52 protein-coding genes (2 of these 52 running past the window's edge) are annotated in these 56269 nt (G+C 65.6%); 19 read left to right on the top strand and 33 right to left on the bottom strand.

Going from position 1 to position 56269, the window contains the following annotated elements; translation table 11 throughout:
• The 5 genes from ubiB to ASD68_RS16995 all read right to left on the bottom strand — a co-directional run.
• Positions 1 to 1531 carry the 5' portion of a ubiquinone biosynthesis regulatory protein kinase UbiB gene (gene ubiB / locus ASD68_RS14100; protein ID WP_056607883.1) on the bottom strand. It extends 119 nt beyond the left edge of the window, so the window shows 1531 of its 1650 coding nt (coding positions 1-1531); its start codon is at positions 1529 to 1531; the stop codon falls past the left edge of the window.
• A complete protein-coding gene (locus tag ASD68_RS14095) occupies positions 1528 to 2175 on the bottom strand; it encodes an SCP2 sterol-binding domain-containing protein (RefSeq protein ID WP_056607880.1) in 648 nt (215 codons plus the stop codon). Before ASD68_RS14095 ends, ubiB begins: the two co-directional genes overlap by 4 nt.
• A gap of 135 nt (positions 2176 to 2310) precedes the next feature.
• Positions 2311 to 2784 carry a tRNA (uridine(34)/cytosine(34)/5-carboxymethylaminomethyluridine(34)-2'-O)-methyltransferase TrmL gene (gene trmL / locus ASD68_RS14090; RefSeq protein ID WP_056607878.1) on the bottom strand — a complete coding sequence of 158 codons (474 nt, stop codon included), beginning with the start codon at positions 2782 to 2784 and terminating at the stop codon, positions 2311 to 2313.
• A gap of 43 nt (positions 2785 to 2827) precedes the next feature.
• A complete protein-coding gene (locus ASD68_RS14085) occupies positions 2828 to 3034 on the bottom strand; it encodes a hypothetical protein (protein WP_056084602.1) in 207 nt (68 codons plus the stop codon).
• Complete coding sequence (locus tag ASD68_RS16995; RefSeq protein WP_156458426.1) at positions 3031 to 3279, bottom strand: hypothetical protein; 249 nt, start codon at positions 3277 to 3279, stop codon at positions 3031 to 3033. Before ASD68_RS16995 ends, ASD68_RS14085 begins: the two co-directional genes overlap by 4 nt.
• A 27-nt stretch (positions 3280 to 3306) precedes the next feature.
• On the opposite strand from ASD68_RS16995, the gene ASD68_RS14080 reads away from it, so the two are divergent.
• The 3 genes from ASD68_RS14080 to pssA all read left to right on the top strand — a co-directional run bounded on the left by ASD68_RS14080 (position 3307) and on the right by pssA (position 8188).
• Positions 3307 to 6162, top strand: coding sequence for a pitrilysin family protein (locus ASD68_RS14080; RefSeq protein ID WP_056607876.1), 2856 nt, complete (start codon positions 3307 to 3309; stop codon positions 6160 to 6162).
• A 120-nt stretch (positions 6163 to 6282) separates the two neighbouring features.
• Entirely contained in the window at positions 6283 to 6687 is a 405-nt protein-coding gene (locus tag ASD68_RS14075; RefSeq protein WP_056084607.1) for a DUF4156 domain-containing protein, read from the top strand.
• A gap of 97 nt (positions 6688 to 6784) precedes the next feature.
• Positions 6785 to 8188: a CDP-diacylglycerol--serine O-phosphatidyltransferase gene (pssA, locus tag ASD68_RS14070; RefSeq protein ID WP_056608094.1), complete on the top strand. Its 1404-nt coding sequence runs from the start codon at positions 6785 to 6787 to the stop codon at positions 8186 to 8188.
• Between the two features lie 6 nt (positions 8189 to 8194).
• Here the strand turns inward: pssA and ASD68_RS14065 are convergent, their stop codons facing one another.
• Both ASD68_RS14065 and ASD68_RS14060 read right to left on the bottom strand, forming a co-directional pair.
• Positions 8195 to 8797, bottom strand: coding sequence for a GNAT family N-acetyltransferase (locus tag ASD68_RS14065; RefSeq protein WP_056607874.1), 603 nt, complete (start codon positions 8795 to 8797; stop codon positions 8195 to 8197).
• Between the two features lie 43 nt (positions 8798 to 8840).
• Complete coding sequence (locus ASD68_RS14060; RefSeq protein WP_040670585.1) at positions 8841 to 9047, bottom strand: DUF465 domain-containing protein; 207 nt, start codon at positions 9045 to 9047, stop codon at positions 8841 to 8843.
• Between the two features lie 224 nt (positions 9048 to 9271).
• On the opposite strand from ASD68_RS14060, the gene ASD68_RS14055 reads away from it, so the two are divergent.
• The 3 genes from ASD68_RS14055 to ASD68_RS14045 all read left to right on the top strand — a co-directional run bounded on the left by ASD68_RS14055 (position 9272) and on the right by ASD68_RS14045 (position 12441).
• Entirely contained in the window at positions 9272 to 10471 is a 1200-nt protein-coding gene (locus tag ASD68_RS14055; protein ID WP_056607872.1) for an amino acid aminotransferase, read from the top strand.
• Positions 10472 to 10621: 150 nt separating this feature from the next.
• Positions 10622 to 11539, top strand: a complete 918-nt coding sequence (locus ASD68_RS14050) for a recombination-associated protein RdgC (RefSeq protein WP_056084614.1) — start codon at positions 10622 to 10624, stop codon at positions 11537 to 11539.
• A gap of 131 nt (positions 11540 to 11670) precedes the next feature.
• Entirely contained in the window at positions 11671 to 12441 is a 771-nt protein-coding gene (locus ASD68_RS14045) for a YgjP-like metallopeptidase domain-containing protein (RefSeq protein ID WP_056085150.1), read from the top strand.
• 68 nt (positions 12442 to 12509) lie between these two features.
• Here the strand turns inward: ASD68_RS14045 and ASD68_RS14040 are convergent, their stop codons facing one another.
• Together ASD68_RS14040 and ASD68_RS14035 are read right to left on the bottom strand one after the other, a co-directional pair.
• Positions 12510 to 13304, bottom strand: coding sequence for an SDR family oxidoreductase (locus ASD68_RS14040; protein ID WP_056607870.1), 795 nt, complete (start codon positions 13302 to 13304; stop codon positions 12510 to 12512).
• 73 nt (positions 13305 to 13377) lie between these two features.
• Positions 13378 to 13977 carry an NADPH-dependent F420 reductase gene (locus ASD68_RS14035; protein ID WP_056607868.1) on the bottom strand — a complete coding sequence of 200 codons (600 nt, stop codon included), beginning with the start codon at positions 13975 to 13977 and terminating at the stop codon, positions 13378 to 13380.
• A 148-nt stretch (positions 13978 to 14125) separates the two neighbouring features.
• Here ASD68_RS14035 and ASD68_RS14030 point away from each other — a divergent pair, with 148 nt between their 5' ends.
• Positions 14126 to 15016: a LysR family transcriptional regulator gene (locus ASD68_RS14030; protein WP_056607867.1), complete on the top strand. Its 891-nt coding sequence runs from the start codon at positions 14126 to 14128 to the stop codon at positions 15014 to 15016.
• 52 nt (positions 15017 to 15068) lie between these two features.
• Here ASD68_RS14030 and ASD68_RS14025 read toward each other — a convergent pair whose 3' ends face one another.
• From ASD68_RS14025 to ASD68_RS14015, 3 genes are all read right to left on the bottom strand, one after another.
• Entirely contained in the window at positions 15069 to 15569 is a 501-nt protein-coding gene (locus ASD68_RS14025) for an SRPBCC family protein (RefSeq protein WP_056607864.1), read from the bottom strand.
• On the bottom strand, positions 15547 to 15945 hold the full coding sequence (locus tag ASD68_RS14020; RefSeq protein WP_235578751.1) for a metalloregulator ArsR/SmtB family transcription factor: 399 nt from the start codon (positions 15943 to 15945) through the stop codon (positions 15547 to 15549). The genes ASD68_RS14025 and ASD68_RS14020 overlap by 23 nt, the downstream gene beginning before the upstream one ends.
• A gap of 222 nt (positions 15946 to 16167) precedes the next feature.
• Positions 16168 to 16653, bottom strand: coding sequence for a GyrI-like domain-containing protein (locus ASD68_RS14015; protein WP_235578750.1), 486 nt, complete (start codon positions 16651 to 16653; stop codon positions 16168 to 16170).
• Here ASD68_RS14015 and ASD68_RS17335 point away from each other — a divergent pair.
• Positions 16652 to 17038 carry a hypothetical protein gene (locus ASD68_RS17335; RefSeq protein WP_235578749.1) on the top strand — a complete coding sequence of 129 codons (387 nt, stop codon included), beginning with the start codon at positions 16652 to 16654 and terminating at the stop codon, positions 17036 to 17038. The genes ASD68_RS14015 and ASD68_RS17335 overlap by 2 nt on opposite strands.
• A 410-nt stretch (positions 17039 to 17448) precedes the next feature.
• Here the strand turns inward: ASD68_RS17335 and ASD68_RS14010 are convergent, their stop codons facing one another.
• From ASD68_RS14010 to ASD68_RS13960, 11 genes are all read right to left on the bottom strand, one after another.
• Complete coding sequence (locus ASD68_RS14010; protein ID WP_235578748.1) at positions 17449 to 17922, bottom strand: hypothetical protein; 474 nt, start codon at positions 17920 to 17922, stop codon at positions 17449 to 17451.
• A 257-nt stretch (positions 17923 to 18179) separates the two neighbouring features.
• Complete coding sequence (locus ASD68_RS14005) at positions 18180 to 19337, bottom strand: XRE family transcriptional regulator (RefSeq protein ID WP_082546082.1); 1158 nt, start codon at positions 19335 to 19337, stop codon at positions 18180 to 18182.
• 3 nt (positions 19338 to 19340) lie between these two features.
• Positions 19341 to 19961: a hypothetical protein gene (locus ASD68_RS14000; protein ID WP_056607858.1), complete on the bottom strand. Its 621-nt coding sequence runs from the start codon at positions 19959 to 19961 to the stop codon at positions 19341 to 19343.
• 216 nt (positions 19962 to 20177) lie between these two features.
• Complete coding sequence (locus ASD68_RS17400; protein ID WP_255357735.1) at positions 20178 to 20300, bottom strand: hypothetical protein; 123 nt, start codon at positions 20298 to 20300, stop codon at positions 20178 to 20180.
• Between the two features lie 323 nt (positions 20301 to 20623).
• On the bottom strand, positions 20624 to 22897 hold the full coding sequence (locus ASD68_RS13990; RefSeq protein WP_056607853.1) for a hypothetical protein: 2274 nt from the start codon (positions 22895 to 22897) through the stop codon (positions 20624 to 20626).
• Complete coding sequence (locus ASD68_RS13985; RefSeq protein ID WP_056607851.1) at positions 22894 to 23547, bottom strand: hypothetical protein; 654 nt, start codon at positions 23545 to 23547, stop codon at positions 22894 to 22896. The genes ASD68_RS13990 and ASD68_RS13985 overlap by 4 nt, the downstream gene beginning before the upstream one ends.
• Before the next feature lie 296 nt (positions 23548 to 23843).
• Entirely contained in the window at positions 23844 to 24428 is a 585-nt protein-coding gene (locus ASD68_RS13980) for a sterol desaturase family protein (RefSeq protein WP_056607849.1), read from the bottom strand.
• Positions 24429 to 24559: 131 nt separating this feature from the next.
• Positions 24560 to 25504: an alpha/beta fold hydrolase gene (locus tag ASD68_RS13975; RefSeq protein ID WP_056608092.1), complete on the bottom strand. Its 945-nt coding sequence runs from the start codon at positions 25502 to 25504 to the stop codon at positions 24560 to 24562.
• A 222-nt stretch (positions 25505 to 25726) separates the two neighbouring features.
• Positions 25727 to 27583, bottom strand: coding sequence for a M1 family metallopeptidase (locus ASD68_RS13970; protein WP_056607847.1), 1857 nt, complete (start codon positions 27581 to 27583; stop codon positions 25727 to 25729).
• An 89-nt stretch (positions 27584 to 27672) separates the two neighbouring features.
• On the bottom strand, positions 27673 to 29847 hold the full coding sequence (locus tag ASD68_RS13965; protein WP_056607845.1) for a primosomal protein N': 2175 nt from the start codon (positions 29845 to 29847) through the stop codon (positions 27673 to 27675).
• A gap of 403 nt (positions 29848 to 30250) precedes the next feature.
• Positions 30251 to 31453, bottom strand: coding sequence for a DUF3667 domain-containing protein (locus tag ASD68_RS13960; protein ID WP_056608090.1), 1203 nt, complete (start codon positions 31451 to 31453; stop codon positions 30251 to 30253).
• A gap of 105 nt (positions 31454 to 31558) precedes the next feature.
• On the opposite strand from ASD68_RS13960, the gene ASD68_RS13955 reads away from it, so the two are divergent.
• Together ASD68_RS13955 and sppA are read left to right on the top strand one after the other, a co-directional pair.
• Positions 31559 to 32980, top strand: coding sequence for an MATE family efflux transporter (locus tag ASD68_RS13955; RefSeq protein ID WP_056607842.1), 1422 nt, complete (start codon positions 31559 to 31561; stop codon positions 32978 to 32980).
• Positions 32977 to 34854, top strand: a complete 1878-nt coding sequence (sppA, locus tag ASD68_RS13950; RefSeq protein ID WP_056607840.1) for a signal peptide peptidase SppA — start codon at positions 32977 to 32979, stop codon at positions 34852 to 34854. The genes ASD68_RS13955 and sppA overlap by 4 nt, the downstream gene beginning before the upstream one ends.
• A 6-nt stretch (positions 34855 to 34860) precedes the next feature.
• Here sppA and ASD68_RS13945 read toward each other — a convergent pair whose 3' ends face one another.
• Together ASD68_RS13945 and ASD68_RS13940 are read right to left on the bottom strand one after the other, a co-directional pair.
• A complete protein-coding gene (locus tag ASD68_RS13945; RefSeq protein ID WP_056607838.1) occupies positions 34861 to 35706 on the bottom strand; it encodes an ATP-binding cassette domain-containing protein in 846 nt (281 codons plus the stop codon).
• Between the two features lie 215 nt (positions 35707 to 35921).
• Entirely contained in the window at positions 35922 to 36134 is a 213-nt protein-coding gene (locus ASD68_RS13940; protein WP_056607835.1) for a hypothetical protein, read from the bottom strand.
• Between the two features lie 83 nt (positions 36135 to 36217).
• Between ASD68_RS13940 and ASD68_RS13935 the strand changes: the two genes are divergently transcribed.
• Complete coding sequence (locus ASD68_RS13935; protein WP_056607833.1) at positions 36218 to 37000, top strand: SDR family oxidoreductase; 783 nt, start codon at positions 36218 to 36220, stop codon at positions 36998 to 37000.
• Positions 37001 to 37167: 167 nt separating this feature from the next.
• Here the strand turns inward: ASD68_RS13935 and ASD68_RS13930 are convergent, their stop codons facing one another.
• Positions 37168 to 38112 carry a DegV family protein gene (locus ASD68_RS13930; RefSeq protein WP_056607831.1) on the bottom strand — a complete coding sequence of 315 codons (945 nt, stop codon included), beginning with the start codon at positions 38110 to 38112 and terminating at the stop codon, positions 37168 to 37170.
• A gap of 132 nt (positions 38113 to 38244) precedes the next feature.
• Between ASD68_RS13930 and ASD68_RS13925 the strand changes: the two genes are divergently transcribed.
• Positions 38245 to 39036, top strand: coding sequence for an AMP nucleosidase (locus ASD68_RS13925; protein ID WP_056084671.1), 792 nt, complete (start codon positions 38245 to 38247; stop codon positions 39034 to 39036).
• 23 nt (positions 39037 to 39059) lie between these two features.
• Here the strand turns inward: ASD68_RS13925 and grxD are convergent, their stop codons facing one another.
• From grxD to ASD68_RS13910, 3 genes are all read right to left on the bottom strand, one after another.
• Positions 39060 to 39983, bottom strand: coding sequence for a Grx4 family monothiol glutaredoxin (gene grxD, locus ASD68_RS13920; protein ID WP_056084675.1), 924 nt, complete (start codon positions 39981 to 39983; stop codon positions 39060 to 39062).
• A 100-nt stretch (positions 39984 to 40083) separates the two neighbouring features.
• On the bottom strand, positions 40084 to 40686 hold the full coding sequence (locus ASD68_RS13915; protein ID WP_056608088.1) for a GDSL-type esterase/lipase family protein: 603 nt from the start codon (positions 40684 to 40686) through the stop codon (positions 40084 to 40086).
• 20 nt (positions 40687 to 40706) lie between these two features.
• A complete protein-coding gene (locus tag ASD68_RS13910) occupies positions 40707 to 41963 on the bottom strand; it encodes an aminotransferase class I/II-fold pyridoxal phosphate-dependent enzyme (protein WP_200945420.1) in 1257 nt (418 codons plus the stop codon).
• Between the two features lie 213 nt (positions 41964 to 42176).
• On the opposite strand from ASD68_RS13910, the gene rsgA reads away from it, so the two are divergent.
• The 4 genes from rsgA to aceE all read left to right on the top strand — a co-directional run bounded on the left by rsgA (position 42177) and on the right by aceE (position 49966).
• Positions 42177 to 43232 carry a ribosome small subunit-dependent GTPase A gene (gene rsgA / locus ASD68_RS13905; protein ID WP_056085159.1) on the top strand — a complete coding sequence of 352 codons (1056 nt, stop codon included), beginning with the start codon at positions 42177 to 42179 and terminating at the stop codon, positions 43230 to 43232.
• Positions 43233 to 43338: 106 nt separating this feature from the next.
• Positions 43339 to 44625: a flavohemoglobin expression-modulating QEGLA motif protein gene (locus tag ASD68_RS13900; RefSeq protein WP_056607829.1), complete on the top strand. Its 1287-nt coding sequence runs from the start codon at positions 43339 to 43341 to the stop codon at positions 44623 to 44625.
• A 195-nt stretch (positions 44626 to 44820) separates the two neighbouring features.
• The gene (locus ASD68_RS13895; RefSeq protein WP_056607827.1) at positions 44821 to 47118 is read left to right on the top strand and encodes an NADP-dependent malic enzyme; all 2298 of its coding nucleotides are present in this window, start codon (positions 44821 to 44823) and stop codon (positions 47116 to 47118) included.
• A 151-nt stretch (positions 47119 to 47269) separates the two neighbouring features.
• On the top strand, positions 47270 to 49966 hold the full coding sequence (aceE, locus tag ASD68_RS13890) for a pyruvate dehydrogenase (acetyl-transferring), homodimeric type (RefSeq protein ID WP_056084684.1): 2697 nt from the start codon (positions 47270 to 47272) through the stop codon (positions 49964 to 49966).
• 80 nt (positions 49967 to 50046) lie between these two features.
• On the opposite strand, the gene ASD68_RS13885 is transcribed toward aceE, so the two are convergent.
• Both ASD68_RS13885 and ASD68_RS13880 read right to left on the bottom strand, forming a co-directional pair.
• Complete coding sequence (locus ASD68_RS13885; protein WP_056084687.1) at positions 50047 to 50379, bottom strand: hypothetical protein; 333 nt, start codon at positions 50377 to 50379, stop codon at positions 50047 to 50049.
• Between the two features lie 88 nt (positions 50380 to 50467).
• On the bottom strand, positions 50468 to 51136 hold the full coding sequence (locus ASD68_RS13880; protein WP_056607824.1) for a glutathione S-transferase: 669 nt from the start codon (positions 51134 to 51136) through the stop codon (positions 50468 to 50470).
• A gap of 366 nt (positions 51137 to 51502) precedes the next feature.
• Between ASD68_RS13880 and ASD68_RS13875 the strand changes: the two genes are divergently transcribed.
• The 3 genes from ASD68_RS13875 (at position 51503) to ASD68_RS13865 (ending at position 54998) form a co-directional block, all read left to right on the top strand.
• The gene (locus ASD68_RS13875; RefSeq protein WP_082546081.1) at positions 51503 to 53734 is read left to right on the top strand and encodes a glycoside hydrolase family 3 C-terminal domain-containing protein; all 2232 of its coding nucleotides are present in this window, start codon (positions 51503 to 51505) and stop codon (positions 53732 to 53734) included.
• Positions 53735 to 53876: 142 nt separating this feature from the next.
• Entirely contained in the window at positions 53877 to 54179 is a 303-nt protein-coding gene (locus ASD68_RS13870; protein WP_056084696.1) for a DUF3247 family protein, read from the top strand.
• An 81-nt stretch (positions 54180 to 54260) separates the two neighbouring features.
• Positions 54261 to 54998: a hypothetical protein gene (locus ASD68_RS13865; protein ID WP_056607821.1), complete on the top strand. Its 738-nt coding sequence runs from the start codon at positions 54261 to 54263 to the stop codon at positions 54996 to 54998.
• A gap of 9 nt (positions 54999 to 55007) precedes the next feature.
• Here the strand turns inward: ASD68_RS13865 and ASD68_RS13860 are convergent, their stop codons facing one another.
• Positions 55008 to 55829, bottom strand: coding sequence for a ferritin-like domain-containing protein (locus ASD68_RS13860; RefSeq protein ID WP_056607818.1), 822 nt, complete (start codon positions 55827 to 55829; stop codon positions 55008 to 55010).
• A gap of 132 nt (positions 55830 to 55961) precedes the next feature.
• Positions 55962 to 56269, bottom strand: partial view of a universal stress protein gene (locus tag ASD68_RS13855; protein ID WP_056607816.1) — the 3' portion only. Its footprint extends 109 nt past the window's final position; the window shows 308 of its 417 coding nt (coding positions 110-417); the start codon falls outside the window, past its right edge — the gene reads right to left on this strand; its stop codon occupies positions 55962 to 55964.

The raw sequence follows: 56269 nt of genomic DNA, 5'->3' as shown, positions 1-56269 counted from the left end.
AGGCGCCACCCAACAATCCGCAGGCCAGCAGCTTGTGCTGGCGCCGGGCGTTGTCGTGCAACAGGGCAAGCGCCAGTGGATCGCTCACCACCCGCTGCTCGCCGCTGCCTGCCTGGCGCAGGGCATCGCGCACCAGCTCGGGAAACTCCGGTGCGTGGTGCAACCATTCGGGCAGGCGCTTGCGCACGTCACGCAGGGTGCGCAGCGGGCTGTAGCGTTCGCGCAGGATGCGTTTCAGCACCGGATGCGCCACCGCCCAGATGTCGATCTCCGGATCGAGCATGCGGCCCACGCCTTCGATGTTGAGCAGGGTTTTCTGCAGCAGGATCAGTTGCGGCTGCAAGGTCAGCTCGAAGCGGCGCGCGGTCTGGAACAGTTTCACCACCAGTTCGGCCAGCGAAATCTGCGACAGCGGGCGGGTGAAATACGGCTCGCAGACGGTGCGCACCGCCGCCTCCAGTTCATCCAGCCGCAGGGTGGCGGGCATCCAGCCGGCGGCCACGTGCAGTTGCGCGATGCGGGCGTAGTCGCGTTCGAACAGGGCGATGAAATTCTGCGCCAGCCAGTATTGGTCGGCTTCGGGCAGCGAGCCCATGATGCCGAAATCCAGCGCGATGAAACGCGGCTCGCCGGTGCGCGCGGTGTCCACCCAGATATTGCCGGGGTGCGCATCGGCATGGAAAAAGTTGTCGCGGAACACCTGCTCGTAGAACACCCGCACGCCCTTGGCGGCCAGCGCCTTGCGGTCGATGCCGGCCGCATCGATGGCGGCGATGTCGTCGCTGCTGACGCCGCTCACCCGCTCCAGGGTCAGCACGCGCGCGGCGGTGAGTTCCCAGTGCACGCTCGGCACGTACAGGTCCACGCCGCTGGCGAAGTTGCGTTTCAGCAGGCTGGCGCTGGCGCCTTCGCGCTGCAGGTCCAGCTCGTTTTCCAGCATTTTTTCGACTTCGGCCACCACGTCCAGTGGCCGGATCTTGTCGGCGTTGGGATGCCAGCGCTGGGCCAGTTCGCCCAGCGAGCGCAGCAGTTTCACGTCGCGGGCGATCTGCGCGTCGATGCCCGGGCGCAGCACCTTCACCACGACCTCGCGGCCATCGCGCAAGGTGGCCGCGTGCACCTGGGCGATCGAGGCGGAGGCCAGCGGCGTTTCGTCGAAATGCGCGTAGAGCTGATCGGTCGAGGCGTTCAATTGCTGCTCGACGATGGCGCGGGCCTCGGCGCCGGGGAACGGTGTCACCCGATCCTGCAGCAGCGACAGTTCGTCGGCGATATCGGCAGGGACGAGATCGCGGCGGGTGGACAGCACCTGACCGGCCTTCACGAAAATCGGGCCCAGCTCGGTCAGCGCCAGCCGCAACCGCTCGCCGCGCGACAGCTGCGCCACGTTGGCACGCGGTCGTGCCAGCAACGGGCGCAGCAGTTTCAGCGGACGGTACAGGTGGGTGGCGTCGACCAGTTCATCCAGTCGATACGCCAGCAGTACCGAGGCCACCCGCAACAGTCTCGGCACGACCTTCAGCGGCGTCATGCGGCGCTGCCCTGCAGCCGCGCGATGAGCCGCTGCACGCGCGACTCCATCCGTTCGCTGCGCTCGCGCAGGTGATCCACGCCGTCGAGGAAATCCTCCACCTCGCCCGGCGCCAGCGCCACGCGCGCTTCGTCGCGCAGCCAGTCGGCGCCGTCCTCGGTGAAATGCGCGGCACTTTCGCGGGCGTGGCTCAGGCCGCGGCGGACGGCCTTGGCCAGCGGTACACCGAGCACGTCGCCGAAGCTGCGCGCAAACGCCTCCTCGAAATCGGGCGCGAACTTGCTGGCCAGTTTCTCCAGCCGGCGTGCCAGCTCGGCATCACCGGCGATCTCCACCTTGCCCGGTGCGATGCCGTCGTCGTCGCGGCGAAACAGCATCGCCAGCAGGCTGCCCGGCGTGGCGGCGACGCGCAGCTGGCTGTCGTCCTGTGGCGGGCCCACCAGCAGTTTTCCGTCGTCGACGGTGATCGCCAGCACCAGCTCCGGTCCACGCAGATGCAGTTGCACGCGGCGTCCGTTCAACGCGGCCAGCTTCTGCTGCGTATCGGGGTCCAGCGACAACGTGTGATTCAGCGCGGTTTGCAGCGCGCCACCGGCCAGCTTGCGCAGCGGCTGCGGCATCCAGGTATTGGGCGTGGAGTTCATCCCGGCGATTGTAGCGGGGCGGCGCCTGCGCCGCCGGGAATGGGGAATAGGGAACGGGGAGTCGGAAGAGCGGCATTTCGCCAGCGCGAAGGATGCGCGGATGCCGAGGCATCTGCTTTTCCCATTCCCGATTCTCTATTCCCGATTCCCCGCCCCAACGAACCCAAGCTGGCGCCAGGCTTCGTAAACGGCCACGGCCACCGAATTCGACAGGTTGAGGCTGCGGCTGTTCGGGCACATCGGCAGGCGCAGGCGCTGGTTGGCGGGGATGGTCTCGAATACGTCGGCAGGCAGGCCGGCGGTTTCGCAGCCGAACAGCAGTGCGTCGCCATCGGCGAAACGCGCGTCGACGTGGGCCACCTGGCCGCGGGTGGAAAATGCGAACACGCGTGGCATGCCGATCGCGTCGAGGCAAGCGGCGAAGTCGTCGTGCACGGCCACGCTGGCGTACTCGTGGTAGTCCAGCCCGGCGCGACGCAGCCGCGCATCGTCGAGTTCAAAACCCAGCGGGCGGATCAGGTGCAGCGCGGCACCGGTATTCGCGCACAGGCGAATCACGTTGCCAGTATTCGGCGGGATCTCGGGACGAAACAGGATGATATGGAGCATCCGGCCATTATCGGCATTCGTCGCCCCCGCGTCTGCGTCGGCCTTACAACACCTGTGTCGATGGCGGGCAAAGCACGCCGTCGTGTGGCAACACGCAGCTGTCGGGCGCGTCCAGCAGCATCGTCGTGACCGAGGAACCCGACGCCGGCTGCTCCACCGGCTGCGCGCGCAGCATCGCGCCCATCACCAGCACGCACAGCGCGAAGCAGGCCGCGAACAAGCTGTGCAACATCATCGTTTCGAATTTCATGATCGCTCTTCCTTTTCCGTGATTGAAAACCCCTGCATGGCCAGAAGAGCAATCGCCGTGCCAGCCTTTCTATCCTTCGCAAGCTGATGATTTTGCGGAATAAAGATACGATCTTGAAAATGCGCGCCATGTCCGCGGACATCGTCCGAACGGGCGCGGACATTGCCGGACGACACTGTTTGCATGCCTTCACCCGACGTGCCTTGCGCCAGTTGCGCTGCGGCCGCCGTGCCGCCTAGGCTCAAGGGCCTCACCCACGCCAAGGAATTACCGTGACCCTGAAAACGCACGCGTTGTGGCTTGCCGGTTTGCTGACTTTTTCCGTGGGCATCGTGCCGGCTTTGGCCGATCCACCCGCCGTCACCGATGCCGCCAGCACGATCCCCGCGCTCGACTATGAGCGGTTCACCCTGCCCAACGGGCTGACCGTGGTGGTGCATGAGGATCACAAGGCGCCGGTGGTGGCGGTGAGCGTGTGGTACCACGTGGGCTCCTCGTACGAGCCCAAGGGCAAGACCGGCTTCGCGCATCTGTTCGAGCACCTGATGTTCCAGGGTTCGGAAAACCACAAGGACGAATTCTTCAAGCCGTTCGAACTGGCTGGCGCCACTGACCAGAACGGCACCACCTGGCTCGACCGCACCAACTATTTTGAAACCGTGCCCACCACCGCGCTGGACATGGCGCTGTGGATGGAGTCCGACCGCATGGGCCATCTGCTGGGCGCCATCGGCCAGCCGCAGCTCGACGAGCAGCGCGGCGTGGTGCAGAACGAAAAGCGCCAGGGCGAAAACCAGCCCTACGGCCGCGCCAGCGAGCTGATCCAGGCCGAGGCGTTCCCCGCCAACCATCCGTACCACCACGACACCATCGGCTCGATGGCCGACTTGAACGCCGCCTCGCTGGGCGACGTGAAGCAGTGGTTCCGCGACTACTACGGCGCCGCCAATACGGTGGTGGTGCTGGCCGGCGACATCACGCCGGCAGTGGCGAAAGAGAAGATGCTGAAGTACTTCGGCGACATCGCCGCGGGCCCGCGCGTGCCGCGGCCGCAACCGTGGGTGGCGCCGCGCGAGCAGTCCACCCGCGGCACCATGACCGACAACGTGGCGCAGACGCGCATCTACCGCGAGTGGAACGTGCCGCCGCGCGGCAGCGCCGACGAGACCCAGCTGGAACTGGCCGCCGCGGTGCTGGGCGGCGGCAAGACCTCGCGGCTTTACCAGCGGCTGGTCTACCGCGACAAGCTGGCCGACGACGTCTCGGTGGGTGTGGAGCAGCACTCGCTGGCCAGCCTGTTCGAGCTGCAGGTCGACGTGAAGCAGGGTGTCGACCCGGCTCGCGTCGAGGCGGCCATCACCGATGAATGGCGCAACTTCCTGGCGCACGGTCCCAGCGCCGACGAGCTGGCGCGGGTGAAGACGGAAACCCGCGCCTCCTTCGTGCGCGGGCTGGAACGCGTCAACACGCAGGCCTCGATCCTGGCCCAGGGGCAGCTCTATCACGGTGATCCGGGTGCCTACCTGAAGCAGTTCAACGAGTTCATGGCCGCCACCCCGGCCAGCGTCACCGCCGCCGCGAACCGCTGGATCGCCCGCGGCGATTACACCTTGACCGTGGTGCCGGGCAAGGTCGATAGCACCGACAGCGCCGCGGCCGCCGGCCGGGCCGCCGTCCCCGGCAAACCCGCGCCGGTGCTTTCGCCCGCCGGTGATTTCCGCGTCGTCGACAGCAGTGTCGACCGCAGCAAGGGCGTGCCCACGGTCGACAGCTATCCGGACCTGAGCTTCCCCGCCGTGCAGCGCGGCCGCCTGGCCAACGGCATCGAGGTGGTGCTGGCCGAACGTCACACCGTGCCGGCGGTGCAGGTGCGGTTGCTGTTCGATGCGGGCTACGCCGCCGACCAGGGCCGCAAGCTGGGTACCTCCAGCTTCACCATGTCCATGCTGGACGAGGGCACCAGGGAGCTGGATTCGGTCGAGATCGCCAAGCGCAAGCAGCGGCTGGGCGCGCTGATCGATACCGATTGCGGGCTGGATTTCTGCAACGCCTCGTTGAATGCGCTGGACGACAATCTGCAACCGTCACTCGCCCTGTTCGCCGACATCGTGCGTCAGCCCGCCTTCCGCCAGGCTGATATCGACCGCGTGCGCGGCCAGTGGCTGGCCGGCATCGCGCAGGAAAAGAGCCAGCCCGTCGGCATCGCGCTGCGCACCCTGCCGCCGCTGCTGTACGGCAAGGGCCACGCCTACGCCATCCCATTCACCGGCTCGGGTACGGATGCGTCGATCAAGGCGCTGCAAGCCGCCGACATGCGCCGCTTCATGGCCGACTACATCCGGCCCGACAACGTGCGCATCCTGGTCGCCGGCGACACCACGCTGGCGAAGATCATCCCGGCCCTGAACGCCGCATTCGGCCAATGGCAGGCGCCCGCGGGCAAGGTGCCGGCGAAGAACATCGGCAAGGTGGCACCGCCGCCACATGCACGCGTCTACCTGATCGACCGCCCCGACGCGCAGCAAAGCCTGATCCTGGCCGGCAGCCTGGCGCCCTCCACCGAGGCGCCGAACAACCTGCAGATCCAGACCATGAACGGCGCGTTCGGCGGCACCTTCACCTCGCGCCTCAACATGAACCTGCGCGAGGACAAGCACTGGGCCTACGGTGCCTTCAGCATCCTGCAGAACGCCCTGGGCCAGCGCCCGTTCCTGCTGTACGCGCCGGTGCAGACCGACAAGACCGCGCCGTCCATCGCCGAGCTGTTGAAGGAGGCCCGCGCGGTGATCGGCCCGCAACCACTCACCGAGCAGGAGATCGACAAGATCAAGGTGGGCGACGTGCGCAGCATGCCGGGCGGCTACCAGACCACCTCGGCGGTGATGGGTGCGTTGCAGGACATCGTGCAGTACGACCGCCCCGACGATTACGTGCGCACGCTGAAGTCGCGCATCGAGGCGCAGACCGATGCCTCGGTGCAGGCCGCCGCGCAGGAAATCATCCATCCCGACCAGCTGACCTGGGTGATCGTGGGTGATCTGAAGAAGGTCGAGGCGCCGATCCGTGCGTTGAAACTGGGTGACATCCAGGTACTGGATACCGACGGCAAGCCGGTGGCGCCGAAATAAGCCCGCGGGCGGGATGTCGCGTGCCATCGCCGGCACGCGGCACCGCCCTCGCGCTACGATGGCGCCTTGCCGCGCGGTCGCGGCGCGATCCTTCCGCCCACTTCACACACGGAGTTTTCCATGCGCAAGAACCTGCTGTTGCTCGTCCCCGTGCTGGCGCTGAGCGCGTGTACGTGGGGCATCACCATGGACGAAGCGGCCAAGAACGTGCGCACGGCCTGGAATGGCGACGTGTCGGCCTGCCACGAACTGGGCAAGGTCACCGTCTCGGTGATGGACCACATCGGCCCGGTCAACCGCAACGGCATGACGATCCGCGAAGAGCTGGAAGTGATGGCCCGCAACGAGGCCGCCAAGATGCACGCCGACACCGTCAAGCCGCTGGCCGAACCCGCCGACGGCTCGCAGGCGTGGGGCGTCTACCAGTGCGGCACGCGCACGATCAGCCCGGTGCGCTCGTCCGCCACACCTGCGGCCACACCCGCGCCCGGCAGCGCGCAGACATTCCCGGTCAAGGGCAACTGAGCTGGCCGTTCCTGCACGCCGAAGGCGCCCCCGGGCGCCTTTTTTCACGCCGGCCCGTACACGCGGGTTTGCGATGATGGCCGGCATGATCAAGCGCATGCCTTCGAAAACCACCTTGCTGAAAGCCCCAGGCCGGATCGCGCGACGCATGCTGCCGTTCCGCCGCAAGCGCGCCGACCCGCTCGATGCGTTGCCCTTTTTCGCCGTGCCGGCCACTGCCATCGCGGTGCTGGACGATGCCGCCGCGTTTCGCCGCACGCTGTTGCAGCACATCGCCCAGGCCACGCGCCGGATCGTGCTGGTGACGCTGTACCTGCAGGACGATGATGGCGGTCGCGAGATCCTCGAGGCGCTGTACGCGGCGAAAACGCGTCATCCAGCCCTGGAAATTTCCGTGTTCGTCGACTGGCATCGCGCCCGCCGCGGCCTGATCGGCAAGCAGAAAAGCGAGGGCAACGCGGGCATGTATCGCGAGTACGCCAGGCGCCTGGGGCCGGGCGTGGCCATCTACGGCGTGCCGGTGCAGAACCGTGAATTGTTCGGCGTGCTGCATCTCAAGGGCTTCGTCATCGACGACAACGTGCTGTACAGCGGCGCCAGCCTCAACGATGTCTACCTCGCCCGACACGGCCGCTATCGGCTTGACCGCTACCACCTGTTCCGCGATGCGAAACTGGCCGACGCGATGGCCGGCTTCGTCGAGCGGCAGTTTGTCGCCAGCCCCGCCGTGTGCCGGTTGAACAGCGGTGATGCGCCAACCACGAAGGCGTTGCAGCCGGCCATCCGCGACCTGCGCCAGTCACTGCACCAGGCTGCCTACGCCGTCGCCGACGACAGCTTGGGCGATGGTGCGGTAGCAGTGACACCGCTGCTGGGTTTCGGCCGCACCGACAACGCACTCAACGACGCCTTGCTGGCCGCGCTGCGCGGCGCCCGCGAGCGGGTGATCCTGCTGACGCCGTACTTCAACCTGCCGCGCCCGGTGCGGGCGGTGCTGGGGCAACTATTGCGCCGCGGCTGCGAGATCCACCTGATGGTGGGCGACAAGACCGCCAATGATTTCTACATACCGCCCGAGCAGCCGTTCAAGACCATCGGCCTGCTGCCCTACCTGTACGAAAACAACCTGCGCCGGTTTGCCCGCGCCCACCGCCGGCAGATCGACAGCGGCCAGCTCAACATCCACCTGTGGCACCACGGCGACAACAGCTACCACCTGAAAGGCCTGTTCGTGGACGACGACGTGGCCGTACTCACCGGCAACAACCTCAACCCGCGCGCGTGGGCGCTGGACCTGGAAAACGGCCTGCTGCTGCGCGACCCGCAGCGGCTGCTGCATGACAGGCATCAGGCTGAGTGGGCCGCGTTGAAAAAACACGCCACGCGGCTGTCCGACTACCATGCACTGGAAAGGCCGCGGCAGTACCCCGCGGTGGTGCGCAAGCTGTTGCGGCGGCTTAACCGCACGCGGCTGGACCGGCTGGTGAACCGGTTGCTGTAGGCGCTTCTACGCGTTCGGGGCCAGCCGGTCCAGGCGCATGCCCAACCAGTTCGACACGTTCGGCCATTCCTCGGCCAGGATGCTGAAGCACACCGTATTGCGCAGGCTGCCGTCGGTGCGACGCTTTTGCGCGCGCAGGACGCCTTCGCGCTGCGCACCAAGGCGTTCGATGGCGCGCTGCGAATCCTCGTTCAACTCGTCAGTGTGAAAGGCGACCGCCACGCAACCCATCCCCTCGAAAGCATGCTCCAGCAGCAGCCTTTTGCAGGCCGTGTTGAGGTGGCTTTTCTGCCAGCGTTTCGCGTACCAGGTGTAGCCGATGGCGACGCGCGGCAGTTCGGCGTCGATTTCATAGAAGCGGGTGGTGCCCACGATGTCGCCACTACGCTTTTCGCGGACGGCAAACGGCAGCATGTGGCCGTCGGCCAGGCCGCGCAGTGCCTTTTCGACGTAAGTTTGCGCCTGGCCTGGCGGCGGCACGCTGGTGACCCGCAGGTTCCACAGCTCGCCATCGGCGGCGGCGGCCTCGAGGGCGGGGACGTGATCCAGGTTCAGGGGCTCCAGCACGACGTAGTCGTCCTGCAGGTATATCGGGGCGAGAGGTGGCATCGGAGAATTCCAGCGGCGTACGGCGCAGGGCCGCAGGGTGCGGTCAGGCGTCCAGATCGGGGATCAGCTTGCTCTCCAGTCGAGAGATGTGATCCTTCAGCAGCAGCTTGCGTTTCTTCAGTCGGGTCAGCTGCAGTTCGTCGCGGCCCAGGGTGGTGGCCAGCTGTTCGATCGCCGCGTCGAGATCGCGATGCTCCATCCGCAACTCGGCGAGCAAGTGGGCGATTTCAGCGTGATCCTGAACCTGCATGGCGGGGCCGGTGACAAGTGGAGAAGTTGGCAAGTGTACCGCCGCCGCGCGCGGCTGGTCAGTATCTGACCAGCCGCGGGGCGGGCCGGTCACGGGACAAGTCATGGTGCAAAGCAGTAAAGTGCGCGATGGCCTGCCGGCATGTATCGCCGGGCGCCGCGGCAAGCGGTGTTGGCGTCCAACCGCGGGTTTTGATCATTCCACCATTTACCAGAGGGCTGCTCGTGTCTTTCTTTGCATCCGTTGAAATGGCTCCAGGCGATCCGATCCTGGGCCTGACCGAGGCCTTCGTGGCCGACCCGCGCCCGGGCAAGATCAATCTTGGCGTGGGCATCTATTGCGACGAGCAGGGCAAGATCCCGCTGATGAAAGCGGTGCGTGACGTCGAGCAGGCGCTGGCGAAGGCGGAAAGCCCGCGCGGCTACCTGCCCATCAACGGCTTGAAGGCCTACAACGAGCTGACCCAGCAACTGCTGTTCGGCGCCGATTCGCCGCTGCTGGCCGAAGGCCGCGTGGCCACGGCGCAGACCATCGGCGGCAGCGCCGCCTTGCGCGTGGCCGCCGACCTGCTGAGGCAGACCGCCGGCGCGGGCGCCAAGATCGCCATCAGCAATCCCAGCTGGGGCAACCACCACGTGGTGTTCCGCACCGCCGGCTTCGAGCTGCTGGAATACCGCTATTACGACAAGGAAACCCACGGCCTGGATTTCGCCGGCATGCTGGAGGACCTGGGCAAGCTGGAGCCGGGCACCGTGGTGCTGCTGCACGCGTGCTGCCACAACCCCACCGGCGTGGACCTGGATGCTGCCCAATGGCAGCAGGCGATCGCGCTGATGAAGGAGCGCCAGCTGCTGCCCTTCGTCGACGCCGCCTACCAGGGTTTCGACAAGGGCCTGGACGCCGACGCCACCGCGATCCGGCTGCTGGCCGCCTCCGGTATCGAGGCGTTCGTCGTGGCCAATTCGTACTCCAAGTCGTTCTCGCTGTATGGCGAGCGGGTGGGCGCGATCAGCATGGTCGGCCGTGACCGCGACGAGGCCGCACGGGTACTGTCGCGCATCAAGACCACCATCCGCTCGATCTACTCCAGCCCTTCCGCCCACGGTGCGTACCTGGTGGCCGGCGTGCTGGGCAACCCCGAGCTGCGTGCGTCGTGGGAAGACGAGCTGGGCGGCATGCGCACGCGCATCCACGAAATGCGCGCGGGCCTGGTCGATGGGTTGGCGGCGGCGGGTCTGCCGCAGTTCGACTTCATCAACCGGCAGGCCGGCATGTTCTCGTACTCGGGGCTGAGCAAGGCTCAGGTCGAGCGCCTGCGCGAGGATTTCGCGATCTACGCGCTGACCAGTGGCCGCATCTGCGTGGCCGCGCTGAATCGCGCCAACCTGGACGCCGTGGTGGCGGCCATCGCTGCCGTCAGCTGACACCTCGCCATACCCCTGTAGGAGCGGCTTTAGCCGCGATGCTCTTTCGCCACTCGGACGAAAAGCATCGCGACTGAAGTCGCTCCTACAACGTCAACGCGAACCCAAACAATCGCCCGCGGCCCTCGGCCGCACCGATCCGGACATTGAATGTTTTTCCGCAATCTCACGCTGTTCCGCTTTTCCCCCGCCGTAGCCACTGATCTCGACCGCCTCGACGACGCACTGGCCGAGCATCGCCTGCGCCCCTGCGGCCCGCTGGAGATGTTCACCCGCGGCTTCGTGCCGCCGGTGGGCCGCGGCGAGGGCGAGCCGCTCACGCACAGCGTCAAGCAATCCACCCTGGTTACCGTAGGTGGCGAGGACAAGTTGCTGCCGGCCGCGGTGATCAACGACGAGCTGCAACGCAAGGTGCAGAAGATCGCCGAGGAAGAAGGCCGCAAGGTCGGCGGCCGCGAGCGCAAGCGGATCAAGGAGGATCTGCTCACCGAACTGCTGCCGCGCGCGTTCGTGCGCAACTCGCGCATGGCCGCCTATGTGGACAAGAAAAACGGCTGGCTGGTGCTGGACACCTCCAGCCGCAAATCGGCCGAGAACGCGCTGACCCAGATCCGCGAGGCGCTGGGCAGTTTCCCCGCCGTGCCGCTGGCGCCGGAGGAAGGCCCGCGCGTGCTGATGACCGACTGGCTCTCCACTGGCAACCTGCCGGCCGGCCTGGCGCTGGGGGACGAGTGCGAACTGCGTGACCCGGCGACCGCCACCGGCGCCATCGCCCGCTGCCGCCGGCAGGAGCTGGATGCCGAGGAAGTGAAGGAGCACCTGCGCAACGGCAAGCAGGTATTCATGCTGGGGCTGACCTTCGACGACCGCATCACGTTCGTGCTGGGCGAGGATCTGGTCATCCGCAAGCTGAAATTCCTGGACGTGGTGATGGACGAGCTGGGCGACAGCCAGCAGGACGCCCACGCCGAGATGGACGCCAGTTTCGCCCTGCTGACGCTGGAGCTGGAGCGCCTGCTGGGCAAGCTGGAAGAGTGGTTCGGCCTGCCGCGCCCCGCCGATAGCTGAACCGCCGTCACGCCCCTGCGCTCCCGGCCGCGCGTCATGCTTGCGGCCGGCCCGCGACAAGTGGAAGCTTGGCGGACGGCCGCGCCCATCAGTCCACCACCGGCAAGGCGAGCAGGCACAACGGGCAGGTCATGGCGCAGCATCTCGAAGGCGATTGGCTGGAACTGTCGACAGCAGGCGGACGCCTCATCCGCGTGCTGAAGGCCGCGCACCCGCGCGCCCGCCGGCTGCGCCTCACGGTCACGCCCAAGGGCGCCCGCGTCACCTATCCGCACGGCACCCATCCGGCCCAGGTCAGCGCCTTCCTGCGCAGCCACGCCGAGTGGCTGGAGCTGAAACTCGATGAGCTGAACCTGATGGTGAAGCCGCTGCCGCCGCTGCGGCTGGGCTATCCATGCACGTTCCCGCTGCGCGGCGAGCTGGTCGAGCTGGACTGGGCCGAAGGCAGCTATCCCAAGATCGAGTCGCATGCCGAAGGGCTGACCCTGGTCATCCCGCGCCCGCACACCCGCGCGCTGCCGATCGCGCGCGGGCTGCTTGCCTCGCACCTGGAAGCGCAGATCCGCCGCGACGTGTCGCGCTGGATGGCCGGCTACGTGCCGCAACTGGGGCTGGCGCCCACCTCGCTGCGCATCCGCCCCATGAAAAGCCTGTGGGGCAGCCTGGATACCCGCGACCGCATCAACCTGGATCTGGCGCTGGCGTTGGCACCACCGGCCGCGCTGCGCTACGTGCTGGCGCACGAGCTGTGCCACCTGAAGGTACGCAACCATTCGCCACGGTTCTGGACCCAGGTGGAAAACCTGTTCCCGGATTGGCGCGAACAGCGCGCCTGGTTGCGCCAGCAGGGCGCGGTGCTGAAGGCGGAACTCGACCGGCTGATCGGCGACGTGGCCGACTGATTCCGCAGGGCGAGTCGACCGACCAGGGTAATGGCGGCCGACTGCACCCACGCCGTGCGACTCCGTCCTCAGCCGATGGAACGCACCACGCCGCCATCGACGCGCAAGGCCGCACCGGTCGTCGCGGAGGCCTGATACGAGCAGACATAGACAACCATGTTGGCGACTTCTTCCGTCGTCGAGAACCGGTTGATGAGCGACGTCGGGCGCGCCGTCTTCAGGAATTGCTGCTCGGCCTCGGCTTGCGTGATGCCTTGTTCCGCCGCCATCGCCTTCATCCAGCCCGACAGGATCTCGGAATTCGTGGGGCCGGGGACGACCGCATTGACGGTGACGCCCGTGCCGGCCACCAGTTCCGCCAGGCCCCTCGACACGGCGAGCAGCGCGGCCTTGGAGACGCCGTAGTCAATCATGTCCTTGGGGATGTTGAGCCCGGATTCGCTGCTGATGAACACCACGCGCCCCCGTCCCCGCTCCACCATTTTCGGCACGTAATGGCGGGCGGCGCGCACGCCGCTCATGACGTTGAGCTGGAACAGGTCGAGCCATTCGTCGTCGCTCTGCTCGAAGAAGTTGTTGAGGTGCGCCGTGCCCACGTTGTTGACCAGGATGTCGGTGTCGGGCACCTGCGCCACCAGCGCGGCCGAGCCTTCCGGCGTTGCCAGGTCGGCGGTGACGCCGGCAAATTCCGCATCGGGAAATTCCGCGCGCAGCTCCCGCAGCGCCGTGGCGACCCGCTCCTCAGTGCGGCCATTGATGACCACCGAGGCCCCGGCACGTGCCAGCCCTTCGGCAATGGCGCGGCCGATGCCCGCGGTGGAGCCGGTAACCACGGCCTTGCGGCCCGTGAAATCGATTTTCATGATGTATTCCTTGGTTTGCGAGTGCGCCGGAAGTGCGGCGCGACGGGATGCAACGCCGCTCGGCCGAGCGCGTTCAATCGAACTTGATGAGGTCCTGGAAAATAAGCTGGGTCCAGCGGTTGCCCCGCGCCTGGACCAGCGCGCCGCCCTCGTCGAGCCGTCCCAGATCCACCGGCGCGTAGCCCAACTGTTCCGCCAGCGCGGCCACCGGCGCTATCGCGGCGTCGTCGTCGCTGGACAGAAAGACCACCCGCCTTCCGCCCTTGACCGAGGGGTCTTCGGCCAGCACGCCGGCCGGCAGGTGGTTGAAGCCCTTGACCAGCCGCGCCCCCGGCAGGGCGCGGGCAATGACGGCCGAAGAGGGCAGGCCGTCGAGCTGTTCCAGGGGCACGCCGTACGCGTTGGTCACGTCGACGACGATCTTGCCGCTCCAGCCTTCAGCCGCTTTCGCGACATCCCGATGCGACCAGAAGGGAACCGCCAGAAAGACGATGTCGGCTTCCAGCGCGTCCTTCAGCGAACGGGGCGCGACCGTGGGGCCAATCGACTTCGCCAGCGGGGCGATCGCTTCGGGTGGGCGCGTGCTCGCCACGGCAACGTCGATGTTCTTGCGGGCAAAAGCGTGGGCGAGGGCCTGGCCGATCTGACCCGCGCCGATGATGGCGTAACGCATGATGTCTCTCCGGTAATGATGGAAGGTGAAGCGCCGTGCTTCAGTGCGGAGAGATCGTAATTAGCGCCGGAAGGAATGATAATCAGGCGATTTCCCATAAGCTCAATTCCGTATTGGAATCAATCGGCCGTACGGCCCGGGGATCGCGATGGACAGGTTTCAAGAACTGAGCGCCTTTATTGCCGTGGTCGAGGCGGGCGGCTTTTCCGCCGCCGCGCGACGAATCGGCAGCACCCAGTCCGCCATCAGCAAGGCCATTGGTGCGCTGGAGAAGCGCCTGGGCGTGGTGCTGTTCAATCGAAGTACGCGCAGCGTGACCCTGACCGATCAGGGCCAGCGCTATTTCGACCGCACCAAGCCGCTGCTCGACGAGATCGGTGCGGCCGACAACGAGCTGACCAGCAGCACCCTCGATATCTCCGGGCGCATGCGGATCGCCGCGCCCTCGACGTTCGGCCGGCTCCACGTTCTTCCGCTGATACCCGGGCTGTTGTCGCGCCATCCCGGGCTGAAAGTGGAGCTGCTCCTTTCGGATGCGGCGCGCGACATGGTGGAAGACCGCATCGACCTGACGATCCGGGTGGGCACCGTCAACGAACCCGACGCCGTGGTGCGACGCATAGGCAGCACCAGCCTCGTATGCGTGGGGTCACGCCGCTATTTCGAGTTGAAGGGCACGCCAAAGACGCCCGCCGACCTGGTCGACCACAACTGCCTTGTGTACGAAGGCATGGTGGAGTCGACGCATTGGCCGTTCACCGGCCCGGAAGGGCCGTTCAACGTACCCGTGCGCGGCAATTTTTCATCCAACAGCGTCGACGCGATACGCACGGGCGTGCTGGCCGGCGTGGGCATCGGCATGTTCACGCGAGCGTCGCTTGCCGAGGAACTGGCACATCCCGACGTCGTCACGATACTCAACGACTTCGTGATGGGCACCCGGGACGTGAGCGTCGTCTGGCCGCAACGCCGTTTCATATCGGCGCGCGTGCATCGCGTAACCGACTACTTCGTGCAGGCGCTGTCGCCGCGGCTTTAGCGGCGATCAGCACCGAGGGAGGGCTCCCACCCATCCACCAGCCGCCACACGGTCACCAGCCGGTGGCGAGCAACGCATCCAGTTGCGCGAACTGTTCGGGCAGGCCTTCCGCCGAGCCGGCGAGGGCGTCGTCGAGGGCCGCTGTCGTGGGGTAGCGTTCGTGCAGGGTGACCCGCGTCTTGCCGGCATCATCCTCGAACGTCACCGTGGTCACGGCGCCCCCATCGCTTTCCTCGTTCGTCCATACGATGCGTTTTTGCGGGACCACCTCCCGGTAGGTGCCGAAGAACGCCATCGGTTGATCGGACGCCGGGTGGCTGAATACGAGGCGATACGTGCCGCCGGTGCGCACATCCATGTCGCACGAGAGCAGCGTGAGCTCCACCGATTTCGGAATCCACCACTGCTGGAACAGTTCGGGCTTGCTCCACGCTTCGAACACGATGCGCGCCGGCGCATCGAATGTTCGTGTCACGACGAGTTCGTGGTCGGACTTGCGTTCCACGGCAGTGCGGTTCGTCGCGGCGGGATTACCTTCTTTTGCCTTGACCATCTGCGTTCTCCTTGCGTTTCAGGGTCTCGACAACTTTGTCCAGCGCGTCGAAGCGTGCGCTCCAGAGCTGGCGGTGCTGCTCGATCCAGGCGGCCTCTTCTTCCAGCCGGCGCCGTCCGAGCCTGCAGGTTCGGACGCGCCCGACCTTCTCCGTCGTCACCAGCCCCGCCTGCTCCAGCACGCTGACGTGCTTCTTCATGCCCGTAAGGCTCATGTGGAACCTTTGGGCAAGGTCGGAGATCGAGGCATCCGAACCGCCAAGCTGCTCCAGCACACCACGTCGGGTGACGTCGGAAAGCGCGGCAAACGTTGCGTCGAGGCGAGCTTGATACTGAACCATATGGTTCACTGTATGGCGGACTTTGACGACTTGCAAGCGGCGGATACTCCGCCGGCGGTTTGGTCGAAAATCACGGGATCAGTAGGTGGCCAGGGCCGTCACATGGCAGCGCGTTAGCCGCCGCTCCCTGTAGGAGCGACTTCAGTCGCGACGCTCTTGATGTTTGCAGGAGCGCACCCTGTGCGCGATGCTTTTGCCGTTGTGCGTGACTCCAGAGCAAGAGCTTTCGTCTGCCTGCGGCAGCCGAGTTGCGCGTGGCTAACGCAAAGGCAGGAACAGCTCAGCTGCCGTACCCAACTCGGGCTGGTTAAGGAACAGGCGTTGGCAGTAGATGGGGAAGTCACGCATCTCCTCACCGCTTGCCGGCAGCCAGTCCCGATATAGAAACAGGGCGGCTGGCTCCAGGTTGTGAGTGTCCCCAGTCACTCGGAGCACGGCGCATCGTCCGCCGGGGATCTCGCCAGCTTTCACACCGTCTTCGTTCGGTTCGATCGCGTAGCCGGCTTTGATTCCGACGCAAAGATCCATGCTGTAGTCGGCAGGGTTGACGGGATCCCGCTCCGAATACCAGATATTGAACGTCGGGCTCGTTTTGGGAGACAACCCAGCTGCCATGCGCCAGGCGATGAATCGCTGGATCGTCGCATCGATGGTGCGGCGGTCGCCGCGATGTTCGAAGATCGCGACAGGGGTGGGTGCGATCTCGCGGATGGTCACTTGGTCGTGCGTGTAGGCGGTGCTCATGATCTTGCTCCTGGCGGCATGGAAGGGCCGGAAAGCCAGAAGCCATGGCTCCCAATCGGGAGACTTCCGGAAGGTCGATGGTGATTGCTTGAACCTCTGCCGGAATGCACGGGCGAACGCGTCCGGCGTCTCGTATCCGGCGTCCAAGGCGATCTGCGTGACGCTCAGCCCTTGCACATGGGCCAATTGCTTTGATGCGCGTTGCAGACGCGCCAAACTGGACGTACCGATGAAGGGAGACGCCGAAGAAGGCCCCGAACTGCCGGTGAAAGTGGTACTTCGAGAACGCCGCGATTTGGCTCAGAGCTTCGAGGTTCAAGTCGTCATCGAGATGGCGCTCGATATGGTCGAGCACCTTTTGCATCCGCGCGTGGTAGTGGTCTAGGCCGGTCATCTTGGTCGTTCGTTTTGGCCGCATCAGGATGACGCGCACAGGCGCGGCGTGCCCGGCCGATATTGCGCTCTTTGTTCGAGCCTCGGCGGTAGGCGACCGGCTGTCGCAAGCTACATGTACAACGGCAAGCGCCGGCGCGAGGCAGCACCATTCGGGTGCGGACCGCGCGCCCGTGGGTCGCTCGCTTCGGTCAGACGCGGACAGGTGCGACTAAGCCTTCCTGGGGCACCAATGCGGAGGGATCTGTGTTCCGCACAACGCCCGCTCCCGGCCATTACCGGACATTGAGAGTCACGGCTGCAGACCACGGTTGCAATGCCCGAGATAGGGACCGGAGGTAGTTAACAAGCTTTAATCACCTCCGGCCCCTTTTTCGCCTGACCACGGCTACATTCTCAAAGTCATCGTATGTCGCGGTAAGCGAATTCGATGAGGTCTCGCACCAATTCGAGCAAGCCGCCCCACGGCATGCCGTCGTAGGGATCGCCATGAGCGAGTCCGTTCCGGATGCCGACCAGTGTTATCGGTGGACCGATGAGGGTTCCCTTGCGCGTTTCGCGTTCCTTGTCACTCTCATACAGACGACTGACCACTGGACTGCCATAGATCCGCGCGGATGGGAGCGCGCTATCAGTCAACCCTTCACTATCGACCATGTAGCGCAACAGGTCGTAAAACATCGGAGCGCGCGGTTTGGTTGTTGCTTGTGCTGGGTCTTTCTTCCGTTTCTTCGCTTGTGCGCCAGTGACCTGACTGCCATAACGATCTAGCAACGCGAGCTCGAGGGCAACGACCGCAGCTAATTCACCGGACTTGATGAAACCGTATTCAAACCAGCCGTAGGCATAGAGCTTCTGGGCGAGGGAGAATCTCACCGACACGATCAATGGCACCGTATCGTGTAGATCACACCCGCGGATGAGGTCCAGCCACTCCGACGCGTGCGTGAGGGTACGAACTGCGCCTGGGTTTCCCTGATCGGGCCACGGAACCGTCAGCGGGCAAGTAGGGCGATTCGGCCACGTGTCAAAGAATGCAATGTCGTCCATTTAATCCGCAGACTTCGCGTACCAACGAAGTTGATCAATCGAGTCAATCGGTCGTGATTAGAGCGCCAGTATCTTGATCAACGTTACCCGCAGCGACACCCTGTATCCGAACCAATGACCTTACGGCGTTCGGCTAGCGAAATGACATTGTCCGCTTGAGGCAGAGACTTGTTGCCAACGGGGACCGACTGTTCCCCTAGAAATTCTACGAGCACGGGCGGCTTGACGGCGAACAACCTGGAATAGGCGACCAAGTCAACTCGCTGATACTTCATGTCCAATCGCACGGCCTGTGCAAACAGCTCGGGAGTTTCCGTTGCGATCAGCGCATCTTCGCGCTCGACCTTTGCCTCGCCACCACGATTGAGCCGGATAACGCCTGTGCGGTACTGGTCTTCCGAAATCAATGCGAGCTGGCGTGCCCGGTACAGCAATGCCGCCTTGCTGACCTTCCATCGAAGCTTCATCTCGGAAAGGCCATGCCAGTTCAGATAGGTACCACGCAACCGCGGAAACTCTTTCACGAAGCTCGAACGTGGCAGCAGGAAGGCGCCGGCGAAACGGTTGGCTTCGCCTTCGGTTTTGCGATCACCCGTCGTCAAGCCCACATGCAGCACCAAGTGTCCCAGTTCATGAGCGACGTCGAACCGGACGCGACAGGCTGAAGCCTCTTCGCTGTTTACCACGATGATGGGGCGCGCCGCGCTAATCGAATATGCATCCACCTCGCGAGAAACGCCTTTGAACGAGGTGACCACTGCCCCGGCAAGTTCTGCCACCCGGATCATGCTCTGGATCGGACCGAAGCCCAGTCCCCAGTGAGAGCGACAGGCCTCCGCTGCACGCTCGATCTCTATCAGCGAGTGCACGTCATGCTGGGGAATGTTTGGGGGAGGCAATTCCAGCTTCTCTTCCAACCCCGCCACGAGCCGGCGGAACATCTCGCCTTTTGCCAAGGCCACATGCTTGATCGCCGAGCGTGTGGTGAAGTGCTTACGGAAGTGACACTGCTCCTCCGCCACGGGGGCGGGTGCAGGAGTAATAAAAAACGCAGGTTCGACCTGCGTCAGTTCGGCGATCGCCGCCAAGGTATCCATCGGTGGCAAGATCTGCTCTGTTTCGATCTTGTGGACGTACTGGCGCGTCTTATCCAGGCGTGCAGCGACGTCTTCCAGGGTCATGCCATGGAACAGGCGTGCTAGCCGGATATTGGCTCCAAGGACTGTAGCGGACTCAGGCATGCATCACCCCCGTGCATCGTCGTCATCACCCACGGCACGATCGTTGCCGACATCATCTGCGTCGGGTTTCTTCGGACGCAACATATCCGCCGGATTCGGCAACGGAACTTCAGCAGGCCGGCTCTCGTCAACACTCGACAAGGCAGGCGTGCTGCGCGAGTACTGCCAGCGGAACGACTCGTTCTGATTTACGTCATAGCCGATGAAGAAAACTTCGGCTTCTTCATCGGTGTGTTGCGCCTTGGCCACGATGAAGCGGAACATCAGGGGGGCGTCGACTTCGATGTCGAACAGCTGATCGGAGTCATTCCGACGAAAGAAGCCCGGCTTGCGCGGGTTGGTGGGATCATCGGAGAAGAACCGACACGGCACGCCGCCAATCTCGAACGTCACATCCATACCCGCATGGGTCAGCTTGAGCCATGAGTGCTGCCCGCTATTGCACAGTTGGATCAGGGCATTACGCTGTCGGCCAAAGGTGGCCGTACCGCGCGTGTAGCCGTCGTCGAGTGGGCCTGCGAGTTCGAGCTCGGTATCATAGAGCACCTCAAGCAAGGCCTCCGCAACAGTGCGGAGTCGGTATTCGGTCAATGCCGGATTGAACTCGTGCGGCGTGCTGGCCATTGCGTCCTCAATCTATGCAGATTAATAGAGTTGTCCCAGAGCATAGTTGTGCAAAAACCTCTGGTTGTCAACCAGCCTTCTCATCGACGGAAACCTCTCCTGGGCGATCGGCATGCTGTCAGTCGAAGTCGAGCTCGATGGTCAAATTCGTCGGCATGCTTAGCCTGCTGATGTCGCCAGATTGCGAAGCCATGGGCAAGGTTGCCCGGCCACCATTCAATTGATGGTTCGGTGGCGGGTTATGGCTGTCGACAATGCCGCCAAAGAAGGAGGCAGCGTCAGGTACTCATCATCCAGCCGAGTGACTACGTGCGCGAAGATGGTCGCCAACGTGCTCATGGGAAGTTCCGTCGGCCGCACCATGCGGCGGATCGTCCAGTACTCCACGATCGCACGCTGGGCAAATCTGGTTACTGCACAGGCGACCAACTTCCCCAGCCGCGTCGCTTCCGTGCCACCTTGCTGGTGGGTAGTCGCCACCGAACGCAGATATGGGGCCGGAGGTAGTTAACGAGCTTTAATTGCTTCCGGCCCCTTTCCCACGACACATTAACTACACCAGACGCGGGAGCCGAACTTGTGCGATGGTGGTTGCTAAGGGTCGCAAGGGCAGAGGTCGGCCAGAAACGATCGTTCGAAAGTGCCCTTTGACCTCGGTTGCGTTACTCAGGCTCGCCGTTGTTTGGACGTTGGTGTGCCGGCGGTTCTACAGCAAGAATGTCTGCCATCTCAAGCAGCAATGCGCGCACCGCGAAATGGTCTTGCTGCGCAAGCGTACGATCGATTGAGCGAAGAGCGTCAAGATGCCGCAACTGGTTGGCGCTTCTCGCCAGATGGGCCGCGGCGCGGGCACGCACTTCCGCCGGAGGTGCCCCTTCGCTGACGAGCATCTGGCGGAACCGTGTCTTGAGTGCAGTCGCGGCCTCCGGAGTTCCCTCGCCGATCGCCAAGGCGGCTAGCCCTTCGACCGATGTTTCTAGAATTCCCCAGCCGGTTTCGTGTCTTCCACCCTTCTTCGCCCACGCGATTAAGAGTGCTTTGCAGCTTTCGTAGAACTCCAGGCAGTCCCGCCGATACCCATCGGAGGCTGCCTCAAAAAGATTTTCGGTAAGGGAGTAGGCCTCAGCAAAATTCACCGAATCATTGTCGTCCGGGAGCCATGACAACGTCGAAACAAGCCAAATAGCGTGTTTTCTCAACTTCTCCTTCAGGTATTGCGAACAAGCTGGTGCGTTCGATAGGGCATTCAGCAATTCGGAGATCCCAACGGCCCAGGTAACGGCATCGAAGGTAAAGGAGGATCGCTTCTGTACGGCAAGCAGGAGGAGTTCCTTCTGCGGTTCATAAAGCTGATCAGCCCATGTCTCGATGTTACGGATAATCTCGCCGGCACGTGCATTGTCCGCGGGCGCTTTCAATAACTGGTTGACCAGCGATGTGAGCCTTCCACGGACTGAAGAAATGCTGGTGCTCGAAAAGTACGGGCCGAGCGTATTGTGGTGCATCGAACCGGGCGAAGTGTCGGGCGTCTCCAGGAACAGTTTCGCCGCGTCGGTCACTGCCGAACGCAGTTTGCGGATCGGGAAGCGGATATCGTGCTTTCCCTTTGCCAGGAGGTCGTAGGTGACTTCGGCAAGCTGCTCGAACGCGGTCAGCGTGACTGGTTGATGATTCGCCCTTAGCACACCGACATAAGAAAGGGTGGCGATCTTCTGTACCACGCTGACAATCTCGGTCGGTCTGGTATGGTCTAGCGCAAGTCTCGACGCGCGGCCCATCAGCCGGATGCCCTCCATCATTAGGTCGGGCATGTTGTGGGGAATAACGGACTCGACCGCTGATCCCATGTAGCCGGACGCAAGTAACGCGTGATACTTGCTTCGGTCGCGCCCGGGATACTCGATCTTCAGATATACACCATACAGTCCCCCCATAGCGCGCAGTGTGCCCTCCGCCAATCGCTCGTCACCCTTAGCCAACGCGGCCTGCATCGTCTGTCGCAGTTGCTCTAGCGAGGCGTTGATGAAGCCGTCGGTGGTGCCTGACATCTCGAAGAATGGGATGGTTCCCACGAAAGTGCCGTTCTTTGCTGCGCAATACGTAGCATTGATCAGCATGATGCGTTCGAAAGCGTGATCCGTGACCTCGTAGTCACCCTGCTCCGCGAAGCGCTTTGCGTAAGAAATGGCGTAATGGATTGCTTGCCCGGCGGATTTGGTCCAGTGGGCGTTGACCTCATAGAAATGGGCCTTGGGGGCGTTGAAATGAATTTCTGTGTCATCGTCAACGATGCTGGGTTGCTGCGCCTCCTCCAAAAGAAGGGCGGCTTTGTCTGCTAGCCGGTTCCACCTCCGCAAGTCCCGTCGAACCACCTTCGACATGATAGCGAGCTGTTCGATCGGATTTATGAGCTGGAGTGCGCGCCGGTACGCATAAAGAAACAGCAGTCCGATCGCGGCGATTCCCCAAATCGCCGTAACGATCGCAGGGATAGCCCAGCTTCCGTCCGGAATCAGCGACGTCCCAGCGACGACTAACGCCGTCAGGAACGATCCGAGAAACGAACCGAGTAACTTTCTGTCCGAACTTAGCTGCTTGAACAAGCCATGCGGCATGCGCTCGACATTGATCTGCATGGCGAAAACGACGAGCGAGAACGCGATAGTTGCGGCTCCGATCAACGCCGTTCCTGTGCCGCCAAGAAGTGTTTTGAGTGTGGCTAAGCTCTCTTCTTTACTGAAATATCCTCCGGTCACGCGCTGCAGGAACGGCATCGCGAACACGCATGAAAGCATGGCGGCCAGTAGGACAAGCATCGCGAGCTTCAGTCCATGACGCAGGCGGTAGTGATCGAATCGGATCTCGGCCTGATAGAACCGCAATGCATTCGTTGCATAAGCCTTCCTAAGTCGATCGCACAGCTTCTGCATGGTCATCGATCGGCCGTGTGATGTGCTCGATCCGGTGCATGTGTCTCTGCGAGACGCAGCCCGATCCGATGGAACATCGCATTCAGAAGCGATTTGCTGACCGAGACTATTTCCGTGGCAATGTTCTCAAGGTCTTCGACGGAGTAACCGTTTGAGATCTTCGTCGTGAAGGCCATTGCGAACTCTATAGCGAGGCCAGCGTCCGACTCGGCCACGGCCATCATCTCGGTAGCCAGGTCAAGATAGTCATTCGCATGAACGGCGAAAAGCCGATGGTTGTCGCCTGCCTTCCGTGCCCACACGTCGTGCTGGACGCGATTACGTTTTAGGCGTGCGTCGTCAAGCTGATTCAGTATCTCGATGAGGGAGTCCAACTCGTCTCCCTTGAGGGTCTCAGCCGCGATTATTCTCGCTCTGGATGTCGCCTTGGCTGCGCTACCGTACTTCTTGAGTTCCGTTGTTGCGTCCTTGAGCGTCATATCCAGAAGAATCGCAAACAGGCAGTTCAAATTCACCTCGGCCTGCGACCATGAAGCTGCGATCACACCGATCTTCTGAGCGAATTCCGGGGATTCACTGATTACATGCGGCCCGACCTCCAGAAGCAGCCGCTCCATCTTGTCGAATATTTGCAGTCCGTGTTTGCCTTGGTGCATACGTGGCTCGACTCTCCTTGGAGCCAACAATATACATTGCCTCCCGTCGCCTCTGCCGCGGAAAGCCATGTGAAGAGAGGGCGCACCTTCTCAAAAGTTGGTGCCGCCGCTTGGCGGTAGAGGCCGCGTCCTTCGTACTACTCAAATTGGGGCGTCGGAATGTCTGCTTCGGGTCGGAAGCCGCCGGTCATCGAGGCTCAAAAGCGACGGGCTCGTCGGCAAGCTAGCTGTGGTCGACCAGCCGGATGTTTATATCGATTGACCGAAAAAGCTTCCTGAAGAAGCGAGCAGAGGAATCAGCCCACCCGCGCCTGCCGCACATAACGCGTGCCCAGCAACACATCCCACAGCGGCGTGGTGACGCCGAAATTGGTGCCGGGGTGGTAGTGGTGCACGTGATGGGCACCGGCCCAGCGACGCAGCAATGGCTGCTTGAAGCGCACGTGGTGGATGATGAAGTGGGCCAGGCCGTAGATGATGTAGCCGAAGGTGATGGCGCTGGCGAGCAGCAGGGCGAAGCCGGTGGGCATCAGGGCCAGGAACACGCCGGTCAATGCCAGCAGGATGAGCGGTGGCAGGAAGAACGGCAGGGAGTCGTAGCCCAGCGGGTGCTGGTGGTGCAGCTCGTGGCCTTGCGCGAACAGCGGGATGCGGGTGTGGAACATCCAGCGGTGGAAGAAGTACTCCACGAAGCTGAAGGCGAACAGGCCCAGCACGATGGCCAGCGTTCCCAGCAGTGCGCCGGGCTGGCGGCGTGCGCCTTCAACCATCAGGACGGCGCCAAGCGCCACGTCCACCGCCAGCTCGCCCCAGTAGTTGGCGCGGGTGGAGGACATCCGCACGATCGCATCCACGCCGTTGCGCAAAAGGTTTCGCATCATCGCTGCATGGTTCCGTGATCGTGCAAGGGGCGCCGGGGCCGTTGTGGGCCCGGGACCCGCGCATTCTCCCATGTCACCTGCGGTGACGCATCACGGAGCGGTCGGGATGGGCGCCCGGCCTTCATGTCCCGTCAATGCGACAGCGCGAAGCTGGTCAGGATGGTGGCGGTTTGCTCGGGCTTTTCCAGCATCGGCATGTGATTGCAGCCGCTGATGACGCTGGTGCTGATGGCGCTGGCGGACACCAGGCCGTTGCGCAGGCTGTCCAGCGCGGAGATGTCCATGACCTTGTCGTCGTGGCACCACAAGCCAAGCACGGGCATGGTCAGTTGGCCCAGGCGCTGCTGCAGGGACAGGTATTGCGATGGCTGGCGCAGCGTGTTGAAGCTGCTTTCGATGAAGGCACGATCACGCTGGTTGCGCGCCACCAGCACGTCGGCGAAGCGCCCGGCCAGTTCGGGTGGTTGCGTGAATGCCAGCGCCATGGCGCGCTGCAGCCCGGCGCGGTCGTCGAACACGAACGGGTTCTTGCCGGCCGCGGCGTCGCGCGTGAAAGCGTTGCCCGTGTTCTTCAGGCCGAAGCTGTCCAGCAGCGCCAGGCCGGTGACGTGGTCGGGGTGCTCGCTGGCGTAGACACCGGCAATCACGCCACCCATCGAGTGGCCGGCCAGCATGAACTGGCCAATGTGCAGCGTCTGCACGAACGCATCCAGCCGCGCCGCCTGCGTCTCGATGGTGTAGCTGGCTCCCGCCACCCGAGAGGAATCGCCCCAGCCAGGCATGTCGGGGATGATCAGGTGAAAGTGCGGCGTGAGCTCCTTCGCCACTTTCAGCCACTCGGTCTTGTCGGTGGCGAAGCCGTGCAGCAGCACGATGGTGGGGCCTTCGCCGCCTTCGTAATACGCCCAGCGGGTGTCGCCGGCCTGCACGGCATGCACCTGCAGATGCGCCGCCATTGCCTCGCGCTTGAGGTTGGCCTGCATCAGCCATTGCGGCGCGAACAGGTAGCTGCCGCCCAGCACGATCACCAGCAGACCGCCCAGCCACGCCAGGAACTTCAGCCGCCGCAGCAGCATGCGTTTCCATAGCGGGGTGGTGGCGTTGGTGGCTGGAGGCATGGTGGTTTTTCTTGAAGGAATGGGAGAAATCGCTCCTCCCCGGCGTCGGAGGGGAGGGTTGGAGAGGGGGTCGCTCTTGATCCTGGTGAAGGTCAAAAGCCTACCCCCTCCCAGCCTCCCCCTGCTGCGCAGGGGGAGGAGAAAATCAGGTTCGCTCCCCTGCGCTGCGGGGAAGGAGCCTCAGTGCTGCGCCTTCTTCGCCTTGGCGATGATCGACTCCACCGCCTGCTGCGTCAGCGGGTGGTAGCCGGCTTTGGCTTTCGCGTAAACCTGCTCGGCATAGGCCAGGCCTTCAGGCGTTTTCGCGAAGGCCTTGTACAGCGGCGTGGTGAGGTAGAGCCGGCCGATGCGGATCATGTGCTCGGCGGCGGCGGGCCATACGGCCTTGTCGCCGGCAGCGATGGCGTGGCTGTACCAGCGCATGCCGATCTCGGCGTTGGGCGTGCCGGTGAGGTGCCAGGCGGCGTCGAGCTGCTGCATTTTCGCCAGCGGCGGCGCGTCGGGCAGGCGGTCGAGGAAGTACATCCACTCTTGCGTGTTCCAGCCCTTGGCGTCGAGTTTGGCGGCGGCCAGCGAACCGGCCAGGAAGTCGCTGCGCTGCTTGTCGATCGCGTTGAAGCGCGGCGAATCGGGCAGCGGCGCATCCTTCGGAATGCCGGTGCCGTAGACCCAGGCCTGCACTTCGTCCCAGCGCATCTTGCCGGGGTATTTCTCGATCAGGTTCGGTTTCAGATAGTCGAGCATCTGCTCGGTGGTGATGCTCTGGAACGCGAAGTGGTCGAAATAGCCCTTGAGGTAGGCGTCGAAATCGGCGCGGCCGAAGCGTTGCTCCAGCGTGCGCAGGAACCACGAGCCCTTGTCGTAGGCCACGTCGGACAACGAATCGTCGGCACCCACACCGCGCGGATCGGGCGCCAGCTTCTGCGCGTTGGCCGGCATCGCGGCGATGTCCTTCTGCAGTGCGCGCGCCGACAGCAGCGCTTCCTCATCGGCCAGCGGCTTGCCGTACAACGCCTCGGTGATGCGCCCCTGCACGTAGGTGGTGAAACCCTCGTTGAGCCAGATGTCGCGCCACGACGCAGCCGTGATCAGGTTGCCCGACCACGAATGCGCCAGCTCGTGCGCCACCAGCGACACCAGGCTCTTGTCGCCCACCAGCACGGTGGGCGTGGCGAACGTCATGTTCGGGTTTTCCATGCCGCCGTACGGGAACGACGGCGGCAGCACCAGGATGTCGTAGCGGCCCCAGCGGTACGGCCCGTACAGCCGCTCGGCGGTGGCGATCATCTTCTCGGTGTCTTCGAACTCGTGCGCGGCCTTGGCCACCACCGACGGCTCCGCATAGACGGCCGAACGCGGGCCGGTTTCCTTCGCCGCGATATCGCCGGCGCCAATGGCCAGCAGGTACGACGGGATCGGGTGCGTCTGGTTGAAACGGTAATCGCCATCCAGCGGATGCTTCGCGTCGTTCGGCGCGCTCATCACCACGCGGATGTCCTTCGGCGCCGTGACGTGGGCGTCGTAGGTGAAGCGGATCGCCGGCGAATCCTGCAGCGGCACCCACGAGCGGGCGTGGATCGACTCCGACTGCGAGAACATGAAGGGCAACTTCTTGTCCGCCGTCTGCGCCGGCGTCAGCCACTGCAGGCCCGACGCGCCGGGCGAGGTGGTGTAGACGATGCGCACCTGTGCCGGATGCTTCGGCGTGGCGATGGTGAGCTTGCTGCCCAGCACCTTGTCGCGCGGCGCCAGCGCATATTTCAGCGGCGTGGTCTTGCCGTCACGGCCGACCGCCTCGATCTTCGCGATCTTCAGGTCGCGCGTATCCAGCACCAGCGACTGTGCCTGCGGGTTCGTCCAGTCCAGTTTCAGCGTGGCCTGGCCGTCGAGCTGCTTGTGCGGGAAATCGATATGGAGGTTCAGATCCAGATGGGTCACCCGCACCTGGTCGGGCTGGGCGTAGGAGTTGGGATCATTGGCCAGGGCGGCCAGCGGCAGCATCAGCGTGCCGAAAGCGAGGGCGGGCAGGAATCGCATGGGAGGCTCCGGGCCGGCAAAAGGGCGAGTATGCCACCGGCCTGTCGGCCGCGACCCGTGGCGGAAGTTGGGCACGGGATGCGGGCGGCTCAGTAAAGATCGATCGGATCCACATCCAGCGACCAGCGCACGCGTCGTGCCGAGGGCAGCGCGAACAGCGCGTGTTGCCATGGTCGCAGCATCCCCCGCAGCACGCCGCGCTGGGTGCTTTCCAGCAGCAGTTGGCCGCGTTGGCGGCCGGCGCGTAGCGGCATCGGCGCTTGCATCGGACCGGCAATTTGCACCGCATCCAGTTCGGGCAGCAGTGCCCGCGCGTCGCGCAGGAACGCGTCGACGTGGTCGCGTTGGGGCGCGTCGGCGCGCAGCAATACCTGGTGGCTGTAGGGCGGCAACTGGATCTTGCGGCGTTCGTCCAGCAGATCGGTGGCGGCGGCGGCGTAGCCGCGGGCCAGCAGGTTGCGCAGCAGCGGGTGTTCGGGTTGATGGGTTTGCAGCACCACGCGACCGGGTTTGCGGGCGCGGCCGGCGCGGCCGGCCACCTGCACCACCAGTTGGGCCAGCCGTTCTTCGGCGCGGAAGTCGATGCTGTGCAGGCCTTCGTCCACGCCCACGATGGCCACCAGGGTGAGGTTGGGCAGGTCGTGGCCCTTGGCCAGCATCTGGGTGCCGACGAGGATGGCGGGCGCGTCGTCCTGCAATTGCGCCAGCAACTGCTCGAAGGCGTCGCGGCGGCGGGTGGTTTCGCGGTCCACGCGCAGTACCGGCACCTGCGGAAACAGCGATACCAGCGCTTCTTCCAGTCGCTCGGTGCCGTGGCCTTGCGGCTTCAGGTCGCCCACGCCGCAGACGGGGCAGACCTGCGGCATGCGCTGGCGGTGGTCGCAGTGATGGCAGATCAGCTGGCGCCGCCCGGCGTGCAGGGTCAGCGGCCGGTCGCAGTGCGGACAGCCGGCATGCCAGCCGCAGCTGTGGCACAGCAGCACCGGTGCGTAGCCGCGGCGGTTGCGGAACACCAGCGCCTGCTCGCCGCGCGCCACGGTGTCGGCCACGGCGGCCAGCAGCGCGGGCGACATGCCGTGCTGCAGGCGCTGCGCGCGCATGTCCACGATCTGCACCTGCGGCGGACGGATGGCGCCGGGGCGGGCACGCAGGTGCAGCGTGCGGTAGCGGCCGGCGGCGGCGTTGGCGAGTGATTCCAGCGACGGGGTGCCCGAGCCCAGCAGTACCGGCACGCCCAGCGCACGCGCACGCACCAGGGCCAGGTCGCGGGCGTGGTAGCGAAAGCCGTCCTGCTGCTTGTAGGCGCTGTCGTGCTCTTCGTCGACGATGATCAAGCCGGCCTGCGGCAGCGGCGTGAACACGGCCGAGCGCGTGCCCAGGATCACCCGCGCGCTGCCGGCGCGGGCACGCAGCCAGGCGCGTGCGCGGTCGCCCTCGGACAGGCTGGAATGCAGCACTTCCACGATCACGCCAAGCCGCTGGCGCAGTCGCCGCACGGTCTGCGGCGCCAGCCCGATCTCCGGCACCAGCAGCAGCGCCTGCTTGCCTTGCGCCAGCACCTGTTCGATCAAGGCAAGGTAGACCTCGGTCTTGCCGCTGCCGGTGACGCCGTCGAGCAGGAAGGGCTGGTAGTCGCCCAGCGCGGCGCCCACCACGGCCACCGCCTGTTGCTGTTCGTCGTTGAGCTGCGGTGCGGACGAAGCGGGTAGCGGACGTTCCGCGGGCGCCCGCTCGCTGCGCTCCAGCAGGCCGGCGCTCGCGAGCCGACGGGCTGCCTCGCGCCAGCCGGGCTGGCGTTCGGTCAGCTCCTGCGCGCTCAGTGCGCCGTCGGCCAGCAGGGCCAGCAGCGCCTTGCTGCCGCCGCGGCGGCTGCCGGCGTCGTGGGCGCTACGGCCGGCCAGGGTCAGCGACCAGTATTCGTCGCCGATCGGCGGCAGCGGTTTCGGTTCGCGCAGGGCCAGCGGCAACGCGTTGGCGTAGGCCTCGCCCGGCGCGCCGAGCCAATAGTCGGCGGCCCAGGCCAGGGTCTGCATCAGTTCGGGGTCGAGCAGCGCGTCGTCGTCGAGCAGGCGCAGCGCCTGCTTCAGCCGGCGGCTTTCCACGGCGGCTTCGGCGTCGATCGCCACCACCACGCCAACCAGCCGCTGGCGCCCGAACGGCACCAGCACCCGCGCGCCCACGCCGGCCTCACCGACCGCGGGCGGCAGGTAGTCGAACAGGGCGGGCAAGGGCACCGGCAGGGCGACGCGAAGGACAGCGGGCATGGGTTACCTCGTGGCGCACCAGTGTAGCGGCGGCGCCGGTCGACCCCCAGGGTTTCGCCCGCCGCGATGGCAGGCAAATCGCATGGATCGAGTTGCGCCACTTTGCTGCCCGCCTATCGAGGAAGCGAGGGTAAGTGACTAACCGCTGGCGGTTTTTATGCTTATCCACAAGAGCTGTGGATAAGTCTGTGGATGCAGCGGGGAGGGGGTGCCCCGAAGCGCGCCGTGGCGCCTTTTTGGTCACCTTGACCATGTTTTGGTCAGGCAAAAAAACATCTGTTATTTCAACAACCTGCAAATTCGGTTGGGGCAGGGTTCACACAATTGTCATCGCCCCCGAGAGCGCCTTGACAGTCTCGTTACGCTGTGCAAAACCCGCCATGACAAGCGTTTGAAAGCCGCCTCAATGGGCCATCCCCAGGGCCGCGGCGACCATCAGCGCAAACGTCAGCAGCCAGAAATAGCACCAGCCGATGCACCAGAATTTCAGCACCGTCATGGGCCAGCCTTGGTGGTACACGCGTTTCTGCGTGATCAGCAGGTAGGTCGGCACCCACAGCGCCAGCAGGGTCTGCAGCCAGCCCAGCGGCGCGGCTGTCCAGGCGGCGTGCGGTTGCAGCCAGGCCGACAGCATGCCGATCAGGGCGAGCAGCAGCAGCGCCAGGAACATGAACGCGTGGCTGTGCAGGGCCACGATCAGGTGCTCCATGTACAGCCGCCGGCGGAACACGTAGAACAGCTTCAGCAGGCCGGCAAATACCGGAATCAGGATGAACATGGTCATCGGCAGCGCGCCGAAGACGCCGTTGATCATGCGTTGCTTCGCCTCGGCGCGGGCCGCGGGATCGCCATCCTTGAGGTCCCGCACGTTCTTGTGCAGGTGCTGGCCCAGCACGGTGAGGCGGGCGTTCGCCACGTCGGGCAGCCACGACAGATGGACGGGGCGCGATTCCTGCTGCAGGACGTCGTCCAGCGCATCATGCCCCTGGCTGCCTGGCGTCTTGCCGGTAGATGCCGCCACCGCAGGCACCGCCGGTGTGGCCAGCGAGGCGGCCGACATCGGCGCTGCGCCCAGCTCGATGAGCCGCCGATTGGCTTTTTTGCGCATGCTCATGGCCGACCGGTCGAGCTGTGCAGACGACAGCAAACCGTAGCTGTCGATATGCGGCAGCGTGTCCAGCTGGCGTTGCAGCAGCTCGCGCACCTCGCGCGGGGTGTTGGCGTCGGAGAAGTGCTTGCCATTGACGGTTATCGTCGGGGTGCTGTTCTCGGCGACCACCTTGGCGAACCGGTCGAACGCCAGATGGCAGACGAAGAAGCTCAACAGGCACAGCACGAACATCAGCCGGAACGGCGCGATGTACGGCACGCGGCGGCCGGCGAAGTATTCCAGGGTGAGGAAGCCCGGCTTCAGCAGCAGCGGCGGCAGCGTCTGCACGATGCGGCCGTCGATGTGCAGCACCGTCTCCACGGTTTCCTCGACCATGTGGTGCATCGGCTTCAGCACGCTGTGGATGGACTGGCCGCATTCGTGGCAGAAATCGCCCTGCATCGCGGCACCGCAATTGGCGCAATGCAATCCCTCGTAGCTGGTCAGTTGCTTCATCGCGGTCCCCATCCGGTGCAGCGGGCGATTTTCGCACAGGCCGACCGGCACACGGGCGTGACCTGTGGCTCCGCTAGAATGGCCGCCCCCAGAGCCCGTGCATCGATGAAATCCTTCCGTCCCGAGCGTGCCCGCCTGCTGCATGAGGTGCGCGCCACCGTCCATCTTGCGCTGCCGTTGATCGCCGCCCAGCTGGCGGCCATCGGCAGCAACGTGATCGACGCGTTGCTGGCCGGCCACGTCAGCGCGCACGTGCTGGGTGCGGTGGCGGTGGGCGCCAGCATCTGGTCGCTGGCGATCGTCAGCGGCATCGGCATGATGATGGCGGTGCCGCCGTCGGTGGCGCAGCTCGATGGCGCGGGCCGCCGGGCGGAAGTCGGCGCGGTGTTCCACCAGGCGCTGTGGCTGGCGCTGGGCATGGGCGTGCTGCTGTGGTTTGCGGTGCGCCATGCCGCGCCGCTGATCGACCTGATCGGGGTGACGCCCAGCCTGCGGGACGAGGTGCAGCGATTCCTGCTGGCGATCAGCTGGGGCGCGCCCGCACTGACTTGCTATTTCGCGCTGCGTGGGCTGTCCGAAGGGCTGTCGCTGACGCGGCCGTCGATGTATTTCAGCCTGGGCGGGCTGGTGTTGCTGGTGCCGCTGGGCTACGTGTTGATGTTCGGCAAGCTGGGCATCCCGCCGCAGGGCGCGCACGGCTGCGGCGTGGCCACGGCGACCGTGCTGTGGCTGGAGATGCTGGCATTCGGCTTCTACGTGCTGCGCCATCGCAACTACCGCGGGCTGGGCCTGTTCGACCATTTCGAACGGCCGCACTTGCGCCGCATCGGCGCGCTGATCCACATCGGTCTGCCGATGGCGGTGTCGCTGCTGGCCGAGGCCGGCCTGTTCGTGGCCACCGCGCTGATCATCGCCACCCTGGGCGAGGACGTGATCGCCAGCCACCAGGTGGCGCTGAACATCGCCTCGCTGTTCTTCATGATCCCGCTGGGGCTGGCCATGGCGATCACCGTGCGAGTGGGCAACGCGGTGGGTCGCGGCGATGCGCGCGGCGTGCGTTATGCCGGTTTTTGCGGGATCGGGCTGACCCTGGTGACGCAGCTGTTTTCGGCCGGCCTGATGCTGACCCTGCCTCATTACATCGCCGCGCTCTACACCAATGACCCGAAGGTGATCGCGCTGGCGATGCAGCTGATCATGCTGGCGGGGCTGTTCCAGTTTTCCGACGGCATCCAGGTGGCGTCCAATGGCGCGCTGCGTGGGCTCAAGGACACCCGCATCCCGATGGCGATCACCCTGTTCGCGTACTGGATCATTGGCATGCCGGTGGGCTGGTGGCTGGCGTTCCACCACGGCCTGGGCGCGCGCGGCATGTGGATGGGGCTGATCGCGGGGTTGTCGGTGGCGGCGGTGATGCTGCTCACCCGTTTCTGGCGCAGCGCCTGGAAACAACGCTGGCGCGTGCATGACCACGGCGGCCCGACCGGCTACGCTGCCACTTTGACCTCCGTGGAAGAACGCGCATGACGCCACCGCCCCCGTTCCGTCGTCGCCGTGGTTTCGGCGCGTTCCTGGCCACGCTGGGGCGCGGCATCAACGTGGTCCGGCTGGTGATCGTCAACCTGGTGTTTTTCGGCGTGCTGTTCGTGCTGCTGTTGCTGGTGACGGCTGGCATCGCCGGCAGCCGCATGCAGCGCTCGGTGGAGGATCACAGCGTGCTGGTGCTGAAGCTGGATGGCCAACTGGTGGAGCAGTACAGCATCGACCCGATGCAGCGCACGCTGGCGCGGCTGTCCGGCGAGGACCCCAAGCAGGTGCAGTTGCGCGACCTGGTCGGCGCCATCGATGCGGCGGCGACCGACCCGCGGATCACCCGCATCCTGCTGCTGCCCGATGGTCTGCAGGGTGGCGGTTTTGCCGCGTTGCGCGAAGTGGGCGCGGCGCTGGACCGCTTCCGCGCCGCGGGCAAGCCGGTGATTGCGTGGGCGGTCAATCTCGACCAGGGCCAGTACTACCTCGCCGCCCATGCCGACCGCCTGCTGGTGGACCCGCAGGGCGGTGTGATGCTGACCGGGCTGGCCAATTACCGGCTGTTCTACAAGGACCTGCTGGACAAGCTGGGCGTGGACGTGCACCTGTTCCGCGTGGGCGAATTCAAGAGCGCGGCCGAGCCGTACATCCTCGATCACGCCTCGGTCGAGTCGAAGGAAGCCGACAGCTACTGGATGAACGGGCTGTGGGACCGCTACCTGGATGAGGTGGCGGCGCTGCGCAAGATCGCGCCGGCAACCCTGCGCGACGACATCGACCAGCTGCCGCAGCACATCGCCGGCACCCAGGGCGACCTGGCGCAACTGGCGCTGAACCAGCACCTGGTGGACGGCACCGCCACCCGCGCGGAACTGATCGCGATGCTGCGCAAGCAGGGCGTGCCGGCCGACAAGAAGGGCCATGGCTTCCGCGAGGTGAGCCTGTCGCATTACGCCGCCGCCCAACCCGATCGCGAGGATGCGCGCGCGCCGGGCGTCACCGTCGTGGTGGCCGAGGGCGAGATCACCGGTGGCAAGCAGTCGCCCGGATCGATCGGCGGCGAATCCACCGCGGCGCTGATCCGCACCGCGCGCGAGGACCGCAAGACCAGGGCGCTGGTGCTGCGGGTGAACTCGCCCGGCGGCGAGGTCTACGCGGCCGAGCAGATCCGCCGCGAAGTGGCGCTGACCCGCGCGGCGGGCATTCCCGTGGTGGTCTCGATGGGCAACGTGGCGGCCAGCGGCGGCTACTGGATCTCGATGAACGCCAACCGCATTTTCGCCGAGCCCAACACCATCACCGGCTCGATCGGCATCTTCGGCCTGTTCTACACCGTGCCCGGCACGCTGGCGAAACTGGGCGTGCAGAGCGACGGCGTGGCCACCGGCCCGATGGCCGGCGCGTTCGACATCACCCGCCCGCTGGACCCGAACGTGGGTGCGGTGATCCAGGCCATCATCGACAAGGGCTACCGCGATTTCGTGGGCAACGTGGCCACCGCGCGCGGCCAGAGCTACGCCGCCATCGACGCGATCGCCCAGGGCCGCGTGTGGACCGGCGAGCAGGCGCTGCAACGCGGACTGGTCGATCAACTGGGCGGCCTGCAGGATGCCATCGCCGATGCCGCCACGCGCGCCAAGCTGGGCAAGGATTATGGCGTGCGCTACCAGGAGACGCCGCTGGGCGGACTGGAACGGTTCCTGCTCGGCTTCAACCAGAGCGCCACGGTGCACGTGCTGCAGAGCTGGGGCGTGCAACTGCCGCGCTGGTTCGCCCGGGTGCCGGCGATGACGGGACCGCTGCGGCTGTTGCGCAACGCGGAGGCGGGCAAGCCCAACGTCTACGCCGACTGTTTCTGCGCGCCCTGGTAAGCACCCTCAGGCGGGCGTGGCGGCGTAGTAGTCGCCATGCTGCTGCACCTGCACCGGCATGCCGAACGCCTCGCTCAAGGCGGCGCCGGTGAGTACGTCGGCCTTGCTGCCCTGGCGAAGTACCCGACCCTCGCGCAGCAACAGCACCTGCGCGATTTCCGGCACGATTTCCTCCACGTGGTGGGTCACCAGCATCAACGTGGTGCCGCCACGGGCCAGCTCGCGCAGGTTCTCCAGGAAGTGGCGGCGGCTGGCCATGTCCAGCCCCGCGCACGGTTCGTCCAGCAGCAGCGCCCGCGGCCGGTGCACCAGCGCCCGCGCGATCAGCACGCGGCGCGCCTCGCCGGTGGACAGTGTGGCCATCGGCCGGCCGATCAGATGCGCCGCACCGATCCGCTCAAGCGCCTGCTGGGCCTGTTCGCGCATGCTGTCGCTGACCTGGTGGTCCAGCCCCAGCCCGCGCGCGGAGAAAAAGCCCGACACCACCGCATCGAATACTTCCAGCGGCGCATCGCTGGTGTAGTCGAGCTGCAGCGCCGGCGACACGATGCCCAGCAGCTGGCGCAATGCGCTGACGTTCCAGCGGTCACGGCCGAACACGCTGACGTTGGGGCCGCCGCCATCGGTGCGCACCAGCGGATACAGCTGGCGTGCGATCAACTGCACCAGGGTGGATTTGCCCGAACCGTTGGCGCCCAGGATCACGGTGTGCTGCCCCGCATCCACCTGCAGGCTGAGCCGGTCCAGGATCAGCCGCGCGCCGCGCATCACGCTGGCCTGGTCGATGCGCAGCACCGGCGCATCGGCAGCGACGTCAGCGTGGGGCGGGGCGGTGATGGGGGAGGAGCTCATGCGATGGCCGGGTGATGAATGGACGGCCATTATCGGTGATCGCGGTGGTCGGCCAAAGCTGCAGATCAAGAGCGACCCCACCCCAGCCCTCCCCTGCGTTGCAGGGGAGGGAGCGAAACGCTGGCAGCTTCTGGCTCCTCCCCCTGCGCGCAGGGGGAGGTTGGCGACCGCAGGGAGTCCTTCAGGTGAGGGGGTTGTCTGGGGTGGCCGTTGGCCTATTCCGTCGCCGCGTCGATCCGTTTGCGTTGCTCCGCCGCGTGGTCATCCACTGTTTTCTGCACATCGCGGGCGCGTTGCTCGCTGGCTTTCAGCGCATCGAACGGCGTACTGGCCTGGGGCTTGGGCGGATCGCCGGGCGGCGGCGCGGGCGTGCCGGAGCAGCCGGCCAGGGCGAACAGGCACAACAGCGGCAGGGCGATGGTTTTCATGCGCGTGATCCGTCGGCGGCGGTAAGCGTCGAGTGTTGCGCCGCTGGCTGGCTGGCGGCAAGCCGTCGTGTAAGCTTTCGCGCATGAACAGCCGCATCGACGCCTGGCAGCTGCAAGGCCATACCGCCCTGATCACCGGTGCCAGCAAGGGCATCGGCTACGCCACCGCCCGCGAGCTGGCCGGGCTGGGCGCGAACCTGCTGCTGGTGGCGCGTGACGAGGATTATCTGGAACAGGTTCGCGTGGAGCTGGCCGACGATTTCCCCGCCAGCGACGTGCTGGCGTTCGGCGCCGACCTGGCCGAACCGGAGGACAGGTTGGCCGTGTTCGACTGGATCGCCGACCTCGGCGCACCGCTGTCGCTGCTGGTCAACAACGTGGGCGGCAATGTGGTGAAGCCCACGCTGGAATACGGCGAAGCCGAATGGCGCGGCATCTTCGAGCAGAACCTCTTCTCCGCCTTCGAGATGTGCCGGCTGGCGCATCCGCAACTGGTGCAGCACGCGCATGCGGCGATCGTGAATGTGGGCTCCGTATCCGGCGTCACGCATGTGCGCACCGGCTCTCCCTACGGCATGAGCAAGGCCGCGCTGCACCAGCTCACCCGCAACCTGGCGGCGGAATGGGCGGTGGACGGCATCCGCGTCAACGCGGTGGCGCCGTGGTACATCCGCACGCAACGCTCGGAGCCGGCCCTGCTGGATGAGGATTACCTGGACGAAGTGCTGGAGCGCACGCCACTGAAACGCATCGGCGAACCGGAAGAAGTGGCCGCCGCCATCGCCTTCCTGTGCCTGCCGGCCGCCAGCTATGTCACGGGCCAGGTGCTGGGTGTGGATGGCGGGTTTCTGAATTACGGTTTCTGAGGGGCCGGTGGGGCAGGGAATGGGGAAAGGGAATAGGGAATAGCAAGGGCGCCGCGCGCCTTGTAGGAGCGACTTCAGTCGCGACGCTTTTCCAAATCCCGAATCCCGGCTCCAAGAGCATCGCGGCTGAAGCCGCTCCCACAGTCACAGCCCCATCGGTACCACCGTCAGAACCGCACCTCATGCTCCTCGGCGGCGAAGCCCAAAGTGACGGCGCCTTCGCCCACGTTGACCATGCCGGTGATGCTCATCGGTGCCTCGGTCAGCATGACGCCGGTTTCCGCGCACGCCGCGCGCAGCTCGGCATAGCCGGGCAGCTGCGCCAGCACGGCCAGGTCGCCGCCGTAGCTCACGCACATCGCCGGTACCAGCAAGCCGGCACGCACGCGCTGGATGGCGTGGTCGAACAGCATCTGCGCGCCCTGCTCGAAGCCGCGGGCCTTGCCCGCCGGGCCGGTTTCGCCGCGATGGCATTGCAGGATGGGTTTGATGTCCAGCGCCGAACCCAGCATCGCGCTGACCAGGCCCACGCTGCGGTCGTTCTTTTTCTTGGCGCGGGCGCGCAGGTAGTACAGGTCGCGCGGCAGCATGTAGCCGTAGGTGTTGTTGGCCACGTGCAGCAGCCGCTCGCGGATCGCGGCCGGAGGCTCATCGGCGTCGATCATCCTCGCCGCCTCGATGGTGGCGGGCCCTTCGGCGGCGAAGAGGTTGCGCGTGTCGATCACCCGCATCATGAACGGCCCTGGCACGCCGGCCTGTTTGCGCACCTCGCGATAGCTCTTGAGGATGGCGAAGCTGGCGCGGTTGACGTGATCGTAGATCGGGCTGCGGGTGGCGGTGATGGTGAGGCAGAACACACAGTCCTGCTCCAGCACCAACCGCTCCAGAAACAGGTTCTCGATCTGGCGCACCGAACAGGGCTCGGTTTCCGCTGAATGACTGCGGCTGCCCAGCTGGCGATCCAGGAAACGCTGGATCTCGGCCGGGTTGCGCTCATCCAGAAACGTCTCGTCGTCCACCTTCACCGCGATCGGCATCACCACGATGTTGTGTTGCTGCAGGAAAGCCTGCGGCAGATCGCAGGACGCATCGACAGCCAGACCCATGCGCATCACATGTCCCCTGCTACGTGTTTTAGGACCGAACATAGCATGTGGCCCCGAACGAAAGTCCACGTGACACCGCCTATCCGCGCCGCGCATTAAGCTGGCGGCCACACCGCAAGAAATGCAGGCATCTTTTCGATGAAAGACAAGCAGGAGATCGTTTCCAACTGGCTGCCGCGTTACACCGGCACCGCGCTGGGGGAGTTCGGCGAGCACGTGCTGCTGACCAATTTCGGCAACTACGTGGAGCTGTTCGCGCAGTGGCACGGGGTGGAAGTGAAGGGCCGCGACCGGCCGATGCCCAACGCCACCGCCGACGGCATCACCCTGATCAATTTCGGCATGGGCAGCCCCAACGCCGCCACCGTGATGGACCTGCTCAGCGCGATCTGCCCGAAGGCGGCGCTGTTCCTGGGCAAGTGTGGCGGGGTGAAGAAAAAGAACCAGTTGGGCGACCTGGTGTTGCCCATCGCGGCGATCCGCGGCGAGGGCACCAGCAACGATTACCTGCTGCCGGAAGTGCCCGCGCTGCCGGCGTTCCAGCTGCAGCGCGCGGTGTCCACCATGATCCGCGACTTGGGCCACGACTACTGGACCGGCACGGTGTACACCACCAACCGCCGCGTGTGGGAGCACGACGAGGTGTTCAAGGATTACCTGCGCCGCACCCGCTGCATGGCGGTGGACATGGAAACGGCCACCATCTTCGCCGCCGGCTTCGCCAACAAGATCCCCTGCGGCGCGCTGCTGCTGGTATCGGACCAGCCGATGATTCCCGAGGGCGTGAAAACCGAGGCCAGCGACCGCGGCGTCACCTCGCAATTCGTGGAGGCACACATCCGCATCGGCATCGAGGCGTTGAAGCTGGTGCGCCGCAACGGTCGCAGCGTGAAGCACCTGCGTTTCGAGGAGGAATACGACGGCGATTGAATCGCCGTCGCGGGGTCATCCCATCAATAGCGCGGCACGCTGGTGTCGATCTCGCGCGCCCACGTCTCCATGCCGCCTTCCACGTTGTGCACGTTGCTGAAGCCGTGCGCGGCGAAGCGCTCGGCCATTGCGCGGCTGGAGACACCGAAGTGGCAGATGAACGCCAGCGCGGTGTCTTTCGGCAGCGTGGCCAGTTGCTCGAAACCTTCCTCTTCCAGCACCCGTGCCTGCGCCAGCGGCGCGGCCTTGGCGCGATCCGCGGCGGGGCGCACGTCGACCAGGGTGATGTCGTTGGCGGCGAGCCGGTCTTTCAGCTGCTGCACGGTGAGCATGCCGACTTCCTGCGCGCCGGGGAATTTCAGGCTGAGGCCCTCGCCCTGCACGGTGGATACCCAGTCGATCACGATGCCGCGGGCGCGCTGGGCGCTGGCCGGGTCGAAATGCACTTCCAGCCCGTTCGAAACCGCCACGATGTCGTGGTCGCCGGCCGGCGCCAACTGGAACCCGGCGCTGTGGTCGGGGCCGATCTCCAGATGCAGCGCCACGCCCTGCGCATTGGCGGTGCCCTGGCGGATCGCCTCGGCGGCGGCGTCGGTGATGGTGATTTCCGGCGGCGTGCGGTCCGGCGCGGCAGCACCGAACAAGGTGTGCAGCTCACCGCTGCCGTACATCTGGCGGATGATGTCGGCGCCGCCCACCAGTTCGCCTTCCACATACAGCTGCGGGATCGTGGGCCACTCGCCGTAGAGCTTGATGCCCTCGCGGATTTCCGGGTCTTCCAGCACGTTGACGGTGTGGTATTCGGGCAGCAGCTCGTTGAGCGTGTTGGTGGCCGCGGCGGAGAAACCGCACATCGGCTGCTGGCGGTCGCCCTTCATGAACAGCACCACGCGGTGGTCCTTGAGCAGGGTCTGGATGCGTTCGCGGGTGGCGCTGTCGAGGGACATGGGGAGGCTCCGGAAAAGGGGGTAATGATACGCCGCCTGATATGTGGGGGCCTTGTCGCCGATCAAGGCGCCGCGGGCGGTGGCCGTGCGAGAAGTGTGGTTATCGGGCCAGCGCGGCGCGCACGGCGGGCGCAATGGCCTCGACCCAGGCTGCGTACTGGGCGCCCGATGGGTGCAGGCCATCAGCCACGACATCGTCGGGCCGCTGGCGGGAAATCGCCGTGACATCGACCCAACGGGCGCCGGCACGGACGCTTTCGACGCGGGCGATGGCGTTGTAAACGTCCAGTTCGGCGGCGATGGTGGCGCCGTCGCGTTGTTGCTCGCGGGCGAAGCGGGTGACGCCCCAGTCGGGAATCGACACCACCACCACGCGTCCCGGCCGGTGGTCGGCCAGTGCGATGGCGCGCCGCAGCAGTGCGGCGAACTCGTCGTGGTACCCGGCGGCCGGGTGGCCGCGGTACTGGTTGTTCACCCCGATCTGCAGGGTGACCAGATCCCAGCCCGGCACCAGCGCGGCGGCGTCCATGCCCGCCGCCAGTTCGTCGGTGGTCCAGCCGGTGACCGCCACGATGCGCGGCGGGTCGATGGCGATGCCGTCATCGCGCAGTTGCCGGCGCAACTGCGCCGGCCAGCTGGCATCGGCGGGCACACCTTCGCCCACCGTATAGGAATCGCCCAGGGCGAGGTGGCGGAGCGGCATGGCGGCCGGCCCGCCGGTCATCAGGCCGCGCTGGCGACTTTGCGCCGGGGCTGCTCGCTGGCCATGCGCTCCAGCACCCGGTCGATGCGCACGAACACTTCCATCAACTGCGCCGGCGGCGGCAACAGGGTGAGCCGGAAATGGTGGCTCTTGGGCACGTTGAAGCTGCTGCCGGGCACCACCAGCACCGATTCCTCTTCCAGCAGGCGCAGCGCGAACGCGTTGTCGTCGAAGTCGCCAAAGCTCTCGGCGCGCACGCGCGGGAATGCGTACAGGGCGCCGGCCGGGGCGACCAGGTCGAGGTGGCGGCTGGCGGCCACGCCTTCCATCACCAACCGGCGCGCCTCGTGCAGGCGGCCACCGGCGGCGGTCAGGGCGTTGATGGTGGGGGCGCTGTGCAGCGCGGGCGGCACCGCCCATTGCACTGCCATGTTGGCGCACAGCCGCAGCGCGGCCAGCAGTTGCAGGGCGTCACGATAGTCAGCGGTCAGCGCGTGGCTGCCGGACAGGCTCATCCAGCCCACGCGGTAGCCGCAGGCGCGATGCACCTTGCTCAGGCCGCCGAAGCTGACGCAGGGCAGGTCGCCGGCGACCTCGGCCAGCGGCTGGAACACGGCGCCGTCGTACAGCACCTCGTCATAGATTTCGTCGCACAGCAGCAGCAGCTTGTGCCGCGCGGCCACGGCCACCAGCCGCTCCAGCAGCGCGCGCGGGTACACCGCGCCGGTGGGGTTGTTGGGGTTGATCAGCACCAGCGCCCGCGTGCGCGGGGTGACCAGCGCCTCAATCTCGTCCGGATCGGGCAGGTGGTCGTTCTCGGCCAGGCAGCGGTAATAGCGCGGCGTGCCGTCGTTGAGGATGGTGGCAGCGCTCCACAGCGGGTAATCCGGGCTGGGCAGCAGCACTTCGTCGCCGGGCTGCAGCAGGGCGCGCAGCGACAGGTCGATCAGCTCGCTGACGCCGTTGCCGACAAAGATGTGTTCGATATCGACGCCGCGGGCGCCGCGGGCGCGCTGCTGTTCGGCAATCGCTTCGCGAGCCAGCTCCAGGCCTTGTTCGTGGCCGTAGGCGTCGCTCTGGTGCAGGTGGCTGGCGACGGCCTCGCGCAGGTGGGCGGGCGCTTCGAAACCGTAGCGGCCGGGGTTGCCGATGTTCAGCTTGATGATGTCGAGGCCGCTGGCCTCCATGTCACGCGCGCGCCGGTTGAGTGCGCCACGGATCTCGTAGCGCACTTCCGCCAGGTGCGCACTGGGTTTGATCGAAGCCACCACCGGCATCCTCATGAGTCAAGCCGACGCCACCGCCGGTTACTGAATGCTACCAGCGTGATGCAGTGCAGCGCGAGGTCGGCCGGGGGCTAATAAAGGGCTATCGTGCGGCGAACTGCGGGCAAGGCATAATCGCCGTGTCCTCTGATCCCCGGGCTGGCCGCCTCGACACGACCGTCCCAACCTTCCGGTTCCGCCGGACAACGCATGCAGATCCCCGCCATGAGTGACGCCGAAACCATCGAACGCCTGCGCCGTATCGGCTGGCGTGGCGATACCTTGCCTGCCGCCGGCCTGCGCCTGGCCCGTGTGGTGGCCCAGCATCGCGCAGGCTACGAATTGCATGATGGCGAGGTGCTGTTCAGCGCCCAGCCGGACGGCCGTTTCCTGAAACGCGGCATCGACCCGGCCGAGCGGCCGGTGGTGGGCGATTTCGTCGAAGTGGCCAACGGTGCACCGCCGCATATCATCACCGTACGGCCCCGTCGTACCGTGATGTCGCGGGCGGCGGCCGGCGAGCGCTACGAGCGCCAGTTGATCGCCACCAATATCGACTACGTGCTGGTGCTGACCGGCCTGGACGGCGACTTCAACCCGGCCCGGATCGAGCGTTATCTGTCGCTGACCGAGGATTCCGGCGCCCAGCCGGTGGTGCTGCTGAGCAAGCTCGACACCCGCGACGATGCCGACGAGCTGATCGCCGCCCTGCGCGAACGGCTGCCGGCCGGCACGCCGATCCATCCGCTGAACGGCAAGGACCCGGCCAGCGTGGCCTTGCTGGCGCCCTACCTGCAGCCGGGCGACAGCGCGGTGCTGGTGGGTTCTTCCGGCGCAGGCAAATCCACCCTCACCAACACCTTGCTGGGCACCGCGCGCATGGCCACCGCCGAAGTGCGCAGTCACGACAGCCGCGGCCGCCACACCACCACGCATCGCGCGCTGCTGTCGCTGCCCAGCGGCGGTTGCCTGATCGACACGCCCGGCATGCGCGAGCTGAAACTCACCGGCGAGGAAAACCTCGACCTGTTCGCCGACATCGAGGCGCTGGCCGAGCAGTGCCGCTTCGCCGATTGCGGCCACGGCAGCGAGCCGGGCTGCGCGGTGCAGATCGCGCTGGACAATGGCGAACTCAGCCCCGGCCGCTGGCGCAATTACCTGAAACTGCATGACGAGCGCGAGGAGCAGGCCGCCACGCTGGAAGCGCGCCTGCGCCGCCAGCGCGGGGGCCGCCCGATCGACCGTCCGCACAGCCCCCGCGGGCAACGCGAACGCGATTAGCCGAGCGCCCCACCACCCGCCTGCGAGCCAGCTGGAGTCGACCCATGTGCACCGCCCGAATCAGCCGCGTCGCCCCTGCACGCCGTCGGACCGGCAGGGCCAGGGATTGAACACGCCGCCCGCCAGCGAGGCACAACTGCTGCGCTGCGCCGCGCTCGACCAGCGCCTGCTGGCCGCGGTGCGGGAGATCCGCATCCTGCCCACCGTGGCGTGGCCGGCTTCGCTGGAAGCGGAGATGATCCGCGCCTACGGCAAGGGCCGATTCACCCTGCCGCAGGTCACCTACACGCGGCCGGACCTGGCCGCGGTGCGGGCCGAACTGGCCGCCATCGAAGCGGCGGCCGGTGGCAACGACCCGCAGGATATCGACCCGCTGGACGACTACCTGCGCCGCACCGCCGAGTCATGGCGCATCGCCGCCGAGATGCTGGAGTCGGTGGGCACCGCGGCGGTCACCGCGCCGTCGATCGCGCTGTACGGCCGCCCTGACGACCCCATCCCCGGCAGCCAGCGCAGCAACCTCGACGCGGCCCGCTATTTCGTGGAGCTGGCCAACGAACTGGGCGCGGACCTGCTCGCCGACGACAGCGGCGTGCCGATACCGGCGGACAGCTTGCGCCGCGACGTGGCCGCCACGCTGGATGCGTTTTTCGGCGAGGGCGTGATCCGCGTCGAGGTCGATCCGGAACTCACCGCCAAGGCCGCCGCCGGCGCCACCCGCATCCGCCTGCGCGGCGGCACCTGCTTCACCGAGTACGATCGCCACCAGTTGCTGGCGCACGAGGCCTTCGTGCATTCGCTGACGGCGTTGAACGGTCGCCGCCAGCCATTGCTCGCTTCGCTGGCGCGCACCTCGCCGCGGGTAACGGCCACCCAGGAAGGGCTGGCGGTGTTCGCCGAACTGATGTCCGGCGCGATCGACATCGCCCGCCTCAAGCGCATCAGCCTGCGCATCGTGGCGATCGACATGGCGCTCAACGGCGCCAACTTCGTCGAGGTCTACCAATACTTCAGCGCCTGCGGCCAAAGCGTGGCCGACAGTTTCCACTCGGCCCAACGCGTGTTCCGCGGCGTGCCGCTGGAGGGTGGCGCGGCTTTCGCCAAGGACAACGTTTATCTGTCCGGCCTGCTCACCGTGCACACGTTTTTCCGCTGGGCGCTGAAGCAGCGACGGATGGACCTGCTGCGCCACCTGTTCGCCGGCAAGCTGGCGCTGCACGACGTGATCTCGCTGCAACCGTATTTCGATTCCGGCGCCATCCTGCCACCGCGCTGGCTGCCACCCTGGATGCAACACATGCACGGGTTGGCGGGCAAGCTGGCGTTCTCGCTGTTCATCAACGGCATCCAGATGGAAAACGTGCAGGCGGATGAGTTGGTAGTGGGTATGTAGTGACTGTGGGAGCGACTTCAGTCGCGATGCTTCTTCTTTTGAGGCTCATCGACATCAAGAGCATCGCGACTGAAGTCGCTCCCACAACCCGCCCGCACGGTACTTTTGGAACGGGTCGCCGGTTTAACCCGGTGCTAACATCGAACGAAGCTTCCGCCGCGCGGAATTCTCCCTTTTCTCGCCGAAAACGCACCGATGACTCTTCCCGAAGAACTGCGTCTTGCCGCCCTCGAATATCATCGCCTGCCGCGCCCCGGCAAGATCAAGGTCACGCCGACCACCTCGCTGCTGACGCAGCGCGATCTGTCGCTGGCCTATTCGCCCGGCGTCGCCGCGGCCTGCGATGCAATCGTGGAGGACCCGACGTCGGCGGCCGAATACACCGCCCGCTCCAACCTGGTGGCGGTGATCAGCAACGGCACGGCGGTGCTGGGGCTGGGCAACATCGGGCCGCTGGCGGCCAAGCCGGTGATGGAAGGCAAGGGCGTGTTGTTCCAGAAGTTTGCCGGCATCGACGTGTTCGACATCGAGATCGACGAGAACGATCCGGACAAGCTGGTCGACATCATCGCCAGTCTGGAACCGACCTTCGGCGGCATCAACCTGGAAGACATCAAGGCGCCGGAGTGTTTCATCGTGGAGCGCAAGTTGCGCGAGCGGATGAAGATCCCGGTATTCCACGACGACCAGCACGGTACCTCGATCATCGTGGGCGCCGCGGTGCTGAACGCGCTGGTGGTGGTGGGCAAGCGGATCGAGGATGTGCGCATCGCCACCACCGGTGTGGGTGCGGCGGGCATTTCCTGCCTGGACATGCTGGTGGCGCTGGGCGTGAGGCGCGAGAACATCCTGGCCTGCGACGTGCACGGCGTGCTGCACAGCGAGCGCACCGACCTGGACCCGGACAAGCAGCGTTATGCGCGCGACACGCCGATGCGCACGCTGGAGGAGATCGTCGATGGCGCCGACATTTTCCTGGGCCTGTCCGCCGGCGGCATCCTGAAGCCGGCGATGGTCGCCACCATGGCCGAGCGGCCGATCATCTTCGCGCTGGCGAACCCGAACCCGGAGATCACCCCGGAAGACGCCAAGGCGGTGCGACCTGACTGCATCATGGCCACCGGCCGCTCGGATTATCCGAACCAGGTCAACAACGCGCTGTGCTTCCCCTATCTGTTCCGCGGCGCGCTGGACGTGGGCGCCACGGTGATCAACGAGGCAATGAAGATCGCCTGCGTCAAGGCCATCGCGGCGCTGGCGCGGCGCGAGTCGTCCGACGTCAGCGCGCGTGCCTACGGCGGCAAGCCGCCCAGCTTCGGGCCGAATTACCTGATCCCGCAGCCGTTCGATCCGCGGCTGCTGATCCAGTTGCCGCCGGCGGTGGCGAAGGCGGCGATGGAGTCGGGCGTGGCGACGCGGCCGATGGAGGATTTCGTCGCCTACAACGACAAGCTCACCAGTTTCGTGTTCCGCACCGGCCTGCTGATGAAGCCGGTGTTCGAGCGCGCCAAGGCGGCGCCGGCGCGGGTGGTATACGCCGAGGGTGAGGAGGAAACCGTGCTGCGCGCGGTGCAGACGGTGGTGGACCAGGGCCTTGCCGTGCCAATCCTGATCGGTCGCCCCGAGGTGATCGAGAAACGCATCAAGCGCGCCGGCCTGCGGCTGAAGCCGGGCGTGGACGTGGAGATCTGCAACATCAACTCCGATCCGCGTTTCGACGCCTACTGGCAGCACTACCACCAGTTGATGGAGCGCCGCGGGGTGACCCCGTCGATGGCCAAGGCGGTGGTGCGCTCGCGTCCCACCGCGATCGCGTCGCTGATGGTGGAGCGTGGCGAGGCCGATGCGCTGCTGTGCGGCATGGTCGGCCAGTTTCCCAGCAAGCTGAAATACATTCGCGACATCATCGGCATGGACGAGGGCGTCAGCTCGGCTTCGGCGATGGCGGCGGTGGCCACCGAGAAGGGCACGTTCTTCTACCTCGACACCCACGTGATGGACGACCCCACGCCCGAGCAGATCGCCGAAGCCACGCTGCAGGCGTCGATCCGGCTGAAGCTGTTCGGCATCACCCCGAAGATCGCGCTGCTGTCGGCCGGCAACTTCGGCAGCCGCGACTGCTGCGGCGCGCACAAGATGCGCAAGGCGCTGGAGCTGATCCGCGCCAAGGCGCCGCGGCTGGAGGTGGAAGGTGAAATGCAGGCCGACACCGCGCTCACCCCCGCGCTGCGCGAGAAGCTGTTCCCGCACTCGCGGCTGGAAGGCAAGGCCAACGTGTTCGTGTTCCCCAATCTGGATGCGGCCAACATCGCCTACAACATGAGCCGCATGCTCACCGACGGCGTGGTGATCGGGCCGATCCTGATGGGCGTGGCCAAGCCGGCGCACATCCTGATGCCGCAGTCGACGGTGCGACGGATCGTCAACATGACCGCGGTGGCCTCGGTCGAGGCGCAGATCCGCATCGGCACCCGGATTCAGGCGGCGCCCTGAGACGAAACGCCGCCGCAACGCCGTGACACCGGGCTGCCACCGTGCGGTGGCGCACGGGTGGGCCGGCCGCTAAACTTGATGGGCTCGCTGCATCCCCGGCCGCGGGTTCCCACATCAAGTCAGGCACCGCACGGCGCCGCGGAGAATCTTCATGGATCAGCTCGACGATATCCTCAATCAGGACATCGACCCTACCGAAACCGGCGAATGGATCGATTCGCTTGATGCGGTGATCCATCACGATGGCACCGAGCGCGCGCATTTCCTGCTGGAAAAAATGGTCGATACCACCCGTCGTTCGGGTGGCTACCTGCCGTTCAACCCCACCACTGAATACGTCAACACGATCCCGCCCAGCCAGGAGGCCAAGAGCCCCGGCGATGCGGCGATGGAATGGCGCATCCGTTCGCTGATCCGCTGGAACGCGATGGCGATGGTGGTGCGGGCCAACCGCAAGCCGGGTGAACTGGGCGGCCACATCGCCAGCTTCGCCTCCAGCGCCACGTTGTACGACGTGGGCTTCAACCATTTCTGGCGCGCACCCAGCGCCGACCATCCGGGCGACCTGATTTTCCATCAGGGCCATTCCAGCCCGGGTATCTACGCCCGCTCGTTCCTCGAAGGCCGCCTGGCCGAGGATCAGCTCGACCTGTTCCGCATGGAAGTGGTCGGCAAGGGCCGCGCGCTGTCGTCCTACCCGCACCCGTGGCTGATGCCCGATTACTGGCAGGTGCCGACGGTGTCGATGGGTCTGGGCCCGATCCAGGCGATCTACCAGGCGCAGTTCTTCAAGTACCTGGAAAACCGCGGCCTGGTGCCCAAGAGCGACCGCAAGATCTGGTGCTTCATGGGCGACGGCGAATGCGACGAGCCGGAGTCCCTCGGCGCCATCTCGCTGGCCGGCCGCGAGGGCCTGGACAACCTGATCTTCGTGATCAACTGCAACCTGCAGCGGCTGGACGGCCCGGTGCGTGGCAACGGCAAGATCATCCAGGAACTGGAAGGCAGCTTCCGCGGTTCAGGCTGGAACGCGATCAAGCTGGTCTGGGGCAGCTACTGGGATCCGCTTCTTGCCCGCGACCACAAGGGCGTGCTGCGCAAGCTGATGATGGAAACCGTGGACGGCGAATACCAGGCCTGCAAGGCCTTCGGTGGCGCCTACACGCGCGAGAACTTCTTCGGCAAGTACCCGGAGACGCGCGAGATGGTGGCCAACCTCAGCGACGACGACATCTGGCGCCTGAACCGTGGCGGCCACGACCCGCACAAGGTGTATGCGGCGTACCACGCCGCGTCAAACACCAAGGGCATGCCGACCGTGATCCTGGCCAAGACGGTCAAGGGCTACGGCATGGGCCTGGGCTCGGGCGAATCGCAGAACCCCACCCATCAGCAAAAGAAGCTGGACCTGGAATCGGTGCGCCACTTCCGCGACCGTTTCAACGTGCCGGTACCCGATTCCAAGCTGGAAGAAGTGCCGTATTACCACCCGGGCAAGGACTCCCCGGAAGTGCAGTACATGCTGGAACGCCGCAAGGCGCTGGGCGGCGCGCTGCCGCAGCGCCGGCGCACCACCGACGTGAAACTCAAGGCGCCGGACCTGGCCGCCTTCGAGCAGATCACCAAGGGCACCGGCGACCGCGAGATCAGCACCACCATGGCGCTGGTGCGAGGCATGAACCTGTTGTTGCGCGACAAGACCATCGGCCCGCGCGTGGTGCCGATCGTGGCCGACGAGGCGCGCACGTTCGGCATGGAAGGCATGTTCCGGCAGATCGGCATCTACGCACCGTTCGGCCAGAAATACCGTCCGCAGGATTCCGACCAGCTGCTGTACTACCGCGAAGACCAGAAGGGCCAGGTGCTGCAGCAGGGCATCAGCGAGGCCGGCGGCATGGCCTCGTGGATGGCCGCGGCCACCAGCTACAGCATCAGCAACCAGCCGATGCTGCCGTTCTTCATCTACTACTCGATGTTCGGCTTCCAGCGCATCGGCGACCTCTGCTGGGCGGCGGGCGACATGCGCTCGCGCGGCTTCCTGGTCGGCGGCACCGCCGGTCGCACCACGCTGAACGGCGAAGGCCTGCAGCACGAGGATGGCCATTCGCACCTGCTGGCCGGCGCCATCCCCAACGTGAAGGCGTACGACCCCACGTTCTCGTACGAAGTGGCGGTGATCATGCAGGACGGCGTGCGCAGCATGCTGCAGGAGCAGGAGGACCACTACTACTACATCACCGTGATGAACGAGAACTACACCCATCCGGACATGCCCAAGGGCTGCGAGGAAGGCGTCATCAAGGGGATGTACCTGCTCAAGGACGGCGGCAAGGGCAAGAAGGGCGAGCTGCGCGTGCAGTTGCTCGGGTCCGGCACGATCCTGCGCGAGGTGATCGCGGCGGCCGAGCTGCTGGAGAAGGATTTCGGCGTGAAATCCGACATCTGGTCCTGCCCCAGCTTCGTCGAGCTGCGTCGTGACGGTTTCGATGCCGAACGCTGGAACCGCCTGCATCCGGAAGCCGAGCAGCGCGTGCCGTATGTCACCGGCCTGCTGGACGGGCGTTCTGGCCCGGCGGTCGCCGCCACCGACTACGTGCGCGAATTCGCCGACCAGATCCGTGCGTTCATCCCCGACGGCATGCACTACACCGTGCTGGGCACTGAGGGCTTCGGCCGCTCCGACACGCGTGAGCACCTGCGCGAGTTCTTCGAGGTCGATCGCCGCTGGATCGCCCATGCCGCACTGGCCGCACTGGCGAAGGAAGGCAAGGTCAGCGCCAAGGACGTCAGCCGCGCCATCAAGCAGTACAACCTGGATCCGGAAAAGCCGAATCCGCTGAGCGTCTGATCGATCCTGAAGCAATAAAAAAACCGCCCTTTCCGGGCGGTTTTTTTATCTTCCGATGGCGCCGTCAGGCACCGTCGAACTCAATCGTCATCGCTGCTGAAAGCGCGGCGCAGCAGCAGGAAGGCGCCGATGGTGCCGGCCACGATTGCCACCGTGGCGACCGGGTGGCGATTCACCTGGCGGCGCATGCGGCGGTAGTGGTAGTTGGTTTCGTCGGCCAGGTCTTCCGCGGCGCGGGTCAACTGGCGGCGATAGCGGCCATCGCCCGCGCCGAAACGCTCCTGGATGCGGCGACGACCGCGGTCGATGAGGTTCTGCGCGCTGTCTACCGCGCCGTTCGCGGACTGGCGAACGCGTTGGCCGGCCTGCTCGCTGGCGTCACGAATCTGCCGTTCGATATCACGTCTGTGCATGGCGTTCTCCTGGACTCTGCTGACGTCACAGGCTGCCAGCGCATTCGTGAGCGAGGCGTATACCCGCGCGGTCGGGCACGGGTACCGTTCAGCCCAGCAGGTACTCGCCGCCACGCTGCAGCGCACGCTGGTAGCCCGGGCGTGAGTGGATGCGTTGCAGGAAGGCGCACAGTTTCGGCCGCGTCTCGTCCAGCCCGCCGCGCGCGGCGAACGCCTCCAGCGGAAAACTCAACTGGATGTCGGCCACGCTGAAGGTGGTGCCGCCGAACCAGTCGCTGTTTTGCAACCGGGATTCGAGGTAGTCCAGATGCAAGGCCAGTTGCGGGTCGACGAAATCGTGCTGCACCTTGCGCGCGATGCCCTTGCCGATCGGCTTGGCGAAAAACGGCATCGGCGCGCGTTCCACCCTTTGGAACACCAGCTTCAGCAGCAACGGCGGCATCGCCGAACCTTCGGCGTAGTGCAGCCAGTAATTGCAGCGCAGGCGCTCGGGCGTGCCATGCGCGGGAATCAGCACACCGGCGCCGTAACGATCGGCCAGGTACTCGACGATGGCGCCCGACTCGGCCACGGTCAGCTTGCCGTCGGTGATCACCGGCGACTTGCCCAGCGGATGCACCGCGCGCAGTTCGGGCGGCGCCAGCATGGTTTTCGGGTCGCGCTGGTAGCGCTTGATCTCGTACGGCACGCCCAATTCCTCCAGCAGCCACAGGATGCGTTGCGAGCGCGAGTTGTTGAGATGGTGCACGACGATCATGAAGGCTCCACAAGGGGCGACATGGTGAGTGGGTATCCGGCGGCGCCGGCCACGTGCGCAAGCATGCCGCACTGCATCACAGCATGCCTGATTCGCGTCTGTGCGGCAGATGCTCCGAGTGGCCGCCGAGCGATCGCCATCGTCTGGACATCCGAACCGTGCTCCAACTACTGTAGGGCGGTTCTGAAGGGGTGATGAATCGGCAGTGTCCCGGCCCGGAATCAGCAAACTTCCGGACACCCGGCCAGACGCAAAACGCTCCTTCCCCATCGACGTTCCCGCCTGGCCCACCCTCGTGGCATTCCGGCCGGCGCGTCGCCCAACGCAACCCGAGGACGAAACATGACGGTACCCAGGAAAATCGGCTTGATCGCCGCATGCGCGCTCGGCGGCCTGATGGCATCGCCCGCGTTTGCCCAGGAGCCGGCACCGGCGCCGACGCGCCAGGAACTCGCCGGCAAGCCGTGGATGAACACCCACCTGAGCGCCGCCGAACGCACCCAGCTGGTGCTCAAGGAAATGACCCAGGAGGAAAAGCTGCGCCTGGTGATGGGCTATTTCGGCACCGACCTGGACGGCAAGCATTACAAGCGGCCGAAGGAATCGCTGCACCAGTCCGCGGGCTTCGTCTACGGCGTTCCGCGCCTCGGCATTCCCAACCAGTGGCAGACCGATGCCGGTGTGGGCGTGGCGTCGCAGCGCGGGCCGAACGTGCGCGAGCGCACCTCGCTGCCCTCGGGCATGAACACCGCGGCCACCTGGAACCCCGAGGTCGGCTTTGCCGGCGGCGCGATGATCGGCGCCGAGGCGCGTTCGTCCGGCTTCAACGAGATGCTGGCCGGTGGCGTCAACCTGGTGCGCGAACCACGCAACGGGCGCAATTTTGAATACGGCGGTGAAGACCCGCTGCTCGCCGGCACCATCGTCGGTGCGCAGATCAAGGGCATCCAGTCGAACCACATCATCTCGACGCTGAAGCACTACGCGTTGAACGACCAGGAGACCGGCCGCAACTTCCTCAACGTCGAGGTCGACGATGCGGCGGCGCGCATGTCCGATCTGCTGGCATTCCAGATCGCCAACGAACAGGGCCAGCCCGGTTCGGTGATGTGCTCCTACAACCGGGTTGACGGTATCTACGCCTGCGAAAACCCGTACCTGCTGAACGAAGTGCTGAAGGGCGACTGGGGCTTCAAGGGTTTCGTGATGTCCGACTGGGGCGCGACCCACAGCACGGTCCAGGCAGCCAACAACGGCCTGGACCAGCAGTCCGGCGTGCCGTTCGACAAGTCGCGCTATTTCGGTGACGCGCTGGGCGAGGCGGTGGCCAATGGCTGGGTGCCGCAGAAGCGGCTTGATGACATGGCCGGCCGCGTCCTGTACGCCATGTTCGAGCACAAGCTGATCGACGATCCGGTCACCGGCCCGAAGAACAACATCGATTTCGCCGCCCATGCCAAGGTCACGCAGAACGATGCCGAAGAAGGCATGGTGCTGCTGAAGAACGACAACGCGCTGCTGCCGATCAAGGCGGGCCTGAAGAAAATCGCCATCATCGGTTCCCATGCCGACGTGGGCGTGCTTTCCGGCGGTGGTTCGTCGCAGGTCTACCCGGTGGGCGGCATGGCGGTGAAGGGGCTGGGCCCCGATTCATTCCCCGGCCCCACGGTGTACTTCCCGTCGTCGCCGCTGAAGGCGATCCAGGCCCGCGCGGGCAACGCCAAGGTCACGTTCAATGATGGCTCCGATCCCGCCGCCGCTGCGCGGCTGGCGGCGGCCAGCGATCTGGTCATCGTGTTTGCCCATCAGTGGACGGCCGAAGCGTTTGACGTGCCCAACCTGTCACTGCCCGACAACCAGGATGCGTTGATCGCCGCGGTGGCCAAGGCCAATCCGCATACGGCCGTGGTGCTGGAAACCGGCGGCGCGGTGCTGATGCCGTGGCTGAAGGACGTCGGCGCGGTACTGGAGGCGTGGTATCCGGGCACCAGCGGCGGCGAAGCCATCGGCCGGGTGCTGTTCGGTGAAGTGAATCCGTCGGGCCATCTGCCGATCACCTTCCCGGCCTCGGAGCAGCAACTGCCGCGTCCGGTGCTCGATGGCGACCCGAAGAAGCCGGAGCTGCGTTTCGACGTCAATTACAGCGAAGGCGCGGCGGTGGGCTACAAGTGGTTTGACCTGAAAGGCCTGAAGCCGCTGTTCCCGTTCGGTTATGGCTTGTCGTACACCAGTTTCAGCCATGACGGTCTGGCCGCCCATTGGGCCGATGGCCAGCTGACCGTGAGCTTCACGATCAAGAACACCGGCGCCGTGGCCGGCAAGGACGTGGCGCAGGTTTACGTCGCGTCGCCGAAGGGCTTGTGGGAAGCACCCAAGCGTCTGGGCGCGTTCCAGAAGCTGGCGCTGAAGCCGGGTGAAAGCCGCAAGGTCAGCGTCAAGGTCGATCCGCGCCTGCTGGCGATGTACCAGAGCAAGGACAAGACCTGGAAAATCGCCAGCGGCGAGTATCAGGTGACCGTGGCCAAGTCCGCGCTCGATCCGCAGGCCAGCGTGACGGTGAAGCTGCCGGCGACGACCGTGGACGTCAACGGCAAGTAACCCGTTTTGCAGTGCGTTCGAAAGCCCTTCCGGCTCCGCCGGAGGGGCTTTCTGCTTTCCGGGGCGACCGCGCCCGCACGTTGACACCGCGTTGCCGCCATGGCGTTTAGCGTGGCGGCAACGCGTTTCAACGGATGCATCCATGACCAGGCAAGCCACCCACGTCTACACCGAGCCACGGGATATCCAGCGCTTCGAGACGCTGGTGCAGGCATTGTCCGATGGCGCACGCGTCCGCCTGCATCTGGTCGATGGCCAGCATTGCGAGGGCGTGGTGTGCGCCCGCCCCACCGTGCAGATGTTCTACGACGACACCGGCAAGGAGGGCGTCAATGGCGTGGTGGAGCTGGAGCACCTGAACCTGTCGGACTGGCGCCGGCGGGTGTGGTTCGACCAGATCACCGACGTGGAGCTGCTCGATACGAATGCACCGTTGCGGGCGTGACTGCAGCCGTGCCGCCGCTGCGGTTGCACCACAGTGGTGGACGATTCAAGCTAGTGGCTTTGTCCCTGCGAGCCTTTGCCGATGATCCGACTGACGATTTTTCGCCTGGCCCTGGCCACGTTTCCTTGTGGGCTGGTGATGCTTGCCGGTTGTTCCGGTGGCGGTGCGCCGGCGCCGGGCGCGGAGCAGCAGCAGGCCGCCGCGAAAGCGCAGGCGGCGGCCACCAATCTCGACACGTATCGTCAGCTGGTGCGCATCGGCAACGACCAGATGGCCGTGTCGATGGGCCAGGACATCGTGCGCCGTTTCCCGCAGAGCGCTGCCGCCGCGGAGGTGCAGAAGACCCTGCCGGACATCGAGAAGCGCTATCGCGAAACCAGCGAGAAAAACCGGCTGGCGCGGTTGTGGCTGTATCAGGTGGCGCCGATGCAGGGTGGCACCCAGTCGACCGCCACCATCCAGAGCAGCAAGCCCGGTGGCAACGACAGCGTGCGCCTGATCCTGCGGCGACATACCGACTGGGGCCAGAGCGTGTTCCTGTTCGGCTCGGGCGCGGGCTTCGTCTGTCGCGGCAATTGCACCATCAAGGCAACCGTCGACGGCAAGCCGGTGGGGATCAAGGCGTTTGCGCCGCCCAGCGGCGAGCCGGCGCTGATGATCCGCGATGACAAGCAGTTCCTGGCCCTGCTGCACGGCGCGGCGAAAATCACCATGGACGTCACCGTGGCCGATGGCGAGAAGAAGGAGACGCTGCTGTACGAGGTCGGCGGTTTCGATCCCGCGAAATGGCAGAAGCTGGACAAGCCGAAAAAGAAGTAGCACGCCGACTCAGTGCAGGAACAGTTTCTCGGTGATGCGCGCCAGCGGGCGTGCCATCGCCTTCTGCATCCACGGTGACAGGTCGAGTGGCTTGATCAGCATCTTCACCGTCATTTCCGCGGGAATGTGTCGGCGCAGCAGGCCCTGCGCCCGGTCGCTGATGCGGCGGAACTCCGCCTCGTTTTCGCGCAGGTGCGGGTAGCACTGGTTGAACACATGGCGAAGGGCGATATCGCTGTCCTCGCTCTTGATCTCGCGCACCCGCCGCAGAATCGCCCGGAAAACCTTGTAGCGACCGAAGTCCCCGCGTTCCCGGTACAGCAGGTAGTGACGATAGAAGTGCTTGTAGTGGCGCACTTCATCACTCTTGATGTAGCCGGTGAGTTCCTTCAGCACCGGCTCGTCGGTGATGTCGTGCAGGGCGCGGTAAAGGCCGGCGGTACCGGTTTCCACCACGCAGCGCGCGGCCAGCTCCAACCCGCGAGACGACTCCAGCTGCTCGGCGGTGCACACCGCGCCGTAGTCGTGCCAGAACGTGGCGAACGCCGCGTCCCAGTCGAACTCCGGCCACACGGCGCGCACATACGCGGCCAGAGCGCGGCCGTGCTGCAGCTCTTCGTGTTTCCAGTGTTCGGTCAGCCAGGTCTGCAACTCGGCGTCGTCGGCGAAGTGGTCGACGAGATTCTGCGCGTACAGGTCCGAGCCGCTTTCCACGAAGGAGGAGCTGCACAGCAGGAAAAACAGATCCTCGTTGTGGCGGATGCGGGCAATGTCGATGCGGCCGAGGTCCAGGCTTTCGAGGGTCCAGGGCAGGGCGGTGGTATAGGTCAACGCGATTCCTGTGAGTCACCGGATGTGGCGGCATCTTGCGCGCGGCCACATGACGAGGGGATGAGACAGGATAGGTCGTGTGGGTGCTGGCGGATTAACGCCACCCGACTTGCCGGCTGCGCGACGGAAGTTTCAGCGCACCACGGTGACCGGCACGTGCGCCTTGGCCAGCACGTTGCTGGAGACCGACCCCAGCAGCCAGCGCGCCAGCGCGCCGCGCTCGGTGTGGCCGATCACCAGGTGATCCACGCCGTGCTGTTCGATCTGGCCCAGCAGCACGTCGCCGGGGCTGCCGTAGGTCAGTTCCACGTCGACCAGTTCGTTGGCGTCGGGCACGATGGCGGTCAGTTCGTCCAGCAACTCGCGTGCGCGCTGGGTGCCCGAATCGGCCATCAACAACGCTGACACATCGGCGCCGCCCTCGGTGACCTGCAGCACCG

The organism is Rhodanobacter sp. Root627, assembly GCF_001427835.1.
Classification (GTDB): domain Bacteria; phylum Pseudomonadota; class Gammaproteobacteria; order Xanthomonadales; family Rhodanobacteraceae; genus Rhodanobacter; species Rhodanobacter ginsenosidimutans.
The sequence above is the reverse complement of the archived record's forward strand: the minus strand, read 5'-3'. Positions and strand labels throughout refer to the sequence as shown.

Bases quoted from the DNA above. Each gene is read 5' to 3' on its own strand.
- ASD68_RS14095 (WP_056607880.1), bottom strand. From the start codon at position 2,175: ATGAACTCCACGCCCAATACCTGGATGCCGCAGCCGCTGCGCAAGCTG.
- trmL (WP_056607878.1), bottom strand. From the start codon at position 2,784: ATGCTCCATATCATCCTGTTTCGTCCCGAGATCCCGCCGAATACTGGC.
- ASD68_RS14085 (WP_056084602.1), bottom strand. From the start codon at position 3,034: ATGAAATTCGAAACGATGATGTTGCACAGCTTGTTCGCGGCCTGCTTC.
- ASD68_RS14075 (WP_056084607.1), top strand. From the start codon at position 6,283: ATGCGCAAGAACCTGCTGTTGCTCGTCCCCGTGCTGGCGCTGAGCGCG.
- pssA (WP_056608094.1), top strand. From the start codon at position 6,785: ATGCCTTCGAAAACCACCTTGCTGAAAGCCCCAGGCCGGATCGCGCGA.
- ASD68_RS14065 (WP_056607874.1), bottom strand. From the start codon at position 8,797: ATGCCACCTCTCGCCCCGATATACCTGCAGGACGACTACGTCGTGCTG.
- ASD68_RS14060 (WP_040670585.1), bottom strand. From the start codon at position 9,047: ATGCAGGTTCAGGATCACGCTGAAATCGCCCACTTGCTCGCCGAGTTG.
- ASD68_RS14050 (WP_056084614.1), top strand. From the start codon at position 10,622: ATGTTTTTCCGCAATCTCACGCTGTTCCGCTTTTCCCCCGCCGTAGCC.
- ASD68_RS14045 (WP_056085150.1), top strand. From the start codon at position 11,671: ATGGCGCAGCATCTCGAAGGCGATTGGCTGGAACTGTCGACAGCAGGC.
- ASD68_RS14040 (WP_056607870.1), bottom strand. From the start codon at position 13,304: ATGAAAATCGATTTCACGGGCCGCAAGGCCGTGGTTACCGGCTCCACC.
- ASD68_RS14035 (WP_056607868.1), bottom strand. From the start codon at position 13,977: ATGCGTTACGCCATCATCGGCGCGGGTCAGATCGGCCAGGCCCTCGCC.
- ASD68_RS14030 (WP_056607867.1), top strand. From the start codon at position 14,126: ATGGACAGGTTTCAAGAACTGAGCGCCTTTATTGCCGTGGTCGAGGCG.
- ASD68_RS14025 (WP_056607864.1), bottom strand. From the start codon at position 15,569: ATGGTCAAGGCAAAAGAAGGTAATCCCGCCGCGACGAACCGCACTGCC.
- ASD68_RS17335 (WP_235578749.1), top strand. From the start codon at position 16,652: ATGATCTTGCTCCTGGCGGCATGGAAGGGCCGGAAAGCCAGAAGCCAT.
- ASD68_RS14015 (WP_235578750.1), bottom strand. From the start codon at position 16,653: ATGAGCACCGCCTACACGCACGACCAAGTGACCATCCGCGAGATCGCA.
- ASD68_RS14005 (WP_082546082.1), bottom strand. From the start codon at position 19,337: ATGCCTGAGTCCGCTACAGTCCTTGGAGCCAATATCCGGCTAGCACGC.
- ASD68_RS14000 (WP_056607858.1), bottom strand. From the start codon at position 19,961: ATGGCCAGCACGCCGCACGAGTTCAATCCGGCATTGACCGAATACCGA.
- ASD68_RS17400 (WP_255357735.1), bottom strand. From the start codon at position 20,300: ATGAGCACGTTGGCGACCATCTTCGCGCACGTAGTCACTCGGCTGGAT.
- ASD68_RS13990 (WP_056607853.1), bottom strand. From the start codon at position 22,897: ATGACCATGCAGAAGCTGTGCGATCGACTTAGGAAGGCTTATGCAACG.
- ASD68_RS13985 (WP_056607851.1), bottom strand. From the start codon at position 23,547: ATGCACCAAGGCAAACACGGACTGCAAATATTCGACAAGATGGAGCGG.
- ASD68_RS13980 (WP_056607849.1), bottom strand. From the start codon at position 24,428: ATGATGCGAAACCTTTTGCGCAACGGCGTGGATGCGATCGTGCGGATG.
- ASD68_RS13975 (WP_056608092.1), bottom strand. From the start codon at position 25,504: ATGCTGCTGCGGCGGCTGAAGTTCCTGGCGTGGCTGGGCGGTCTGCTG.
- ASD68_RS13970 (WP_056607847.1), bottom strand. From the start codon at position 27,583: ATGCGATTCCTGCCCGCCCTCGCTTTCGGCACGCTGATGCTGCCGCTG.
- ASD68_RS13965 (WP_056607845.1), bottom strand. From the start codon at position 29,847: ATGCCCGCTGTCCTTCGCGTCGCCCTGCCGGTGCCCTTGCCCGCCCTG.
- ASD68_RS13960 (WP_056608090.1), bottom strand. From the start codon at position 31,453: ATGAAGCAACTGACCAGCTACGAGGGATTGCATTGCGCCAATTGCGGT.
- ASD68_RS13955 (WP_056607842.1), top strand. From the start codon at position 31,559: ATGAAATCCTTCCGTCCCGAGCGTGCCCGCCTGCTGCATGAGGTGCGC.
- sppA (WP_056607840.1), top strand. From the start codon at position 32,977: ATGACGCCACCGCCCCCGTTCCGTCGTCGCCGTGGTTTCGGCGCGTTC.
- ASD68_RS13945 (WP_056607838.1), bottom strand. From the start codon at position 35,706: ATGAGCTCCTCCCCCATCACCGCCCCGCCCCACGCTGACGTCGCTGCC.
- ASD68_RS13940 (WP_056607835.1), bottom strand. From the start codon at position 36,134: ATGAAAACCATCGCCCTGCCGCTGTTGTGCCTGTTCGCCCTGGCCGGC.
- ASD68_RS13935 (WP_056607833.1), top strand. From the start codon at position 36,218: ATGAACAGCCGCATCGACGCCTGGCAGCTGCAAGGCCATACCGCCCTG.
- ASD68_RS13930 (WP_056607831.1), bottom strand. From the start codon at position 38,112: ATGCGCATGGGTCTGGCTGTCGATGCGTCCTGCGATCTGCCGCAGGCT.
- ASD68_RS13925 (WP_056084671.1), top strand. From the start codon at position 38,245: ATGAAAGACAAGCAGGAGATCGTTTCCAACTGGCTGCCGCGTTACACC.
- grxD (WP_056084675.1), bottom strand. From the start codon at position 39,983: ATGTCCCTCGACAGCGCCACCCGCGAACGCATCCAGACCCTGCTCAAG.
- ASD68_RS13915 (WP_056608088.1), bottom strand. From the start codon at position 40,686: ATGCCGCTCCGCCACCTCGCCCTGGGCGATTCCTATACGGTGGGCGAA.
- ASD68_RS13910 (WP_200945420.1), bottom strand. From the start codon at position 41,963: ATGCCGGTGGTGGCTTCGATCAAACCCAGTGCGCACCTGGCGGAAGTG.
- rsgA (WP_056085159.1), top strand. From the start codon at position 42,177: ATGAGTGACGCCGAAACCATCGAACGCCTGCGCCGTATCGGCTGGCGT.
- ASD68_RS13895 (WP_056607827.1), top strand. From the start codon at position 44,821: ATGACTCTTCCCGAAGAACTGCGTCTTGCCGCCCTCGAATATCATCGC.
- aceE (WP_056084684.1), top strand. From the start codon at position 47,270: ATGGATCAGCTCGACGATATCCTCAATCAGGACATCGACCCTACCGAA.
- ASD68_RS13885 (WP_056084687.1), bottom strand. From the start codon at position 50,379: ATGCACAGACGTGATATCGAACGGCAGATTCGTGACGCCAGCGAGCAG.
- ASD68_RS13880 (WP_056607824.1), bottom strand. From the start codon at position 51,136: ATGATCGTCGTGCACCATCTCAACAACTCGCGCTCGCAACGCATCCTG.
- ASD68_RS13870 (WP_056084696.1), top strand. From the start codon at position 53,877: ATGACCAGGCAAGCCACCCACGTCTACACCGAGCCACGGGATATCCAG.
- ASD68_RS13865 (WP_056607821.1), top strand. From the start codon at position 54,261: ATGATCCGACTGACGATTTTTCGCCTGGCCCTGGCCACGTTTCCTTGT.